Origin of the sequence: Halorhabdus amylolytica, assembly GCF_004944975.1 — an archaeon.
GTDB lineage: Archaea > Halobacteriota > Halobacteria > Halobacteriales > Haloarculaceae > Halorhabdus > Halorhabdus amylolytica.
This window is the reverse complement of the sequence record NZ_SPQG01000005.1, coordinates 126,030-182,103: the sequence shown is the minus strand read 5'-3', so window position 1 is coordinate 182,103 and position 56,074 is coordinate 126,030. Positions and strand designations below refer to the sequence as shown.

The following is a 56,074-nucleotide window of genomic DNA, read 5'->3' as shown; positions in this document are numbered from 1 at the left end:
TCGGGTTCGCTACGACGGCATCTACCGGTTTCCATGTCGATGGCGAAGTTCGATCCGAAAGGAAGGCTGATTACGACTGCACTACAGGTTTTTATCAATGGCCTCGACGTGGAAACGCGACTTCGCGAGCGGCCTGATCGTACTGGCGCCCTTGCTGGTCACTGTCATCGTCCTCCTGTGGTTGTACAACCGTCTGAAGGCCGTGCCGATCGCGATCGAACCGGAGCCACTACGGGTCGCAGTGACGATCGTCGTCTTCATCCTGCTGGTGTTCGCAGTCGGGTATCTGATGCGGACGGCACTGGGTGCGCTCCTGGAGGACGCGATCGACGACCTGATGAACCAGTTGCCGGGGCTACGTGTCGTCTACAACGCCTCGAAGATGGCTGCCGAGACCGCCCTGACCGGGACCGACGAACTCCAGGCCCCCGTGAAACTCGAAACCTGGAACGGGATGCGCATGACTGCATTTCTGACCGGGAAGTCGACCGACGACGGCCGAGATGTTCTTTTTCTCCCGACGGCTCCGAACATCACGACCGGGTTCGTCGTCGAGGTCGAACCGGAGGATTACACCAAAACCGACGAGCGCGTCGAGGACGCGCTGACGCGGATTCTCAGCGCCGGGTTCGGCGAGAGCGAGGAGAGTGTCATCCAAGTCGATGTCGAGGACATCGCCGACGAGGAGGACGCGACCGGGACGGAATCGAACTGAACGCCACCCACTCCGGTGCTCGGGCGCTCAAACGTACGTGAACCACTCCTCGCGGTCGCCCGACTCCACGACCTCGAAGAACGCGGTCTGGATCTCGTCGGTGACGGGCCCCTTCGTGCCCGGACCGATCTCGACGTCGTCGACGCTCCGGATCGGCGTCACTTCCGCCGCCGTCCCCGAGAAGAACAGTTCGTCGGCGGTGTAAAGTTCACCACGCGAGATCGTCGCGTCGTCGTGGACCGTGTATCCCCGTTCCTCCGCGAGGTCGATAACCGTCCGGCGGGTGATGCCGTCGAGGTTCGACTCGGCGAGGCCGGGGGTGTAGATCTCGCCGTCCCGGACGAGAAACAGGTTCTCGCCGGGCCCCTCGGCGACCTGCCCGTCCTTGTTGAGGAGGATCGCCTCGGTGTAGCCGTTCTCTTCCGCCTCTAGACTCGCCAGGACGCTGTTGACGTACGGCCCCGTGGTTTTGGCGTTGGTCGGGATCTGGCTGGAGGCGTACTTCCGCCAGGAGGAGATCGCCACCTCGACGCCGTCCTCCAGAGCTTCCTCGCCGAGGTAGGCTCCCCACGGCCAGACGGCGATCGACACCCTGACCGGTGCATCGCCGGGGTTCAACCCGAGCATGTCGTAGCCGTAGAAGGCGATCGGACGGATGTAACACGAGGGCAACTCCTCGCGATCGATCAACTCGATCGTCGCCTCGGTGAGTTCGTCCTTCTCGAAGGGGATATCCATCCCGTAGGGTTTGGCCGACTGATAGAGCCGATCGAGGTGTTCCTCCCACCGAAAGATCGCCGGGCCGTTTTCGGTGTCGTAACACCGCACGCCCTCGAAGACGCCTGTCCCGTAGTGCAGGCCGTGCGTGAGGACGTGCACCTGGGCGTCCTCCCAGTCGACGAATTCGCCGTCCATCCAGATTGTCCCGACGTCCATGTCGTCGAAACTCATACCCGCTTCAAAGCACCCCTCCGTTAAGAGTCTTCACGGTTCCGGCGTCCTGCGGGAGCCCCGGCACCCGTCAGTGCTCGTGGACGTGCACTGTCACCACGTCGCTGTCTGCGACAGCGAGTTCGTCCCGGAGTTCGTCGGGCGCGATGATTTCCAGTTCCGAGTCGCCGTAGTGGGTCCGCTCGGGCGAGATGACGTGAGCGTTCTCGTAGATTCCGTCGTCGCTTTCGAGCGTGATCGGATAACAGTAGGCGGGGCCGTAGGTCCGATCGCCATCCTCCCAGCCGTCGATCTCGATCGGGTCCAGGGCGTTCATTCGCGCTCGCGCTCGCGTACTCCGCTCATCGAGGTCGAGGTTGAACGTACCGGGGTAGGGTTCGTAGCCGAGCTTCTCGACGAACTGGTCGTGATAGCCCGACAGCGAGACGTAGTGACGGCCCTCGCCCATGCCGCTGGACACGTCGCCGGACAGCGTCACACCGATGCCGTGTTCGAAGATGCGCTGGTACTCGGCGTACTCTTCCTGGAGGAGGCGTTCGCCGTCGTCGGTGATCCGAACCCACTGGCCGTCGCTGACGATCTCGCGTGCCAGCAGATCGCCGTCCTCCAGCCGTTGCAATCGCCGAGATGCCGTCTGATTGGAGGCGTCGAGTTTCGACGCCAGCCCGGCACAGGATATCTTGGCGTCGCCGTCGACCGCGCCAGCAAGCGCCAGCAACTTCAGTGTCGCCAGTTCGGCGTATCCGATGTCCTCGCCCGGGAGTTCGACCATCAATCCGGGGTTGGCCCGGGTGACGGATAAGCACACCGGGACCGTGCGAGGACCGTCCTGTCAGATGGTCTCCCTCCGAAGAGGTTCCGTATATTCGCTCTACGTGTCCGATACAGTCCGGAATTCCGTGGGGATACGACGCGTATCGGTCACGATGGAAGGGTCTCGCGTCGGGCTTATATATTCGAGCCGGGTATCTTTCGAACGAGCATGTCCAAGATTTTCAAATCACCAGCAGCGTACGTCCAGGGACGCGGTGTCGCCGACGAGATTGGCGAGCATACGGCTTCTTTGGGCGAAAGAGCGGTATTGATCGCCGACGAGGTCGTCCTCGATCTCGTCGAAGACTCTGTGTCGACCAGCCTGGACAAGGCGGGACTTGCAGCGAGTTCCGTCGAGTTCCGGGGCGAAGCCTCCGAATCGGAGGTCGATCGGATCACTGAATTCACTCGTGATCGTGACGCCGATGTCGTCATCGGCGCGGGCGGTGGCAAGGTCCTGGACACTGCCAAGGCCGTCCGGGAGAACATCGACGGCGGAGCAATGGTCTCGATGCCGACCATCGCCTCGACGGACGCGCCGACGAGTGCCCTGTCGGTCATCTACAGCGAACGCGGCGAGTTCGAGGACTACTGGTTCTACGACGAACACCCGGATCTCGTACTTGTCGATACCGACACCGTCTCGGACGCCCCTGTGCGCTTCTTCCGGTCGGGGATCGCAGACGGACTTGCCACCTGGTTCGAGGCCGACGCGACCTACCGGTCGGACAGCGACAACGTCGTCGGCGGCAAACCCACGCGCGCCGGCCATCGCATAGCGCGACTCTGCTACGAAACGCTGCGCGAACACGGCCGCTCCGCACTCGATGCGGTCGAACGCGACGCCGTCACCGAGAGCGTCGAGGCCGTTACCGAGGCGAACACGCTACTGAGCGGGCTCGGCTTCGAGAGCGGCGGGCTCGCGGCGGCCCACTCGGTCCACAACGGGCTGACCCAACTGGAGGCCACCCACGACGCGACTCACGGCGAGAAGGTCAATATCGGCACGATCACACAGCTCGTCCTGGAAGGACGCGAGGACTCCTTCCTCGAGGACTACGTCGCGTTCTCCCGGGAGATCGGGCTGCCGGTCGCACTATCGGACATTGGGCTGGACGATCCGACCGACGACCAACTCGAGACGGTCGCCGCTGCCGCCTGTGACGAGGCGGAAACGATCCACAACCAGCCGTTCGAAGTCACTGCGCCGATGGTCCGGGACGCGCTGAAAACCGTCGACGAAATCGCGGAACGGGTCTGAGAGAGCTTCGTCGGTCTCAGGGCCGGCCGCCCTTCGGCGTCCACTCGGCTGCCTCCTGCTCCCAGAAATCGCTGTCGGGCGCGAGTTTCTCGACCCAGGTGTTTTCCTCCCTGGCGAGCATCGCGACCCGGGAGTCGGCCGACTCCTTGAGTACGTCGTGCTCTGGCAGGAACTCCCCGACAGCCTCGGTGAAAGACAGGACGGCGTCGTGATCCGGCATCGCCGATCGATCCAGCCGTCCCCGGGAGTGGCCGACGTGCATGTAGGCTTTCAACTCGTAGAAATCGACGTCAGCACGGGCGGCCATCCCGGCGTACCACGCCGGCCGGGACATGTTATCGCCGTCAATCAGCGTCGTCCGGAGGACGGTCCGGGTGTCGTCCTTCTCGGCGAGGACGTCCAGCGTGTCGATCAGGCGATCCCAGGCGTCCTCGTCGACCGCCTTGACGACGTCGTCGAACGTCCGGCGGTCGGCGGCGTCGACGGAGACGTACAGTTGTGTCGGGTCGCACTCGGCGAGCATCTCCGGATCGGTCCCGTTCGAGACGAGAAACGTCGTGATTCCCCGGTCGTGGAAGGCCTCGATCAGTTCCGGCAGGTAGGGGTACAGCGTGGGCTCGCCGTCCAGCGAGATGGCGACGTGACGCGGCTCCATCGCCTCCTCGAAACGCTCGCGTGGGACCGCGTCGTTGCCACCGTATCCCGAGAGGAGTTTCCGCTGGAGGGAAATCGAGGCGTCGACGACCGCCTCGGGGTCGTCCCACTCGACGTCGTCGAGTTCGTAGGTGTGGCCGGCGTGATCGCGCCAGCAGAAGACACAGCGCTCGTTACACCGGACGACGGGTGTCATCTGGATACAACGATGCGAGCGAATGCCGTAGAACGCGTACTTATAGCACCGCCCCTCGCCCTGGAGTGCGTTGTCGGTCCACCCGCAGGTCTGGGCGGCAGTGTGGCCCTCGCTGTGGTAGTCGGGATCGGTGACCTGGCGGGCGTCCTCTGTCATCGCAACTGCCTCCGGGATCGACGGAGAAAAGACCCACGACCCCGGCGGTGCCTGTGGGCTGTCGACGTCTCAATCGCCGATCGAGATCATACCCTTGATCGCGTCGTCGTCATCGCGGGCGCGTTCGAAGGCTTCCTTAACGTTGCCCAGCGGTTCGGTGAAGTCGGCGATCCACTCGATGTCGGCGGTACCGTCTTCCAGCAGGTCGATCGCCGGCGGATAGCGGTTCGCGTCCCGGAAGGAACCCAGCACGTCCAGTTCGTTGGTGATGATCTCTAAGGCGTCGACCTCGACGGTCGCCTCGTCGGCAAGCCCGATCATGACGACCGTCCCGCCGCGCCGTGCGGCGTCGATCAACGCTTCGACGTCGGGTTCGGAGTCGGTCGCCTCGAAGACGACGTCGGCTCCCCGGCCATCGGTGTACGCCTCGACAGTCGCGGCGAAGTCACCCTCGCGAACGTTGACCGTCGCGTCCGCGCCGTGTTCCTTCGCGCGCTCGAGTTTGCTGTCGACGATGTCACCCACGATGATGTCAGTCGCGCCCGCGGTCTTTGCAGCTTCCATCGTGAGCGAGCCGACCGTCCCGCCGCCCAGGATCGCGACGGTGTCGCCGTGGCCCACGTCGCCACGGTTCGTTGCGTGCAGGCCGATGCCGAACGGTTCGCACAATGCACCTTCGACCAGCGAGACGTTATCGGGCAGCGGGTGGACGAGGTCGGCCGGCCAGGCCAGATACTCAGCAAAGGCACCGTCGAAGGGCGGCGTCGCCATGTAATCGACGTTCGGACAGAGATTGTACTCCCCGCGGCGACAGTGCTCACACCGGCCACAGACGATGCCCGGTTCGAGCGCGACGCGGTCGCCGGCTTCGAGTCCCTCGACATCGTCGCCGACCGCAGCGATGACGCCCGCACTCTCGTGCCCGAGGATCAGCGGGTCCTCGACGACATAGTCGCCGATCTTGCCGTGCTCCCAGTAGTGGACGTCGGACTTGCAGATCCCGACGTCGGTCATCTCGACGAGTACCTCGTCGCTGTCGGGAGTCGGTCGCTCACGATCCTCGAACTCGAACGCCAGATCCTCGGTGAGAACTGCTGTCTGCATCAGATAGGAACTCCGGTACCGAACGCTATAAATCCCCCGCAGGTCGCGCCCGTCTGGGCCGGTGTGGCGACCGACACCCAGACTGGTGACGCACGTTCGACGATGGGACAACGGCCTTGTGCTCACGACTCGACGGCTCGACCGGCCGAGTCCGTCATCCCTATATCCGGCGCTGGAAAAGCGAAGGTATGTACCTGTCATTTCGTTCGGCGGTCGTCGCGGCGATGGGCGACGCGCTCTCTGCGCTCGATTTTCCGACCGACGATCTGGGGATCGAACGCCCCCCGGAAGACGTACCGGCCGTCCTGGCCTCGAGCGTCGCCTATCGACTCGCCGACGTGGCGGGCGCTCCACCACCGGAGATCGCCGCCGACCTTGCAGCCGAGATCGACCCGGACGTCTATGCATACCTGGAGGATGTCGAAACGCGGGGTCCCTACGTCAACTTCCTGCCGAGTGACCGGTACTTCGACGAAACGCTCGAGGCCGCACAGGCCGACGACTACGGGACGCTTCCCGACACCGGCGAGTCGGTCGTCGTCGAACACACCAGCGCCAATCCGACCGGCCCGGTCCACGTCGGTCGGGCGCGCAACCCCATCGTGGGGGACGCGCTGGCTCGTGTCCTCGAATACGCCGGTAACGATGTCGAACGCCACTACTACGTCAACGACGCCGGCCGCCAGATCGCCGTCTTCACCTGGGCCTACGAGACCTTCGAGGAGAGCGCCTTGCCCGAACCGGAACGGGACTCCCCGGAGTACGAGATGGTCCGGTACTACCGGAAGGGCAACGACTACCTCGAGGAAGCCAGCGAAAGCGACCGCGAGGCCGCCGAGGAGGCGATCCAGGCGATCCTCCAGGGACTCGAAGAGGGCGACGAGGAGACCTACGAGCGCGTGAGCGAGGTCGTCGACACTGTGCTGGGAGGAATGTGTGGGACTCTCGGGCGGTTGCCCGCCGAGTTCGACGAGTTCGTCAAGGAGACGCGGTTCATGCGCGACGGGTCGACCGACGACGTCGTCGACCGCCTTAAGGACCTCGACGCGGCTGTCTTCGAGGACGACGCCTGGCAACTCGACTTGCCCGACTTCGAGAAGAACCTCGTCTTTCTTCGCTCGGACGGCACCTCGCTGTACACGACCCGGGATCTGGCCCACCACGAGTGGAAGTTCGACAACTTCGACCGTGCGGTGACGGTACTCGGCGAAGATCACAAGCTCCAGGCCGATCAGCTCTCGGCGACCCTCGACCTCCTCGGTCACGACACTGATCGGCTCCAGCAAGTCTTCTACTCGTGGGTCAACTTACCGGAGGGCGGGATGAGCACCCGCGAGGGGACGGGCGTCGACCTCGACGACCTGCTCGACGAGGCGATCGATCGCGCCCGCGACGAGGTCGAAAATCGCCTCGAAGACCGCCAACGGAGCGACGACCTCGATTCTGACGACGTCGAACGCATCGCCCACCAGGTCGGGATCGGGGCGGTCCGGTACGATGTCGTCGCCAAACAACCCACGAAGGGGATCACCTTCGAATGGGAACGCGCCTTGGACTTCGAGGCCCAGTCGGCGCCGTACGTCCAGTACGTCCACGCCCGTTGTTGTGGCATCATCGAGGAAGGTCGTGGGGCCGGTCAGGAGGTACCCGATGCGGTCGACGCCGACGCCCTCACGACCGCCGCGGAACGCGACCTGCTTCGGGAGATCGCCCGGTTCCCGGCCGTGATCGAGCAGGCGGCCGACGAACTCCGGCCCCACGTCGTCGCGACGTACACGCGCGACCTCGCGGAGGCGTTCAACGTCTTCTACCGGGAATGCCCGGTGCTCGACGCGGACGGGGAGACGCGGCCAGCCCGACTGGCGCTGGTCGCCGCCGCGCGGACGACCATCGCTAACTCGCTGGACGTCCTCGGCGTCGCCGCTCCGGAGTCGATGTAGTGTCGGACAGCAACTCTTGACATCCTCTCACGGCTGAAGCCGTGTCAGTCTGACCGTCGTGGCGACGATACTGGCCGAGAAACGACACGGCGGCCGGTGGCTAGGAGAACGCAGGATGACGGGATCTGCCAGGACAGGACAGTCGAGTCATCGACCGAAGACGCCGAAGACACCGCCGGATCCCTCTTCGTCGTCTTCCTCGTCTTCGGTCGCTTCCTCCTCACTGGGGAACCACTCGGTCCCCTCGTCGGTGACGGTCTCGGCCGACTCGCCTTCGAGGATGCGGACCAGCGACGCCGCCAGCCGACGGTAGGCCTTCGCGGCCGGACTATCGGGGAAGTTCAACACCAGCGGTTCGTCCGCGGTCGCCTCGGCATCTTCCGGAATCACGGCCAGGAGATCGTGTTCGAGGTCGGCAGTGACGGCCTCGATGTCCTCGGGGCCGGTCGCCCGCGTCAGGATCGAGCCGATGACCTTGCCGTCGACACGCTTTGCGAGCCCGGCGGTCTTGTTCGCGTCGCCGACGGCGACTTCGTCGGGCGTGGTCACGAGCAGGACACTGTCGGCCAGCCCCAGCGGGACTGTCGCCTCGTGGCTCAGGCCGGCGCCGGTGTCGATCAACACCACGTCGTAGGCGTTGACCAGCGTCTTAACTACCTTCCTGAGTTTGGCCGGATCCGCGTCGGCGAAGGCTTCGAGGCTCTGTTCACCCGGGACAACTGTCAGTCCGCCCGGCCCCTCGGTGAGTGTGTCGCTGATCGCCGATTCCTCGGCCAACACCTCGTGGAGACTGTTGTCGAACTCGACGCCGAGCATGGCCGCCATGTTCGCCATGCCGAGGTCAGCGTCGACGGTCACGACGTCGTAGTCGGCCTCCTGTAAGGCCGTGCCGACGTTGACGGCCGTCGTGGTCTTCCCGACCCCGCCCTTGCCGCCTGCGATAGTGAAGACGTGTCCCGTCATCCCTCGATGTTCGAACACTCACATGGCTCCCATATAAAGCCGTTTGTCCATCAGATCCCAGTGTCAGCTACCCACCCCTGAAGGTGGGCTTTCGCCCCGCTGTAACTCTCGCAGGTCATCGATGTTCGGCTGTCGGGTCGGCCCTGAAGGCGGGCTTCCGGACTCTTCGTGCTATAACGGGCCGTAGGGAACCCCGCGGTCAAAGCATACTTACCCGTCATCCGGCTACACAGTAGTAATGAGTAGTCAGGAACAGGACGGGGGCCAGACCGACCGGCAGAAATACGAGTTCCGGAAGGTCATCGAGGAGCTGGAGGACTACCGAGGGTCGGGTACGCAACTCGTGAGTATCTACGTCCCCGAGGACACCCTGATCAGCGACGTCGTCGCCCACGTTACCCAGGAACACAGCGAGGCCAGCAACATCAAGTCCAAAGAGACCCGGACGAACGTCCAGGACGCCCTGAAGTCGATCAAAGATCGCCTCCGCTATTACGACAACGAACCGCCCGAGAACGGCATGGTGTTGTTCTCCGGCGCGATCGACACCGGCGGCGGCCGCAGCGACATGATTACCCGCGTCTTAGAGAGCCCGCCCGACCCGATCCAGTCCTTCCGGTATCACTGCGATTCGGAGTTTCTCACTGAACCACTGGAGGGGATGCTCGCCGACAAGGGTCTGTTCGGGCTGATCGTCCTCGATCGCCGGGAGGCCAACGTCGGTTGGCTCAAAGGCAAGCGTGTCGAACCCGTCAAATCCGCCTCCTCGCTCGTCCCCGGCAAACAACGGAAAGGTGGCCAGTCCGCCCAGCGGTTCGCCCGCCTGCGTCTGGAAGCCATCGACAACTTCTATCAGGAGGTCGCCGGGATGGCCAACGACCTCTTTGTTCCGGAACGTCACGACCTCGACGGGATCCTCGTCGGCGGTCCTTCCCCGACCAAGGACGAGTTCTTGGACGGCGACTATCTCCACCACGAACTCCAGGACATGGTGTTGGGGAAGTTCGACGTGGCCTACACCGACGAGTCCGGGCTCCACGATCTCGTCGACGCCGCCGAAGATGTCCTGGCCGAACACGAGATCCTCCAGGACAAGCAGGTCATGGAGGAGTTCTTCTCGGAACTGCACGACGGCAAGAAGGCGACCTATGGGTTCGACCAGACCAGACAGAACCTCAACATGGGATCGGTCGAACAGTTGCTCATCAGCGAGGATCTTCGGAAGGACGTCGCCACGTACGACTGTCCGAACGGTCACACGGAGTACGAACTGCTCGATCGGAACGCGGAGACGCCCGAGATCACTTGCGAGACCTGCGGGGAAGAGGTGGATCTAGAGAAACGCGAGGACGCCATCGAACACCTCATGGAACTGGCTGGACAACGCGGCACGGAGACGGTGTTCGTCTCGACGGACTTCGAGAAGGGCGAACAGCTATTGACGGCTTTCGGTGGCATCGCGGGGATCCTGCGTTATTCGACAGGCGTGTGATCGACATTCGACAGGCGTGTGATCGACCCTCGCCGCGCCCGTGGACGCCGATCGGTTCGATCGGCCCTCGCCGCAGAAACGGAGGTAGGCCGCCGGAATCCCGGCGACCGGCAATCGAAACGCCAGTGGAACGTTGGGGGTACACCGAGTGGTCTCCGGACGTTCGATGGTCGGCAGTGGCACAGCCACTGCATTTGTTCAATTGGATGCGACAGTCTTAGCAACGATACCCAACCAGTTGGGTTGCTGCCGGTCGTCGACGGTTCTCGGCGGGCGGTTCCCGCTCGGGAGCCGTCCTTCCTCACAGCAGTTGTTCGAGTTGTCGGCGCCTGCCCTCCAGATCGATGGGCGTCTCGACACCGTCGGCGAATGCCAGCCGGTCGACCACCAGCAGCGGATCGACGCCGGCCCGTTCGACGTCCGAGAGGAGTACCGAGATCTCCTGGCGGTAGACCGCGAGAGAGGACAGCAGTCCCAGGGCGAGCGCCATCGGGATCGCGGCCTCGGGTTCGGCCGGGAAGGCGTCGTCGATGGCCCGAAAGTCGGGGAGGTCCGCGGGCGGGTCGGCGACCGGGACCAGCCGGAGACACCGCGGGCAGATCGCCGCCCCCGGCTCCTCGCCGGGAAGGTACTCCCGCTGGCCGGCCGGCACCCGGAAGGCGAGCAACCCATTGTCGCAGTCCGGACAGTCCATGGCCGATCTGGATCGCCGACGTACAAAAAGTTCCCGTGCGATCGAATCGGGAGATCGGCGCAGTGATGGAACGACGGGGCCGAGCTGGAAGACGGACTGCCCGACACTTCGGGAGGGCGAGATTCACCCGCAGCGATCGGACTCGCCCGGGTCAACCTGTCGTCGGTGGGCCCGGAGGCCTTCAGCAGCCGAGGGCCATCAGCGAGATACACGCCCATTACACAAACGATTTGACGGGACCCTTAGAAGGAAGTGGTATGCCTGGTCCCGTCTTCCAGTCGGGCGATCGCGTCGACCTCCACGTCGTCGCGGAGTCGGATCTCGACGCGTTCACGCGCGCCCGAAACGACCCGGACGTCCGGGTTCCGCTCGGCATCGACACGCCCGGAAACAGCGACACGGTCGAGGAGTTCTACGAGGAGTCAATCTCCGGTGACGACAGTTACTGGTTCACCGCCGGCGTGGACGGTGATCTCGTGGGTGCCGTCACCTTCCCCGAGGTGGATCGAACGCCCGGCGTGGCCGACCTCTCCTACTGGATCCTGCCGAAACACCGGCGCGAAGGGTACGGCCGCGAGGCAGTCTCGCTCCTGCTGGAGTACGGATTCGAGGAACTCCGGCTCCATCGTGTCCAGGCGGACAGTTACGCCACCAACGATTCCTCGCGGGGGCTGTTGGCGTCGCTCGGCTTCACCGAGGAGGGTCGGATGCGCGACGCCGCGTTCCTGGAGGGGGACCACGTCGATGTCGTGCGGTACGGCCTGCTCGCGACCGAGTGGAGGGTTGAGTGATGCCGGGACCCGCGTTCCGCATGGGAGAGACCGTCGCCTTGCACCCCTGGGAGGACGAAGACGCCGACTTCTACCACCAACACCGCAACAGTGCGGCGGTTCGTCGCCCGCTCACTGACGTCAGCCCGCGGACCCGCCATCAGGTAACCGAACATTTCGAGGAGGGAATCTACGACGACGGTGACGACGAGATGGACTTTCTCGTCTGTACGGGGCCGGCCGAGGCGTTGCGGACGGGTGATGCTGACGCGGTGACGCGCGTCGGCCAGGTCGCCATCCCGTGGATCAATCGTCCCCACGACGTCGGGATGCTGATGTACTGGAGTGCCCCGGCCGAGCAGGGCAACGGCTACGTCACCGAAGCGACCCGACTGTTGCTCGATCACGCCTTCGGCGAGCGGCGCCTTCATAAGGTGTGGGCGATGGTCGTCGAACCCAACGACGCCTCCCGGGCCGTCCTCGAGAAACTCGGATTCGAGCAGGAGGGACATTACCGCGAGGAGACCTTCTACGAGGGACGGTACGTCGACGCCCGTCGGTACGCTATCCTCGCCGAGGAGTGGCTGGACGGGGCCTGACGACGTCGCGGTCGCGGCCATCGCCACCGCTTCTGGACGCCCGCACGCGACGGCGAGCGCGACGCTCTCGACATATTGAAAAGGCGGGCACTGGAATCGGGTACTCGCCTTCCCTATGGTCGATGCGTCCCGAACCATCCTGAAGTACTACGTCTATCGGGCGACGAGTGGCCCGGGATTTACGTACCCGATCTACACGCTTTTCTTGCTGTTGAACGGCCTGACGTTCACCGAGATCGGGATCATCGCGACGGTCCAGTCCATCGTCGTGGTCGGCGGGGAGATTCCGACCGGCTGGATCGGTGACCGGATCGGTCGGCGCAACAGCCTCGCCATCGCAGCCGTGCTGTTCGTGATCTCGAACGCCGGCTATCTCGTGGCGACGGACATCTGGGGCTTTCTGTTCGTCTTCGGCACTCTCTCGTTTGGCCACACGTTCGTCTCGGGAAGCGGGAGCGCCTGGCTGTACGACACTCTCGACGAGCACGACATCACCGACGAGTTCACGCGCATCAGCGGCCGGGCCAGCGCGGTCAGCAAGGCCGTCCGGGCGGTTACTATGATCGTCGGCGGTCTCCTGTACGTTCTGGACCCGTTGTACCCGTTTTACGCGGCGGTTGCGCTCAGTCTGGTCAACGTCGCCGCGGTGTTCTTGCTCCCGAAAAACGCTGCATATGCCGAGGACCGCGGGGACGACGACGGGTCGCTTCCACTGCTTGAGGCCCTCCCGACCATCCGGGAGCGGATCACCTCCCGCGAACTCCGGTGGTTCGTCGTCTACATGGCGCTGTTCTCCGGCGCACTGTTGACCGCGGACATGTACATTCAGCCGATCGTCCGTGATACGTTAGAACAGACCTACGGCGCGGTCCTTGCGAGCTACGGGATTCCGGAGGCTGCGACGCTTGGCTTCCTCTATGCGTCGTTCATGGCCGTCTCGGCCGTCGGAAGCGACTACGCCGCCACGGTCGAGTCCGTCCTGGGGGTCAAACGCGCGATATTCCTGTTGCCAATGGGGATCGCCCTGTTGTACCTCGTTCCGCCCCTGGTCCCCGTCGCTGTCTTCCCCATGTTTTTCGCGATGAAAGGATCGAACAGTCTCGTCTTCCCGATCTCCAGCCGGTACATCAACGACCATATCGCCTCGGTGGGACGGGCGACTGTCATTTCAGCCATCGCAATGATCCGTGCGCTCGCGGGTATCCCGTTCCGCGTCGGGAGTGGTATGTTCGCCGACCTGTTTTCGCCAGTTGGCGCTGTCGCCGTCCTCGGAGGGATCTTCGTCGTCTGTGCACTCTCGCTGTTCTGGCTTGCGCCACCGATCCGGAACGTCGACGTTCCCGGAGACAGCAACAGCTCATCGACCGCTTCCGAACCGCCGGACTGACCACGGAGAACGCAGTTTCGTCAGTGTCAATGGTCCCGTCCGCAATCGACACACGCCCGATCCGTTCGACGCCGTTCAGGCGGACCCGGCCGCTTCGCCTCCCTCGCGCTCGGCCTCGCGTTCGGCCTTCTCGGCGGCCTCTTTGTTGGCCTTGATCTTTTTCATCCGGAATATCTCCTCGCGTTCCTGCTCTTCGAGTTTCTGCTCGATGTACTCCTTGTTCTCGTTGAGCTGGGGCAGCAACGTGAACTCCAGCGCGTTGACGCGGCGTTTGGTCGTCTCGATCTCGTCGAGCAGTTCCTTCATCGCTGTCTCGACCTCTGCTGCGAGGATGATCTGCTCTAACAGTTCCTCGTAGGCTTCGGCGACCTCGTCGATCCGGGCACTCGTCCCGAGAACGCCGTAGCCCCGCTCGTCGAGACTCTTGCGGACCTTCGTCGACTCGATCTGTGGGACGACCACGCCCATGATGTTCTTCGACTGGGTGGTAATCTCGGGATGTTCCTTCAGGGCGGCGGCCGCCCCCCGGACGGCCACGTCCCCCTCCATCGCCCGCGCCATGTCGATGCGATCCTGGGCGCGGTCGTAAGTCTCTTCTAGGTCCGCCCGGACGTCCTGGGCCTGATCGAGGATGTCCATGAACTCCATGATGAGGCCGTCCCGCTTTTTCTCTAAGGTGTCGTGGCCCCGTTCGGAGAGTTCGATCCGGTCCTCGATCTGCATGAGGTTCTTCCGGGTCGGTTTGACGTCCTGTGCCATTATCCGAGTCTATCCGATCCATCCAGTTAATCCTTTTCAGTCGGCGAGCCAGCGCCGGAGGAAGCCGATCCCGGCATCGATTGCCGGTCACAGCCCAGCCCTGCCGACCGGATCGTCCACACGTGCGATCGATAGTTCAGCGAGCATCGATCAGCGGTCACAGCCACAGCCCCTGCCGGCGATCGATCCACGTGACGATCACCGTATGTGGGAGGGTCAGGGCCGCGATCCCGACGAGATACAGTCCCACGGCGTCACCGGTCGCTCCCGCGGCGATCGTCGCCGGTACCAGCGCGAACAGCCCCCCGATCAGTGCCAGGGCAGCGACCGTCGGCGGCGCGGCCTCCAGAGCGACCCGGCCGATCGCCCGCGGCCATCGCCTCTCTCTGACTGCTTCTCGGACGCGTCCGTCGAGCCAGCCGACCCGGACGAGATGACGGACCGAGTGCCACAGACAGAAGTACACCCCGATCGCCAGAACCGGCTCGACGACGAGGAAGACGACCCACAGCAGCGCGGTCTCGCCGACGTCGAGCCGCCAGGCGTCGGTTCCGCTGTCCTCTGTGAGTCGCCGTCCGCGCAGGAGCGTTGTGACCGTTACCACGCCAAAAGTCACCGCCAGCGCGAGGCGAACGCCGGGATCGAACACCGACCACTCCCCAACGGTCCCGCCGAACGGTGCGACGAACGTCCCGAGGACGGCCTGATAGCGGTCCGGAAAGGACACCAGCGGGACGAGCATTGGCAAGCCACCGCGGACGAGGACCGTCAGAACCTGCTGGGATCGATCGAGATAGGTCGCCCCAAAGACGTCCCGGAGGACGTACAGCTCTCCCTGCCCCCAGTGGAACCATGTCAACGCGATGAACACGATCGCGGCCGGAAGCGGCGCGATCCACCACAGCGCCAGGTAGCCGACGCCAAGGGCCGCATAGAGGCAGGTCACGATTCCCAGTCCCCGCAACGTCACCCGGTCGTCCAGCGCCCGCGGCAGTGCCACGTAGTCCAGCGCACCGTGTGGCATTCCGAACACCACGACGCTCGCGAGCAGTGGTAGATACCGGACGAAGTCCGAAACAGGCGCGACCAGAGGATAGACAACTGCGAGTCCGACGAGCGGGAGCCACCCGAGCCACTGGAGCAGGCTGGCCAGCCGACGCGGATCGTCGACCCGGGTCGCGCTCGGATCGCGTTCGAGCAGAGACACGGCTCACGATTGGCGGTCGCCCCGGAGGAAGGTTTCGGCGGCGAAGGCGCGACTTGCCGCTTAGTTTTCGGTGTCACCCGCTGGGTCGTCTGTATGGCGATAGTAATACTGCGAGCCGTAATACGTGAGTGCGGCGATGAGCCAGGTCGCCGCGATCGGTGTCCGTACAGTGCCGATCGTGACGAACTGGTACCCACCGACCACGATCAAGGCGACGATGGTGACGAGAAACCCGTTGCGCGCGCCGCGCGTGACCGGATCGGCTTCGACCATGGGCGGCAGTTCGAGGGGGCGTCACTTACCGCCTGGGATCGCGCGTCAGTCGTCGGCCTCGGCGGCCTCGATCGTCGCGTCCGAACCCGCGTCGTAGTAAGTCTCGATGAACTCCTCGTCGATACGGTTGAGTTCCTCCTCGGGCAGCATCGAGAGCAGGTCCCAGCCGATCGAGAGGGTCTCTTCGATCGTCCGGTCGGTGTCGTAGCCCTGGTCGACGAACTCGCTCTCGAAGCGATCGGCGAAGTCCAGATACTTGTTGTCACGCTCGGAGAGCGCTTCGCGACCGACGATATTCACGAGGTCTCGCAGGTCCTCGCCCTCCGCATAGGCGGCATAGAGCTGGTCGGAGACGTCTCCGTGGTCCTCGCGGGTCAGCCCCTCGCCGATCCCTTCGTCCATGAGCCGCGATAGCGAGGGCAGGACGTAGATCGGCGGCCGGGTCCCCTGGCTGTTGAGGTCCCGGTCGACGTAGATCTGACCCTCGGTGATGTACCCGGTGAGGTCCGGGATCGGATGGGTGTCGTCGTCGCTGGGCATCGTGAGGATCGGAATCTGGGTGATCGACCCCTCGACGCCCTCGATCCGACCGGCCCGCTCGTACAATCCTGCCAGGTCGGTGTACATGTATCCGGGATAGCCCCGGCGACCCGGGACCTCCTCGCGGGCGGCCCCGATCTCCCGGAGGGCCTCACAGTAGTTGGTCATGTCCGTCATGATCGTCAGGACGTGATACCCCTTCTCGAAGGCCAGATACTCCGCGGTGGTCAGCGCCAGCCGCGGCGTGATCGTCCGCTCGACCGCGGGGTCGTCCGCGAGGTTGAGGAAGACGACCGAGCGTTCCAGCGCACCGGTGCGCTCGAAGTCGTCCATGAACTCGTTGGCCTCCTCGGCGGTGATCCCCATCGCCGCGAAGACCACGGCGAACTCGCTGTCCTCGCCCTCGTCCTCCTCGGGCACTTCCGCCTGGCGGGCGATCTGCAGCGCCAGGTCGTTGTGGGGCAGCCCCGACGCCGAGAACAGCGGAAGCTTCTGGCCCCGGACCAGCGTGTTCATGCCGTCGATGGCGCTGATTCCGGTCTGGATGAACTCCCGCGGGTACTCCCGGGAGACGGGGTTAATCGCTTTCCCGACGATGTCCTGGCGCTCGTCCGGGACGATGTCCGGTCCGCCGTCGATCGGCCGGCCGGTGCCGTCCAGTACCCGCCCGAGCAGTTCCTCGGTGACGGGCATCTTCATCGTCTCGCCCAGGAACCGGACCGAGCACTCCCGGTCGATCCCCTGCGTGCTCTCGAAGACCTGGACCGCGACGTGGTCACTCGTCGATTCGAGTACCTGACCACGGCGGGTCTCGCCGTCGCCGGTCTCGATCTCGACGATCTCGTCGTAGCCGACCGGTTCGTCCGTCTCGACGAACACGAGTGGGCCGCTGACTTCCGTGATCGTCTTGTACTCTTTCATTGGTACATCCCCCGCAGTTGCTCCTCGATGTCCTCTTCGATCTCCCCGACGAACTCCTCGTAGCCCTCCGTCGTTCCGATCCGGTTGAGCCGTGGTGCTGCGTCGATATCCGTGATCTCGTCGACCGGGACGCCTGCGTCCAGCGCGTCGAAGGCCTCGTCGTTGAAGCTCTTGATGGCCTGCATCATCCGATAGGTCTTCTCCGGTTCGCAGTACGTGTCGACATCGTGGAGGGCGTTCTGCTGGAGGTAGGACTCCCGGATATAACGGGCGACCTCCAGGGTGAGCTGCTGGTCGGCCGGCAGTGCGTCCTGGCCGACCAGCTGGACGATCTCCTGCAGCTCGCTCTCCTCGTCCAACGTGTCGATGACCCACTGGCGGATCTCCGGCCAGTCATCGGCGACCTCGGACTGGAACCACGGGTCCAACTGATCACGGTACAGCGAATACGACTCGTCCCAGTTGATCGCCGGGAAATGTCGACGCTCGGCGAGGTCGGCGTCCAGTGCCCAGAACGTCTTGACGATCCGCAGCGTGTTCTGGGTCACTGGCTCGGAGAAGTCACCACCCGGCGGCGAGACTGCCCCGACGACCGTGACCGATCCCTCGGTGCCGTTTGCGTTCTGGTAGTAACCAGCCCGCTCGTAGAACTCGCTGAGGCGAGCGCCCAGATAGGCGGGATAGCCCTCCTCGCCGGGCATCTCCTCCAGGCGCGAGGAGATCTCTCGGAGGGCTTCGGCCCACCGCGAGGTGGAGTCGGCCATCAGCGCCACGTCGTAGCCCATGTCTCGGTAGTACTCCGCGATCGTGATACCGGTATAGACCGACGATTCACGCGCCGCGACGGGCATGTTCGACGTGTTGGCGATGAGGCTCGTCCGAGACATGAGGGGCTTGCCGGTCTTTGGGTCCTCCAGGTCCGGGAAGTCCTCGATCACCTCGGTCATCTCGTTGCCCCGCTCGCCACAACCGACGTAGACGACGATGTCTGCGTCGGCCCACTTGGCTAATTGGTGCTGGGTGACAGTTTTCCCGCTACCAAAGGGGCCCGGAATTGCGGCTGTTCCGCCCTTGGCTACCGGAAATAGCCCATCCAGGATGCGCTGACCTGTCACCAATGGGTCAGTTGGAGTCTCCTTGTCACCGGCGGGTCGGGACTGGCGGACCGGCCACTCCTGGTGCATGGTGATCTCCTCGCCATTGTCCAGCGAAACGACCGTCTCGTCGACGGTGAAGTTGCCCTTGTTGGTCTCGACGACTTCGCCCCCCTCGTAATCGGGCGGCACCATCACCTTGTGTTCGATGCTTTCGGTCTCGGGAACGGTCCCGACGATGTCGCCGGCGGTGACTTCGTCTCCTTGCTCGACGGTGGGCGTGAACTCCCATGTCTTCTCGACGTCGATCCCGGGAGCGTCGACCCCGCGATCGAGGAACGCCGAATCCATCTTTTCCTCTAGGCCTTCGAGGGGACGCTGGACACCGTCGTAGATGTTGTCCAGGATCCCCGGGCCGAGGTCGACGCTGAGTGGCGCACCCGTACTCTCGACGGGTTCGCCGGGTGCGACGTCCGAGGTCTCCTCGTAGACCTGGATCGTCGTCAGGTCGCCTTCGATCTCGATGATCTCGCCCATCAGGCCCTCCTCGCCGACGTAGACCACGTCGTTCATCCGGGCCTGCAGGCCCGTCGCCGTGACGACGGGACCGCTCACGCTCTCGATGACGCCGTCCTCACGGACGTCTGTACTCGTAGCTTGACTCATAGTTTACTCCTCCTCCATCAGGTCGATACCGATGGCACGTTTGATCTGATCGCGCAACCCGCCGCTGCCGGCGCCGCCGCCCAACGTCACCAGGACGGGGTCGACGCTCGTCTCGACCCGCTCGCGGACGTCACGCGAGAGGTGCTCAAGGTCCGACTCGTGCATGACGATGATCCCCACCTCGTCGTCCTCGAGCATCCCCGTGACGGCCTCGTCCATCTCCTCGCGGTTCGGCTCGGACGGGACGTTGGCGAACTTCCGGACGCCGGCCAGCCGGAAGCCAGTCGTGAAGTCCGCACTGCCGATGACCGCGATCTCCTTGCTCATAGCATCACCAGGTCCCGTTCGATCTCGTCCGGCTGTAGCCCGCTCTCGCGGCCGCGGGCGATCGCACGGATGTTGTCTATCTCGCGTTCCTTCGCCAGAATGTACGACAGCACGGCCGTGATCGATACGGGATATCGGTAGGACAGTGTATCGGCATATTCGAGCAACGCCGCGTCCAGGGCGTGCTCGAACCCGATCAGGTCCTCGGCCGCCGCCAGTTCCTCCAGGGCGGTCTCGAGGTCATCGCCGTACCCGCTCTCCCGGACGTGTTCGACGAGCAGGTCCTTGTCGCCGGCCAGTCGCCGGACCTCTTCGGCATCGAAGAGACTGCCGCCATCGATGTAGTACTCCGAGGGGTCGATGTCGGCACCGCTGCGTGCGATCCGCAGCGCGTTCCGGAGATTCCGGAAGTCGATCTCCGCCCGGAGGAACTCCAGGTACAACTGTGTCGCCCTGTCGGCGTATTGCTCGTCCGGCAGGTCCTCGATCAACTGTTCGTAGAACGTCCGGTCGACCGCGTTCTCGAGGGGGACGAGCAACTCTTCGGCCTCGAAGTCCTCGAAGGATCCGAGCAACGGCTCGTAGAAAATCGTCCCTTCGAGTCCCTCGATGACGCCCTCGATCGACTCCGCACTCGCCAGTCGATCCAGCGTCTCATCGGTGAGTTCGCCGGCCCGGATCAGGTCTGATTCGATCGCCTCGGCGTCGGCGCCCGAGTAGATCCCGCGCAAGACCGTCTTGACGTTCCAGGCGTCGAAGCGCCGGAGGTACCGGGCGACGTTCTCGTACAGTTCGCCCTCGGCCCAGGCCAGTAAGTCCTCGAAGTGTTTGGCCATGTTCCGTGTCAGCGCGTACTCGATGAGGTCGACCCCCGAGTAGCGAGCGCCGAGGGCGTTCATCTCCCGCTCGTACTCGGTCTCCTCCATGAAGCGAGCGATCTCGCCCGTTCCCATCCGGACCAACTTGCGGTAATCGTCCTCGTCGAACAGCGCGGCCCGGCGGGCCCGGACCCGCGCGACCACGTACTCGTAATTGCTCGAACCGCCGGAACTTCTCGTTCGTGGACTCATTTCTCGGGTTCGATTTCGAGGTCCTCGTCCGCGAACAGACGGTCACTGATCTCCCGGATCTCGTCGTCCCAGACGTCCTCGAGCAGCGAGTCGAACGTGTTGTTCACCCGGACCCGCGAGGCGGTGCTCTCGACGACGACGCCGCCGAGGCACTCGACCTCGCCGGCCAACGTCGCGTCGTACTCGGTGAGAATGCCCTCGACCAACTCCTCGTCGGCCGGCCGACAGTACACTTCGATCTCGCCCCCATCGAACTCTGCGAGGGCTGCCTCGAGCGTTTCGCGGGTGAGGCGCTTGCGACGGTCCTCTTCTAGCTCCGCGAGACGCTCTTCGACGCGTTCGCGGACCGTCGAAAGGGCCGTCCGACGAGCCTTGAGACGTTCCTGTTTGGCCTCGAGGGTTGCACTGGAGAGCCGCCGCTCGCGCTCCTGTTCGATCCGGCGCTCTACCTCCCGTTCGCGTTGCGCGCGGATCTCCTCGGCTTCAGCCTCGGCCTCGCCGACGATCTCCTCGGCCTCCGAATCGGCCTCGGTGCGAATCTCCTCCGCACGCGCGCGTGCTTCCTCGCGGATGTCTTCGACGACCGTTTCGAGGCTCATACCTTCGAGAACCTCGTTACTACGACAGTGTCAGGAAGACGACGACCAGTGCCAGGATGACGATCGTTTCGGGAATGACCGTCAGGATGAGGACACGGCCGAACAGACTCTCGTCCTCGGCGATGGCACCGACAGCCGCCGAGCCGATTCCACGCTCGGCATACCCTGCACCGAACGATGCTAGCCCGACGGCGAGTGCCGCCGCAGCCAGGGCCGGGATTGCAGGATCCGATTCGTACGTCTGGAGTATGACGTCCGTCAGGGTTGGTAGTACGCTCATGATTGGATTCCGTATGGTGTATCCGAACAGACGTCACTTCGCTCCAGCACGTTCATAAAACTTCTCAAACCGCTCCGCTATCTCGGATTTTGCCGCTTTCATCGTCGCTACCGGTCGATCAAATGTACCCAGTTCGATCCGACCGACCCCTTCCCGAACAGCCCACGAGACCGACTCCTATCGCAGTCAACACGCCAAATCAGCCTTCAGCTGTGTATTCCCGATCGTGCCCGAAGGGACTGTATCGCTTGCCGCCACCCTCGTAGAACTTGCTGAAGAACTCGACGTACTCCAGGCGAACCGCCTGCAGGCCCGCCGACGAGATGCCCAGTACCAGCACGAGCAGATGGCCGAGCAAAAGCACGACGATTCCGCCGAGCCAGCCCAGCGCGATCATCACAGGATCGCTCCCATTGACCAGGCCCGCGAAAATGACGGTCCCGTGTTCGGGAAAGCCATTGAAGAAGATGAGGTGAAACTCCCCCTCGTGGATGTACGCACCGAACACCAGCAGGTTCACTGCGAGGGCCATCCCGGCCTTCGCGAGCAGAACGGCTGCCAGTCGAGTGTAAGAAACCACGTGCCCGAACGCCTGCGTGATGCTTTCGATCAGGGCGATGCCACCTTCCGCGTACACCGCCAGGGCCAACCCGGCGCCGGCCACGGCGAGACCAGCCAGCCCGACCGTTGGGGAGAAGCCGGCGAATCCAAGCGGCAGAGCACCACCGCTATCGAGGACTTCGAACATGAAGTCCGGCTTGGGACCACTGACGTGCGTGCTGAAGACCCACAACCAGAGTCCCACTGTGAGCATGATCCACGAGCCACTCTCGACGAACGCCTCCCCGAGGCCGTGTCCAGCGTTGTTGACGAAATCCAGTGCTCGTCCGCCGGCCAGGTGAGCGACGCCAGCGATAATACTGACCAGTAGCCACGCCTGGGCGAAGGCGATGTAGTGTGGTTGCAGCCCCTTGTGGATCGGTGGATGACCGTTCCAGACGATTTCCCCGAGTTGGTGGAGGCCGAACACTTCGCCGTAAAGGACGCCAAAGAGTGCGGTGAAGCCGCCGGCCCACATGCCGACGCCGCCGAGACTCCGGAGGACGTCACTCTCCAGCCGCGAATAGATCACGTAGCCCAGCAGGACGTACAGGAGTCCGTATCCAAGGTCGCCGATCATGAATCCGAAGAAAAGCGGGAACGTCAGGAACAGCGCGACCGTCGGGTCCAGTTCCGAGTACTTCGGCCGGTTGATGACCTCGACCAGTGACTCGAAGGGTCGGGCCGGGCCGGGGTTCTCCTGTACCACGGGCGGCATCCCCGTACTCATCGGCAGGATTCCGCTCGTCCCGTCGGCGACCGTCCCGTCCGGTGTGCCACCGTCCGGCGCCACCTCGGCAGTCTCGCTCCCGTCGGCGTCGATCCCGCCTTCGGTGTCGACGGCCTCGCGATCTGTCGGCTGGCCGTCCTCGTCGTAGTCGGCGCGTTCGAGTTCGTCGACGGCGACGTGGTCGCCGACGGCTTTTCCGAGTGCGTCCTCGAAGCGGTCGACCTCGTCGGTCGGGATCCAGCCCTCGGCGAGGAAGGCGTTCTCGGTGGTCGCGAAGGTCAGCGGCGCCTCGCTCTTTTGGACTTCGATCGTGAGCTTCTCCTCGGCCGCCAGCAGGAAGCTGGCGACGTCGAGTTTCAGTTCCTCGAGTTCGTTCTCGACCGTCGTGAGCTGGGATTCCAGCCGCTGGCGACGGTGTCTGAGTTCCTCGAGGTACGTTTCCGGGTCGCCGTCGCCGTCCGGAATCTCGACGGCCTCGAAGTCAGTCCCGACCAGAGCGTCCTCGAGCACCTGGTCGTCGGCCGGGTTGGCGAAGGCAGCCAGTGCAGTCCCTTCGGAGAACACTTCGGCGGCCTCGATCGCGTCGGTCCCGTCGAGTACGTTTTGTACTTCCCCGGGATCCCCTTCGCCGACCGCAACCGACAGAGAGTCGTACCCCGAGAGGAGGTCCAGATCGATGCCGAGTCGGACGAAAAACTCCATGCGCTCGATCCCCTCTTCGACGTCCCGGAGATCGCGTTCGAGTTCGTCACGTCTGTCGTCGAGGTCGTTTACCTCCCTGCGGATGTCTTCGAGTTCGTCCTCCAGTGCCTCGTCGGTGACCAGTCGCGTCGGCCCCGCGTCCTCGGGTTCGACGCCGAGCGTCGACTTCAGCGCCCGGACTGTCACGAGCCTGTTCGAGGCCTCGTCGGCGCCCTCGCCCGGATCGCCGGGATCGAACCCTTCGAAGGAGCCGTCGTACTCGGTGATGTGAAGCAGGTCGAGACTATGGACGGTCTCGATCACGTCGGCCATGACAGCCTTCGAGCCGGTCACCGAGACCCGGCTCATCCGCTCAGGTCTGAGCATGTACCGCCTCCTCGAACGCTTCGAGGACGTATTCGACGACCGGCTCGATGCGTTCCTCGGCCTGGGATTCCAAACGCTCGCGCGTCTCGCGCCCCTCGGCCAGGATCTCCTCGCGCTCGGCCTCGATCTCCTCGCGAGCCCTCTCGAGACGCTCCTGGGCCGTCTCCTCGGCCTCCTCGTGGGCCCGATCGCGGATCGCTTCGGCCTCTTTCCGGGCTTCCTCGAGGCGCCCGTCGCGTTCCTCCTTGGCCTCTTCGACGATCTCCGCCGCCTCCTGCTCGGCCTCCTTGATACGGTCGAGAACCTCGGGCCTGGGCATCTATCACACGTCGGTTGTGAGAGCGCCTATTTGGGCGTTGCGAAGTGTTCGCGCCTCCGAACCCTCTGATCCGGCAACCGTTGCCCGATCCGGTCGGTCTCTCGACCGGGTCCCGGTGACATCCGTTCGATCCATGGAATTATGCCCCCGAAGACCCAACGGGGCCACGATGGGCTTTCTGGAAGACAAGTCGCGTGCGCGGCTGTTCTACAAGTACCTCTCGACAATCTACGACCGGATCAACCCGTTCATCTGGAACGAGGAGATGCGTGGCGAGGCCCTGGAACTGCTCGAGATCGACGAGAGTGACCGGGTCCTGGACGTCGGGTGTGGAACGGGATTCGGGACCGAAGGGATCCTCGAACACTCCGAAAACGTCTATGGCCTCGATCAGAGTCCCCATCAGCTCGAGCAGGCCTTCGAGAAGTTCGGTACCCGTGGCCCGGTCCAGTTCTGTCTGGGCGACGCCGAACGCCTCCCCTTCGCCGAGGACACGTTCGACATCGTCTGGTCGTCGGGATCGATCGAGTACTGGCCCAATCCCGTCGAGGCCCTCGAGGAGTGTCGCCGTGTCGCCCGTCCGGGCGGGCAGGTGCTCGTCGTCGGCCCGAACTATCCCGCTTCGACTATCTTCCAGAAACTCGCCGACGCAATCATGCTATTCTACGACGCCGAGGAGGCCGACCGGATGTTCGAGGCCGCGGGCTTCGAGTCGATCGAACACGTGACGATGGGACCGTCGTACGATCCGGACATCGCCATCACGACTGTCGCTCGCGTCCCGCGCTGATCCGTCGCTCCTTCCGGTATGCTTCGATGGCCCGTCCCCGTTCTATCCGGCCGTCGTCTCGACGGTGGCGAGGACGTCCTCGCCCTCCAGCAGGGTGAGTTCGACGCGGGCGCCGGCAGTCAGGTTCGGCGCGTTCGTGCTCGCCAGGCGGATCGATCCGGTCTCGCCGGCCGTCCACTTGCCGGTCGTCGCCGCATTGAACGGTCCCGTCGGGCCGGCGCGAAACCCCTTCGCGGCGAAGAACGGGATTGGCGGCTGTCGATCGAGGGGCGTGCCGTTGATCCTGACCCGAAGCGCGAGTGATTCGGGAGCCAACGTGTCTCCACCCTCGTGAGTGAGGGCGATCCGATCGTCCGAGGCGTCGACACTGGCGCTCAATCGTGTCGTCGTCGCCGGCTTTTGATGGTGGTCCGCACCGAGCATGATCGTCCCAGTGGCGGCCACGAGGAGGACCGTCAGCACGACGATTACACACGTACCGACGACCGGACTGATGCCACGTCCGTCCATTGATGGCCGTGGGCGCGTTCCAGTACTTGAACTGGGGGAACGACCGCCCCCCGAGCTACAACCAGGGAGATGACGACTAACTTTTCGAGCTACGACCAAGATGACGAGTGACTCTTCGAGCTACGACCAAGATGACGAGTGACTCTTCGAGCTACGACACAGTGACCGAGACGGATCCTTCACCGTTGTGCGCGGTGATCGTCTCCGAATCCGACACCGGAAGCATCCACAGCCGGCCGTCGGATCCGGTCGTTCCGACCGTTTCGTTGCCGACGGAGACAGTCGCAGAGACCGGGTCGCCGGAGTCCGCATCGAAGACGCTGACTGACAGCAGTCCACGGCTCGTCGTCTCGTTAACCTCGATCGAGAAGAACTCGGCCCGCTCGGTCGCGACCGTCGTCGTCGGTAGCGACGACAGACTGAGACGCTGGACTTCGAAAAAAACGTCCGTCGTTCGTCCGTCGAAATACGTCTCGAGTTCGCCGTGAGCGTGATTGAGGCTGACTGGGTAGACCGGCGAGTCGCCGAACCCGCTGATGCTCGGGTTCGACACCAGATTCTCGAACGCCCACGGATAGACGGATTGAGCCCGCTCGTGGACCGATACCAGCGGGGACGTGCCGTCGGACCCGAACACGTTCTCGCCTGTCTCTGCTCTGGCAGTCCAGACTGTCGCCTCCCGGAGGTAAGTCTCGCCGTCGACCGCTCCCATGACGATGCCGTCCTCACTACTTCGGAGCGAGAGTCGTCCTGCGGGACGTTCGGCACGGGTCGTCCGGACGAGGCGTTGGGTCAGTGGCCCGTCGAGGGAGACAACCTCCGCCTCGACGCTGGAGAGGCGAGCGGCGACATCTGGCGGCATCGAGAACTCGCTACGCTCTACCGTCGTCTCGATGGTGGTCACCCGGTCACGGATGCCGCCAGCAGACGCGCTGATTCGGGCGAGTTCCCGGAACAGCTCCTCGGAACTGTACTCGCCACGGTTGTACGCCCGGACAGCTTCATTCCGCTGTTCGCGTAGTTGTTTACTCTCACTAACGATCGCGTCGAGGGTTCGCTGGATGGTCTCGATCCGACTCGTTCGATTGGGACTCGCCTCGAAAGCACGTCCGAAGGCGCCGGAATCGACTGTCGCTCGAAGCCGTTCACGATCGGTTGCAAGCGCACTTGAGAGGTCAGCATTGACCAGTACCCGCTCGTCCGCGGAGACGTTTTCGGCGGGGATATCCAGTTGACTGACGGTTCCGTTCTGTGACTCCACTATGAGGGCCATCGCCGGGGTCGTGCCAGTGGCGACCGCGATGACAGAGACCGAGCCGAGGACCGAGAGGGCGATGAGGGCAGCCGCGCGACGTTGCATCGGGTGACTGTTGAGCAGGCCCCGTGAAAAACCCAGCGACGAGTCGCTGGTTCGACACGACGGAGCTCCCTCGGGATTCCATGCCGCCTCCCGAATTGTGAACCACGCCCAGAAATTCTCGATTCACTGTGCCTTTCTGGTCTATTTCAAATCCGGTCAGATACCACTCTCATGCCTCACGAATTTGTTCGCTGCGAGAAGGGCATGCCGCCTCCCGGACCTCAACTGGTGGTTTACATGCCCACATGACATCCCCCCGTCTAGATGACGAGGAACGCAGATCGCCGAATCGAGAATCTGCAGGACCGAATCGAGCGCGGCGAGGAGATGAGTGGAGACGATCAGGAGGTACTCCAGGCCTTCGACAGTCGGCTTGCCCTGCTCGGTAGCCAGTACGGAAAAGAGCGCCGTGAGAAGCTCCTCAGACACTGTGTGCGTATCGCCGAGGAAGTCGGTGGGCTGGCTAACGCCCTCGAAGACAAGCGAGCTGCCGAGGACATCGTCCGCTGGATTCACGACACCTACGACAACGAGGAGTCGAATCGGGATTACCGAGTTGCTCTTCGGATGTTTGGGAAGCACGTCAGCGACAGCGACGAGATCCCCGACAGCATTTCGTGGGTCTCGGCGACCACATCGAAGGACTATAACCCGATGCCGAACCCGGCGAAGATGCTCTGGTGGGACGACCACATTCAGCCGATGCTCAACGAGTGCCGACACGCCCGTGACAAGGCACTCATCGCTGTTGCGTGGGACTCGGGTGCCCGGAGCGGGGAGATCCGAAATCTGACCGTCGGCGACGTTTCTGACCACAAGTACGGCCTGCGAATCTCCGTCGATGGAAAGAAGGGTGAGCGGTCGGTTGTCCTGACGACTGCTGTACCCTATCTCAAGCAGTGGCTGAACGTTCATCCCGCCCCGGAACAGCCGGATGCGCCCCTCTGGTCGAAGCTGAACAAACCGGAGGACATCAGCTACCAGATGAAGCTCAAGATCCTCAAGAAGCACGCCCGGAAGGCCAGTATCACCCACACAGACGTGACGTTTACCCGAATGCGGAAGTCCTCCGCCTCGTATCTCGCGTCGGACGGTGTGAATCAGGCTCACATCGAGGATCACCACGGCTGGGACCGTGGGTCGAAAGTCGCTTCCCGATACGTGGCTGTCTTCGGTGATGCCAACGATCGCGCCATTGCCCAGGCCCACGGCGTCGACGTTGAGGAAGACGAGTCCGATCCGATCGCACCGGTCACATGCCCTCGGTGTGGGAACGAGACGCCACGAGACGAACCTACCTGTGTCTGGTGCCACCAGGCGCTCGACGCCGCGGCGATGGAGGAACTCGAAAAGGACCAACGAAAGACGCGAACCGAACTGCTCCGGATCGCTCGCGACGATCCCGAGCTGCTCGACGACATCGAGCGTGTCGAGCGGTTCATCGAACTTGCTGACGAGAACACTGAAATCCTCCGCGAAGCTCGAGAGTTCGCCAGTGCTGGCGAGAGCTGAGGCAGTCACCGTCTACACCTCCTCCTTAGCCCGCTCGATCTCGCTTTCTACGTCGTGCAACGTCGGCTCGCTCCCGTACCGAACGAGCGCACTCAGCGCGAGAGCACGGACAAACTCGTCGTCTCCGTGCTTGAGGATGCGGACGAGGGTGTCCTTGTTTTCTTGAACGAACTGGTCCCCGTCTGTGCTTTTCGCCGTCACCGAATCACCCCCTTCGGCGACAGACCGAACTCGCTTGGTGTGTGGGATGCGACGTGGTGTGAGACGCGCTTGTCGCGTAGATCGGTCCCACAGGCAGGACACTCAACCAGACGAATCTTGTCGTGGCCGAACCGCTCAATCATCCCGCCCACCCCCGGTGTGGCGGTGTTCCTCGAGGACGATACTACCAGTCGCTAGTTCATCGTGCTGTGAATCCATGATCCGATGAAGCGCCGGTAAGGCCGGCGAAACCGGACCAGGAAGCCGTCGTCCCGAAGATCTAAGTATCTAGCGCTAGTAACTAGAGACGGGAAGATCGCTTCCCGGTCCATTCGTTTCAGAACGGCGGGCCGAAGCCTGGTGAGCTTCGACCGGCCTGCCGTTCGCACCTTCCAATTGTCGAGAGTCATCGTTTTCGTGTCGCCTCCGATTGTACAGTGCAGATATTCCTGATTGTCATACTTCAAACCTGTTGTTAAGCAAATAATTAAGTTATTTACTAACCCTCGAAGGTACCGCATTACAGCGATGAGAGACTCAGATATCACACAGGTTGGAAGCATCGTAAATATCTCACATTCTATATTACTTCGGACAAGCTACCCCGCTATCTACCGCTGGCCCGCGCCTACTGTGCGAGCGACATCTCTCGGCACCTGAACCGATACTTCAACGGTTGCTGGTGGCTCACATCCCTCGCTATCTGTTTCCTCACCGAACAGCGCCGTCTGGAGCTGTAGGAGCGCCGCTTGTAGTTCTCGAAGCGCCTTCGTACGATCACGACCGGGCTTGATGAGCGCACGCCGGGCTGGCTCGACGTGCTCGGAAACGATTGTTGCAGCCTCCTCTTCGGTAACAGACTCGGGTAATGTGTCCTCGATCGTCGCCTGTGCCGTGAGTTTGACCGCGAGAACGTCAGAATGAACGTTTAGGTCGTCTAAGTCACTTTCCGAGTCGGTGCATTCTTGCGTCGATGGGTCGTTTGTCGTCATGGGTTCTTGGTCTCCGAGAACCCGGCCCGCCTGGGCCTAACAGGCGGGCACTTCTCGATTGGTTGTGCCCCGAGGGACCGGTTTCTCTTACCATCTCCTATTCTGTGTAATGGTGATAAAGCTTCCCCATCACACACTGAGGAAAAGGGACTCATGCTGTAGGAGGATTCACTATTTACATACGTGATGTACTCGAAGGGGAAAACAGTGCCAGGGAAAGATCGTGACGAGGAGTCCGGGAAGTACACGACCAGCTACTCGGACTCTGATTTCGTCAACGCAATTCGCCACCTCGATGGCATGGCGGGTACTTCTGAAATCGCCGATGAAGTCGGCTGTACCCGCCGGACTGCCTACACTCGTCTCAAGTCGATCGACGAGAAAGGAGATATCGAGAGCCGTGAAGTCGGGAACTCGCTCATCTGGATTGTCTCAGAGTAGTGGACTCTCTATTTGAAACGATTGTGGGAAGCGAGACGGCTGCAGTGAAAGTAACCCACTTAGACCTCGCGGCTAGTGGTCGGGCATTTGCTTTGGCAAGAAACACTTAGTTACGTATTCCAGCGTGTCATAGAAAACTTCACACCTTACTCAGTAGCGGGTCGGAACTGGTAGTCGGTCCGGTTGGCAGGCGCCATGTCTGGCACCTCTGCGTGATTGAGGAGGTGCTCAGGGTAGGCCTCGTAAACCAGCCCGATCAACAGGGCTTCCACCTCGGCCAGGTACGCCGGATACCCGTACGGTCCCGGATAGTGGTGAGGGTCCCAGGCCCTGATCCAGAGATACGTCTGGTCTTTCAACCGACGAGTTCCCTGCTCAAAGAGTTCGCTAGCCCAACTGAGCTTCTTGGAATCGACGCCAAACACGGTCTCTGACAACTCACCGACGTGCCAGTAGCTGCCATCACCCCAACGAGCGAAACTCCGAGTCCCAGTCCGATCATATGCGATTTCTTCGAAGTTGGCACTCAGTTCGTTCTTCTTCCCGTAGGCCTCTGCCTTACCAATATATCGTGGAATAATATCTTCTGGCGATGAGCCGTCAGAGGCGAGCTGGTACATGACATAGAGCAATCCATCGGGGCCGTCTGTCACGCCATCGCTGTGGACACAACGTTTCCCTTCTTTGCGGATTCGAGCATCGATTTCGTCACTACGCTTGAGTACCGACGACGATCCCACTTCCGTAAGTTCAACGAGAAGATCGTCGTCCGTCTCGAACAGCGGAATCGGGTCTTCTGAATCGGAATCGTGAATCTCACGACAGATTGTCTGTTCAACCCAGTCGTGCCACAGCGATGTTTTGCTTTTGCCGCTCAACTCGCGTGCCTCGATATCAGCAACCATTTTTGCTTCTTCGTTTGAGTCATTGTGGTCGAGATCAACCCAGTCGGGTCCGACCTTCCCCATCTCGTGGGGAACTCTGTTCGGCACAAAATCCCGGTTTGCAAAAACGCGGTTGAACCGCGGGTGGGAATGGACGAGTCCGACTGTCTTGGCTTCAAGTTCCTGTCGATACGTGGGATATCCATACGGACCAGTGTCGATTTCGGTAACGTCGACTACCCAGGCGTAGAGAGGAGAGTCCGCGCGGTCGTAGACTGTCGCAATGTGATCGTACTTCCCGTAACTACCCCACGAGCCATCGTCTTCCCAGTCTTTGATGGGGAGGGCATCCCGTAACTTTCTGAAATGGTCCATGAGCCGGGTTGCGATCTGGCTTGTTTCGCCGATATAGACAGGGATGACAGCAGACGGTCCGTCGACAGGCTCCGCAAGAAGATAGAGCAAATATAGATAATCGCCACTTCCACGGCCCAATCGATAGGAGTCATATGCGTCAGTCATCTCCAATTGAGACCCCGACTCGTCGATCATCGGGACAGGATCAGGCGTCTCCTCGGAACGGACATCCGACAGAATGGTCTTTGTCACCCACTCGTCCCACACCGCTGCTTTTGATTCCGAGGCTGACATGCGTCAGTTATCAACAGTCGTATATTAAAAAAATTAATACTGAGTTCGTCTTAACTTGTCAGGGATTCCCGGAACGGCGATATCCATCCTGATGTGAAATCTGCTGATGCGGATTTCTGTAGGGCTCTTGCCGAAGATAGTGAAGTAGTACCTATATTAGAATTGGTAGAAAACCTCGTGCAAGATACAGGGCGGTTATCTTACACAACAACTCGGTCTGTCCGAAAGTGGTGTGGTCAGTCAGCACAATTTTGATTAGTCCATCCGGATCGTATTACTTATAAAATTCTGAGTCTGTTCACTCGTCAATGTCATCAAGCCTATTTGCTGCCTCTCTAATCACCGATTCAGAAAGATCGACGGTGTAGTCTACCTCTCTACCGTCTTCCTCAACCGTAGTAAGCACTCGAACGAGTTCTTCACCGTCAAGAGATCCGCCGTAGACGACTTCATCGACATCCTCATCAGCTACTATGTGATCAACGTCTTCCTCGTCGTAGTCTGGTCCATTAGATTCTTCCCAACGTGTAACATCAATAATTCTATCGGTCATCGACCAAACCAATAGACTACGGCTAGAAAATAGTGTGGGTATAACTCTTGATCATGAGATCGTGAAACCGTCCTCTAGTAATCCATATGCTGCATGCGTGATCAGTGTATGATGCTATGAGGGACATTATTCGCCAATTTTGACGACGACGATGGTCTTCGAACGGAAGTCGCAACACCCGAATCAATAACCGGGTAAGTCCGAGTAACCCGTTTTCCTTCGGCCTTTGATCGTTGCCTGGATGGTTGTCGATTGATCGACGACCAACGACCAATTACCCATTTCGACCGCTGCTCGTACGGCCTGTTTTTCGCTGCTTGATTGCCCTCTATCCGCTGGTCTTGCTGGTCTTCAATTCCGTCGAAATCGGGAAGCAGCAAACATTGCTGCTATCAGCCAACTATCCGCCCTCGCTCAAGCGAAGTATTTCGCTGCTTGATTGCCCTCTATCCGCTGATCTTGCTGGTCTTCAATTCCTACCACCGAGATCGCCCCTGAAGGAGCGGCAAACCACCCCTTGAGTAACCACTTTCTCGTTGGTCTTGCCCCTTCGTTTCAGGTCGACCGGCAACGACCACCGATCAAGGGGTGTTTCGCCGCTGGTCGTTCTCTGGCTTTATCGCTGGTTGAGGCCCCTCTTTCCGCTATTCTCGGTGCTCTTCGATAGCGGCCAATACGACCACCCATTCAGGGGGCCAAACCACCCCTTGAGCACCCCCTTTCCGGTTGGTCTCTCCCCTTTGTTTCAGATCGACCGGCTACGACCACCCCTCCAAGGGGTGCCTCGGTGGTGGTCGTTCTTTCGCTTGAGCGCTGCTTGAGCACCCTCTTTCCCCTATTCTCGGTGGTCTTCGATATCGGCCCCTTAGACCACCCCTTCAGCGGGGGTGAATCACCCGCTGACCACCCTCTTACTGGGTGGTCTTTCTCCCTTCTCTCAAAACGACCGGGAGCGACCACCGCTCAAGGGGGCGCTTGCCCGCCGGTCGTTCTTTCGCTTGAGCGCCGCTTGAGCACTTTCGCTCCGCTATTCTCGGTGCTCTTCGATACCGGATCCTGAGACCACCGCTTCAGCGGGGGTAAACCACCCCTTGAGCGCCCTTCTCTGGGTGGTCTCTCCCGTTCGTTTCGGACTGACCGGGAACGACCACCGCTCAAAGGGGTGCTTGCCCGCCGGCTGTTCTTTCGCTTGAGCGCTGCTTAAGGTCCCTGTATCCCCTGTTCTTGCTCTGTGTTGGGACGGGGCGAACGATCACCGGAATGAGGGGAGGGATTTTACCCCCGATACCGCCGCTTTAGCGCTACTTGAGATCGCTCTACCGCTCGAATTGGCTCACTGCGACGAGTGAGGCCTTGAGCACCTGTCTTCCCCTTCTTCGAGATGATTGGGAAAGCGCTATCTGCTACCCGAAGTCATTGGAATGCATGTCAAATCCCTCAGTGATCCTCCAACGAGTCGCTCGACACTTTGCCGACGTGATCCCACAAGCTGATGCCGACGCACAGCACAGTCGATGGAAGGCTGGTATCGGTCCCTTTGAGGAGGAGAACCAGATTGAGATGATCCTCGACGAATTGGAAGCGGATCGCGCTGGCGATATCCAGACTGAGGTTCCATATCCAGGTAGCCAGCAGCGGTGTGACCTGCTCGTCGAGACCGACGGCGTTCGTCTCCCGATCGAGGCCAAATTACTCCGGTTCCGGCTGGACAATGGGAACATCGATCCCAACATGTACAAGAGCGTCTTCAGCCCGTTCCCTGAGCGCAGCTTGTCGTCGATGCTCACCGACGCTCGAAAGTTAGTCGACTCCGGCTTCGACCAACCGACCGGACTCCTCGGGCTCTACTACGAGAAGAACAATGAGGAGTACGAACAATTACGGGCGGAAACGATCGCCGAGAAGTTCCAGCGTGATGTTTCGTACTGGTACGACATCGACGTTGAGATCGCCGCTATCGAGCCTTTTGACGGCCTTCAGCACCCACACCATCAGCACGGTGCGGTTATCATCTGGCTTCTCTCTGGTGATTGAAGACTTCCACAAACCTCATATCAACCAGTCGAACTAATAACATAGAATTCCTCACGCAGTATTGATTCGAGCCAAGAATCGATGAAACGGCTGATAAGTAGGAGTGAATAATTAATGACTGGATTATCTACCAGTTCATAGAGCTATTCTGATAGCCGTGCTGGATACAAGGCGCGTATCTTGTGCTTATTTCACGATGGAAACGGTGATACATACGCTGCGGATGATGCGAATCGAGAACTAATGAGAAATAAGAATTATCCGCCTTTATGCTGGGGCCCGAATATTATTCGAATCTCCTGGCCTTCTTTTTCATTTCCTTTGCGTAATCAGAATCGATCCTTAATTCTCTGTCATTCCGATAGTCAGAAGTTATTATAACAGATTTTTCGGACTCGATGATTTTATCGAGTAAAGGGACAAGTGAATTCCTTCTTGACAGATAATGAATATCGATCCATTTTCCATCTCCCGACAGAACGCGATTGATAACTTGTTGTGGGTCTGGTTCTGTAGAATTAATATCTATCTTTATATTAATATCTGGTCTCTTCCCTTTTGCTAACTCCAATAAGGCTAGTGAATTTGCCACCATCCTCGTAGTCCGATCTTCAAACGGGATTATATTCTCTCCCAAAATGGAATCTTCGACAGGGTGTTCTTCACCTGCATGGATACTGTACAATAATGCAATAGCAGAGTTCAGAACCCGATCTACGTTTGATAAATCATCGTGAAGTTTGTTCCCAAGACGTCTCTTTTGTCTACGAGGGAGTTGGTAATGTAAATATTCTAAATCCCGAATTGAATTTGTTATCCTCTCTCTGATTCTGTATTTGGCATCTCGTCTGCCTTTTTCTTTATTTATTGGATCATTAATAAATTCTACATCACCTGAAGTTAAAACCCCTCTATATCGTCGGCTGTCCACGATCTTGTGGTACGAATCTTCCATTGTATTAAACTCAGCATATATGCTGACGCTCAATATCACTTTCTTTTTTCACCCGGTAATGACACCCGGAGTCAAACCATGATTGGAAAAATCCTACAAGTCATCGTGATCCTGATAATAATTGTGGTCCTCATAGGTACAGGCGCGGCTGGTGAAATTATTGATGTTGCTTTCGAGATCCACGATGTTCTATGTCCGGATCCATCGTCACCATTCAACCCGTTTTGGTGCTAATTAGGGGAATTGCCCGTAGCGCTCTGCTGCATACACGCTCTGTATCTTGTACGGCGTTCTTGATAGATAGCGGGTGACCAGCAGAATGATCGTTGTGTGAGTGTCCTGTACTGAACATTCGAACGCAATCACACAAACTGCTCCAAAACGAATCAACTGAAAACTATGTCTTCGAATTCCCGGTTCACAACCTCAGCCGTCGGCGCATTCAGGTATGGCTCTACCGCGGAGAAGGACGACCACCCACCGACTTCCATCACCACACGCGGATTCATCCGCTCGCGTACCAGCAAGGTCTGTGCATAGTAGCGCCGGAGATCGTGACTCGACACTTTCTGCCAGTCGGCGTCTCCGGTTTCCTCTGCGACGCGCTCGGCGGTCGCTTTGACCCGGCGCTGCACGGAACGCTCGCTCAGATTGACGATCGGTTCATCTCGATCAATGTCTTCGACGTTGGCGTAGCGAAGTAACTCACTCTCAACCTGCTCGGGAAGGTAGGCGTCGCGAGGCTTCCCACCGCTTCCTTCGGTGTCCTTCCCCTTGGGAACCCGAAGCCTGGCGTGGCCGTCGACGTGCTTGATGTGCTCCGGATGGATCTGCGGGATCTCGAAGGAACGGAGTCCGACTTCACCACCGAGCTGGATAATCAGGGAGTCGCGGTAGCTCCCTGCGCTCTGCTTGAGGGTCTTGTACTCGTCCGGCGTGAGCCAGCAGCGATACGAGTGGTGGTTCTCGTTGCGCTCGATTCGCATGGATAGTTCTCAATGACAAGTGCGACATCATAAACCACCGTTTGGCTCGGACTGGGGCGGATCAGCCTGCTATAGCGGCTTCCGTGTCGTAGTTCTTGGTCAACAGTGACGAAGTGAATATTTGGAATTAATTCATTCCGAGCAGTTCTTCCCTGACTGCTGCTCTTGCGATACGATCTTCAAGGAGATCTAGGAGAGATTCTCCCCAAGAAAACACACTTTCTGAAGGATTTTCTCTCGCCTCTTCAATTGAGAGAAATTCTTCTATTTCGTCGCGCTTCTGTTTGTAATGTTCTTCTGAAGAGCCAGCCCAGTGTCCTGACAGATAGGTACTTCGAAGAGAACTCCTTACATCATTCAAGTGACCGTATTCTACTAACATTTCCCGCGTTAGGGTGTTTTCCGTTGGTCCCTCGGGAAGGTGAATTCCCATGGAGTTTGCAACGAATGGCGCATGATCCTCACGGTTCTCTTCGATCCATTCACGTACATCTTCCCAATCAAACCTATGGAAGATTGGACCACCTAAAGAAAGGTTACCGCTTAACCATTGTGTCGTCCACCAGGACTTGAAATCTTCTTCACTAAGTTTGCTTGCTACCACTTCCCAGACTCCGTCTGGATTTACCTCTACACACTTTGAGAGAACCCCGCTGTGATGACTAGTAAGTCTCACAAAATGACCATCCTCAACAGATGCTTCAATTACGTTTTCGACAATATCAGCAGCAAGATTTGGATCCTCATCTAGTATCTCCTCTGAGATTTTCTGCCACTCATGAGATTGAGTATGAGTATGACCCTTTTCTGGGAGTACCAGAACGTTTTGATGTGTGACCGAATTTAAAAGAAAGCTCTCATCTGGATCTGGACTATCATCTGGATAGACGTAGAAGGAATATAGCAGTTCTAGTGCTATATGGGCTGATTGACTGTCTGACTCTAATAAGCGTCGAGATATCTCTTGTAGAAGCTTTTCTGATATGGCTTTATGAGGACTAGGTAATCTACCAAATTCTCGAAGGGCCTCTACATCAAGGGTGCCACTTTCAACCTCATCAATAATTTCTTGAATTTTTTCGTCGGTTGGACTTATCATCCGCACAACGGTGGGATAGTAATCTTGTAGTGCCCCTTCTTGCATCTCTTCAATAACTTTATCATATCTATCAGAGTCACGTTCTTCTAATATTAGCAAATATCCAATTACGAATGAGGGAAGTTGCTTTGGGTGACGTTCAGCAAGTTCATCCAATATTTCGTCAATTAACTCACTCTCCGAATCTCTCTTTGAGATCTCCTGACCAAATTCATATCCTTTGGTAACATCGTCTTGGAACAGGAGGTCATATTCTTGACGAAGATGTTGAATATTTGAGAATGCCTCCTCTGCTAATTCATTTACGTTCCTTCTTCTCGTTTCTTTCTCTTCTTCTGATCTATATACCTGAGATATGTATACATATCTGATGAATCTTGAGTGATAAGAGTGATTAACAGCCCAACCCTCGATCTCAGCCCATGCTTCTCTCGCCTCTTCATCAAGGTTTTCTGCTTCAAATTTATTTATTGATATGATCGAACTAATTATCTGTTGTGAGTTGTCCCAGTCTTCCTCGTAGAGGTCCTTAAATGAGTTTCGCACAAGTTCATCCAGTTCATCGGAGAGAGATACATAGTCTCGAGCGGCATCGGACAATATCTCTAGGATTCTGTTTCTTCTCTCTTCTTCCAATTCACATATGCACTCTTCAAGAGTTTCCCAGACTAATTTGAAATATGAGACCCACTCTTCTCGGGAATCTGGGTACCAAAAGTTAGGAAATTCTCTTGCTCCTTGCCGCTCCGGATGTCCTGTCTTTTGATAGTTCCGAGTTTTGAGTGCTTTTTTGCTAGCATCAACTGCCAAGTCAAACTCTCTATCGTTCTCCGCTCTCAAACCATCTTCAATGTGATGCAATCTATCTGCTGGCCTACGTTCAGTAGGAGATAGTTGACCCGGTACTGGTGAAAACAGTCCTGTGTAGATACCTGTGGCATTGTTCGCAAACCTCTCATTTTCAGCGATTGCTAACCGTCGAAGATAGCCCGCTGCATCATCAAAAGTAGCGTCCCAGACTGCAATCCCCCTGAGTGCCCTTACCATTCCTCTTCGTCCTTCTTTGAAATCTTTTAACTCGGAAAGTGACCGCATCCGGAAGAATCGGTCTAAAACCTTTATTCCATCTTCAGCTGAGGCTTGAGCTAATGCTTTAAAAATCCGGCTTCCAGATTCAGTTTCTAGTAGAGCAGTATTATTAAACCAACCTCTCCGACTCAAAACATCCGCAACCCAATCACGCCCCGATTCAAATGCATTAAAGTATGGTATTCGTCTCTCTGCACGCCTAATTAATCCGGGGGGCAGCTCCAAAAGATCAGAAGTGATCTGATCTCTTTCCAAACGTGATTTGATGAGTAGAAGTGCGAGAGGTAACGGCTGAAGGCTCAGAGCAGATTCTCCGTTAAGTAGTCCTCTTTTTTTAGCATATGAGACTATTTCAGAGACTTCTGATTCTTCTCCTACGGAATCTAGTCCAAATAACTCATAAACCTCAATAAATTCGTCACTTAAATCCCCATTTTGGTTTTTCCACCCAACTCTTTCGAACATCGCAAATGCTTCTAGTGTTTTCTTTATGTCACGGAGATTCGGGCGATCCTCTTTTTTCTCATTACCAACTAATAATTTGTCCATCAAAGTACCCGCCGGGAGATCTAATTCTGAGTTCCATCCGCCGAATTCAATCGTTGGCAGCAGAGTAGCCGTGATACCCGGAAATCCATCAGAGAATTCAACAATTTTAGAGATCGCATTTCGGTTTAGATCTGGTCTTTCTCTCTTAATCAACTCTTCAATAATGTCTTTACTTAGGGGCTTCAACTCTACTTGAATATCCGCACTAACTTGCTTGAGACTATCAGATATTGTTACTATATGAATCCGGTTGCCCCGCTCTCTAAATTTATTCACCAACGATTCATGATACTCCGGCGAACATTCATCGACAACTAAGATACATTTTACATTGTCATTTATTTCTAAATATTGTATTAATTGACTTTGACTTAGTGATTTTTCACTTGTATGGATAACTTGCCCTCGCAGAGCGTCCTTATCTAATATTTCAAATATAAATCTAGTTTTACCAACTCCTGATAAGCCTGTGATTCGTGTTACTGAAGCGGTATTCGAGGATGTTATTCCTCTCTTTATATTATCTTGATACTTTTTTCTATCACCACCATCTACGTAGGTGTGGATTGATGAGACTGACTGACGATCTGCCCAAGTGTCGATATCAACACCAACATCAATCTGGGGGTGGTAGCGGACTGCAAGACTTGGATACTGTTGTGCGACTGTGACTAACTTACTAACGTCGAATATCTCGACAGCAGCTGAGTCAAAACCGTGGGAAGCGAATGTATTCTCTAGTCTTTCTTTTCTATTTTTTATTTTCCTGTCTGTCAAATCATCAAATATGACTAAAGTATACGTTCCATTTTCTTTAAGAACCTCCTGAACCATTTCTTTTACCTCTCCACTATCTTCATCTAAAACCTCTTTCTCACATTCTTTTGGGGAGAGATCACTACGCTTCAATTGGTAGCCCGTCTTTCCAGTTGGGATCAATGACGTCCGGTTCTCAGATTTGTTTTCTGCTAAAGCGTCTATCCCTCCATCTGGCACATTGACTTTTATAGGAACGTGATAACTCTCTAGACCCATACCACAGGACGTAGCTTCAGCCGAGAGTAGACTCCGGAGAAACTTTGCTGTTTCATCAGCGGTGAAATTCGATATCTCGACATCGCCGAACTCAAAGGGGGAAGGCATGGGATTCCCAACACAATGAGATGTGATTAGTCTTTGGCCTCTGCTTTCTCTTCGGATATCTCCTCAATATCTGAATATAGAGAGTGATCCGACCATCAGAACCGTACTCTTTGTTGTATTCCATATTAGGCGTGTCCCTAAGGGGACTTCATCAAAACACATACTACTCTCTCACAGAACTCCTCGGGGGTGTTGGTACAAATTTCCGCTCAGAAACGTCGGTTTCTACCGCAATTCCCGTTGTTTAGACAGTGTTGCCACTGATCTGTCGCATCTCATCTTAAGTACCGCCATGCCTCCGTAGTGTATGATTGTACCTCGGTCGCGTCGACTGATTCGTAGCCAGCATCCCTTTTCTGCTTGTACCGAACCGTCGCCATCCGAAATCGTTCTGCGGGCATATCCGCAGCAGTCCACAGCTCGTATCCTTCTCGTAACAGCCGCCGAACCTCATCAACCGTCCCAAAATCTAACCGGAGCGGACCACCCTCACGGTCTTGAAGGTCAATATCATGCTTGGCTGCCCAAGCGATGAACGTACTAGTGGTTTCGTCGAGCCCCTTCTCAGCTGCTTCCATCGCCTTGGCTCCCGCTTCAGCGGCTCGTCTTGTGGCCTCCTTGGCTTCTCTCACGGCATCGTGTACGAGATCAGCAATGTACTTCGATCGGAGCGAAACACTGCCATATTCGTGTTCTACCAGTTCGGGGATTTGATCAAGAGCTCGCCGAACGCTACCTGGATGACGATCCGCTTCTTCCGCAATATCCTTTGGACTTACTTCACCGCCATCAGTGACTAGAGCCTCCAACGTATCCCAAGCTGTTGGTGAAATTCCATCGGCAAGGTGCTTGATGACGACTGATTCCTGTCGGTGCTTGATCTGAGTGAAATCAAGCTCGACGAGATTCCGTTCTCGATCAGACTCGGCAGGTTGGAAATATGCGTCTTCAACGTAGGTTCCCATTCCAGGCCGGACTGGGAGACCTGCTTCCGAGAGAACACTGAGAAGTGTCTCCTCGAGTTCTTCGTTCAGTTTGTCGATATCCGCTTTCGATGCCCCCAGTTGCTCATCCCAGAACGATCGCTGATACGATACGCCAACTTTCGGATGAGCTACCGAGCGGTCGGAGTCGAGATTAACTGCTTCTCGTGCGTAGTAGTGCTTGACCTCTTTCGGAAGCTCATGATCAGGGAACGCCTCACGGACTCGCTTTGGTCCGAGAGTCGCTGTATGATAGTACCCAGGCTGGTCTCTCCCTCTCTCGTCACTATCGAATTGAACCAACTTACGGCGGCCTGAGCGGTCATTTTCAAGTAGATGGCCTAATTGGGCGAGAGGACCATCGCGAGCATGTACTGACCCACTGTCTTCCTCATGAACGCGGACATAGCGTTCCGCATCCAGAATCGTCGAAAACTCGTGCGCCCTGAGGAAGTAATGACGGCTGATTCCCACAGACTCAACAGCGGATTTGATGAGACTCAGATACTCCGCAAACTCGATATTCGAGCCTTGGATGTGGATGTTTACGCCTTCATCGACACCATCGGGGATCGAGATCTCTTGTCCGTTCTCGCTTTCCATGCCCTGCCAGCGTGGAGCAATATGAGCATGAAATGAACGCTCTCCGATCGGATCGTCCGCGCTTTGGACGTGGAGATCGAACTCCCGCATCGATTCGAGTTGGAACTCGGTTCCAGAGGGAAGGTGACTCCCAGGGTGCGCGAGTCCTGAATCCCGATATGAGAGTGAAACGTCCCACTTCTCTCCACGGTACTCGAATGATCCGCGCTGACTGCCATCTCCCTCTTTGATCCGACTATCGAAGGCGAAGAACGGCTCCATACCGTACCGCGTAAAGAGATAGTGGGCGGCAAACTCGTGGGGTGCAGTCTCGATCAGCTGCACGCCACCTCACCCCTGGAGTTTGTCGATGCGCGGAGACGCCCCTCATGGGGGGTTGTCCTTCCGGCATGTAAACCGAGAAGGGTATGCCGCCTCCCGGATTTGAACCGGGGACAGCTCGATCTTCAGTCGAGTGCTCTCCCAGTCTGAGCTAAGGCGGCGCGTTCGGAAGGTCGGTGAGCGACAGCAAAAGGATTTCGATAGCGGGCGCGGGGCTCACCGATCGGCCAGTCCCTCGATCAGGAACTCCGCGGAGGTCCGTGTCGTCGCCATGGGCGTGTCGTGGACGTCACAGATACGAAGCAATGCCGTGATGTCGGGTTCGTGGGGCTGGGCAGTCAGTGGGTCCCGGAGGAACACGATGCCGTCAAGTGCCTCGTCGGCAACTTCAGCGCCGATCTGGGTGTCACCGCCAAGCGGCCCGGACTGTTTGCGTTCGACGTCCAGACCAGTTTCGTCCATGATTCGCTTGCCGGTCGTCCCGGTGGCGACGAGGTCGAACCCCTCGAGAACGTCTTCGTGGGTTCGGACGAAGTCGATCATCTCGGGTTTTTCGTCGTCGTGAGCGATGAGCGCGATCCGAGTCATACCTCCAGAAGGGGCGGCCGCGGGTAAAGGTGTTGAGATTCAGTTGTTTCAGGCGACCACCTTAGACAGCGAGGGAGTCCCGCCCTTACCGTGAGGCGAGAGTGTTCCGACACTTGCTGTCGGAACCGAGCGCCGAACAGGGCGGGCGGGAATCGCGTAAGCTCCCACGAACATCTACCACGTCACTGCACAGCTAACTCCCCGACTTTTATATGTAGATAGTGCCACATGTGGAGTGTAGATGGGGATTCAGCGTACCGCCGTCGTCAAACTCTCTGTCCCCGACGAGCGCCGCGACGACCTGAAACGCACCATGAACACGTTTCGGGACGCCGCACAGCGGTTTGCCGACCGGGGATGGGAGGGCGACGACGACGGCTACGTGATCACGTCGCGCTCTCGGCTACAGCCGCTCGTCTACGACGAGATACGGGACGCTACCGGGTTGCACTCGGACCTGACTGTGGCCGCCGTCAACCATGCCGCCGACGCACTCTCAACGTGCGTCGAGAAGATGAAAAACGGCGAACGTACCTCGAAACCCGTGTTCACCTCGAACACGACCGTCTACAATACGAACGCCATCAGTTACTTCGACGGCTACTGTTCGTTGGCGGCATACGGCAACGGTCGTGTTCACGCCGAGTACGTCTACCCCGAGGACTCCCCGCAGGCCGAGTACATGGACAGCGACGAGTGGACCAAGCAGGGCGCGAAACTCCGCTACGACCGCCAGACCGATACTTACTACCTCCACGTTTCCGTCACGCAGGAACGCGACGAGTCGTCGGGAGAGGCCGAGAACCGAACAGTTCTCGGCGTGGACCGGAACGTGGACGGGTATCTGGCTGTCACCAGCACGGGGGCGTTCATCGGCAACGCCGACCTGCTGAATCACAAGCGCCGCGAGTACGAACGCCGCCGCGCTCGCCTGCAACAGCAGGGCACGCGGAGCGCACACCTTACCATCGAGTCCATCGGGGAGAGGTTCGCCCGGTGGTCCGAGGACTTCTTACACCAAGCCTCGAAGCGGCTGGTCGCAGAAGCCGTGTCGCAGGGCTGTTCGGTAATCGTGTTCGAGGACTTAGAACAGATACGGGAACGTATCTCGAACGCCTCGAAATTCCAGCAGTGGGCGTTCCGCGAGTTGAAACGCCAGACCACGTACAAAGCCCGTGCCGAAGGAATCGCCGTCGAGTCAGTCCATCCAGCCTACACCAGCCAGCGGTGCAGTCACGCCGACTGTGGGTTCACCCACGAGGACAACCGCGACGGCGACGAGTTTGGCTGCCAGAAGTGCGGCAAAGAGCTACACGCCGACTACAACGCGGCACGCAATATCGCACACAGATACATCCAGAACCGGCTCAAGTCTGGTTCTGGAGGGGCGACCCATCACCTCGCCCTGAAGTCGGGGACGTTGAACGGGAATGGCGAATATTCGCCTTCCACAGGATAGTGGATAGACCGGGAGTCCACCGACAAACCCCGCCGTTCACGGCGGGTGTAGGTGATTCGGGCGGTCACTTGGCGTCAACGACATCAACCGCGCCAGACTGGTGGACCGTCACCTCGTAGGTATCGACTTCGAAGGAGAGCGTTTCCAGATCCGCGTCGTCGAACAGCGAACCGAGCGAGTCGTAATCGACGTACTCGCCGAGCGGATCGAGGTCCGCGGCGTCGTACTCGGTCGCTTCGAGGATCGCGTCGATGACAATCTCGTCGACAGATCGGGGCTGAATCCAGACTTCGCCGGTTCCTCCTTCTTCGGCCTCGTCAGGAATCACGTATAGATCTTCAGGGCACATGTACCTGATTCGATGGCCGTGACATATATAGGAACTCCCACCAGTTTCGCGCCGTGAAAGAACGACGATCGCCGGATTTCTCTGGAGATGCGTATCGACCGCGGCGTGTCCGAGCACCGCTCTCCATCGTCCCGGAACCGGGCAGCTATAGATGTCCTTCGATCTGTGGAGCGACTAGATTCTCACGCCAGGAGAGATTAGATTCTCACGCCATGTCGGTGTTTCCGTCCACGTCACATTCACAGACGGTGTTCGAGACGAGCACCCACAGCCCTCGCCGGAGTCGTTCCGAGGCCGCTTGCTGTGAGATGTCGAGTTCGTCGGCCAGCGAGGCGAGCGTGGTCTCCCGCGGGACCGAAAAGTAACCCCGCTCCCAGGCGAGCGTAAGGATCTCGCGCTGGGAGGGCGTCAGACCGAACCCGTAGCAGGTCGCGTCGTCCCGGTCGTGGATCGAGGTGACGTCGACCCCGATCCCGAGGTCTTGACACCGTTCACAGAGCGTTGAGAGTGCGTCGCGATCCGGAATCCGGAACCGGACGTTCCACCCGTCCCCCTCGTTGATCGCCGCGAGCAACAGCGCGTCGTGTTCGATCGCGGCGTTGTAGATCGACACTGCCGGTAGATCTCCCGGATGCATCGACCGATAGAGCACCGCATCGTCGGTCGTCGCGAGTCGTCGCACGTCTTCGACGGTCGGATCGGCCGCAAGTGACACGTCGAGATCAGCGGCCGGGGCGCCCCGTGCCCAGAAAACGAGACGAAACGGTATCGACTCCCCGGCGTGAAGCCCCTCGACTTCGAGACTGAGATCCGGATGCTCCGCGAAGGTGGTTTCCAGAACTTCGGCGTCGAAACGACAACAGGCAATCATTGTCTGTGGCTGGTCTGTTCGGACAAATGTGTCGTCATGGCATAAAGTACGCGATACTCGTCGCAGTCTCACTGGACGGGACAGATCATCGTTTTCGCGACACACGGACGCTACGAGAATCGGGATCGGGCGGAACTCCCCCCGTTCCACGCACGGTGTCGGCAACCCGGAGCACAGGTATGTCAGAGGCACGGGCTCCGATGTCAGCGGGTTGCGCCAACACCGTACCTCCATTATCCCGGGCCCGGCCACATAACGGTAGCACTTGTATATTCAGGTAGTATATATGTGAGTTGTCGACGGTGATTAGCTGGCCCCGTCACGTTCCGGTGTGAACGACGATCAGGCAACGTGTTCGCCTTGGTATTCCCCCTCATAGGTGTCCCGGTGAGCAGCATCGGCGAGGACAAGCTGGGCGATCCGGGCGCCACGTTCGAGTTCGATTTCGTGGTGGACTTCGAGCAGCCCCTCGCCACGTCCTTCGTAGCCGGCGTCCCAGACGGCGGTGTCGAGCATACAGGAGTTCCGGAGGAGCGAGGAACGTGGCAACAGGAATCCGACGTGGTCTTCGGGGATCCGGACGACTTCGGCGTACCGGACAACGTAGCCGCCGGGCGAGAGACTGAAGCCGTCGTCCGTCGGCGTGACACGCTCTCGATCGCCCACTGTCTTGCCGTCGCGGCCGATGCGTCCGGGCTCGACCTGTTCGAACACCGCATCGAGTGTCAGATCGACACCGTTGGGCTGGATTTGATCGTCCCGGAGCTCGTCGAGCTGTGCGGCGACGAAGTGACCGCTCTTGAACATGGCCGAGGGATCGCCGACGGGAACCAAGAGCGTTCCGACGTCGGGTGACGTCGATCGTCCCACCTCGTCGTCCGGCCTCCGAGTCCGACACGATCGGTTACCCACAATACGGTGGCCCCGCACCGCTGTCTCTTCGGGTCGGAACAGCCCGATAGGATCGACATGGTCGATCATCGTGGTTCGAAAAACCACAGGAGGGCAAACCCGCAGCATTCGCGCCAACACCGGGGATTTATGTCCGTCCGCGGCGTTTCCACGGACGATATGGGACAGACGCTCACGGAGAAGATTCTCGACGATCACCTCGTGGAGGGGGAACTCGAACCCGGCGAGGAGATCGGCATCGAGATCGACCAAGCACTCACGCAGGACACGACGGGGACGCTCGTCTGGTTGCAGTTCGAGGCGCTGGATCTTGAGGAGGTACAGACGGAACTGGCCGCCCAGTACTGTGATCACCAGACATATCAGTTTGACTTCAAGAATACCGACGATCATCGGTTCCTGCGCTCGGCAGCCGGGACGTACGGTGCGTACTTCTCGCGGCCGGGCAACGGTATCTGCCATCAGGTGCACAAGGAGCATTTCGCCGCGCCGGGCAAGACGATGCTCGGATCGGACAGTCACACGCCGACGCCCGGCGGCCTGGGCGAACTCGCGATCGGCGCGGGCGGACTCGATCTCGCGGTCGCAATGGGTGGTGGCGCGTACTACATCGAGATGCCCGAGATCGTCAACGTCCGTCTGGAGGGCGAACTTCCCGAGTGGGCGACCGCGAAGGACGTCATCCTCGAACTCCTCCGACGCCTCTCAGTGAAGGGCGGCGTCGGCAAGGTGCTGGAGTTCACCGGGCCGGGCGTCGAGACGCTGACGGTGCCCGAGCGGACGACCATCACGAACATGGGCACGGAACTGGGCGCCACCACCTCGATCTTCCCGACCGACGAGGAGACCCGGGACTTCCTCGAACGCCTCGATCGCGAAGACGAGTACGTCGAGATCGGCCCCGACGAGGACGCCGAGTACCACGATCAGATCACGGTCGACCTCTCGGACCTCGAACCGTTGATCGCGACGCCGTCGATGCCCGACAACGTCGTTCCGGTCCGTGAAGTCGAAGGCACGGACGTCGAGCAGGTCATCATCGGTTCCTGTACGAACGGTGCCTACGAAGACATCCTCCCGTCGGCAAAGATGCTCGAAGGCCGCGAGATCGACCCGACGACCGAGATGATCGTCGCGCCCGGCTCCAAGCAGGCATCCGAGATGCTCGCCCGTGAAGGCTGGGCCTCGGAGATGATGGCCGCCGGCGTCAACTTCTCGGAGGCGACCTGCGGGGCCTGTATCGGCATCGGCCACGTTCCCGCGAGCGATTCGGTCAGCCTGCGGACGTTCAACCGGAACTTCGAGGGTCGCTCCGGACTCGAGGACGACAATGTTTATCTGGTCTCTCCGGAAGTCGCGACCGCGTCGGCCATCGCCGGCGAGATCGTCGATCCACGGGATTTGGCCGACGAACTCGGCGATCTGGAGGCTCCGGGCATGGAACTACCCGACGAATACTACGGCGCAGACACGGACATCATCGAGCCCGAGAACGCCGTCGACGACGACCTCATCAAGGGACCCAACATCGCGGACGTACCGTTGAAAGATCCGATGGACGCCGATCTCGGCGGCCCGACGCTGTTGAAGATGGGCGACGACATCACCACCGACCACATCATCCCTGCAACCCAGGACATCCTGATGTACCGATCGAACGTCCCCAAACTCTCGGAATTCACCCTTTCGCGGGTCGACGAGGACTTCGCCCAGCGCGCGCTGGACGCCGACGGTGGATTCCTGGTCGCTGGCGAGAACTACGGTCAGGGTTCCTCCCGGGAGCACGCCGCGCTGTGCCCGATGTACCTGGGTGTCGAGGGCGTCCTCGCCCAGAGCTTCGCGCGCATCCACAAGGCTAACCTGTTCAACTTCGGCCTACTGCCCTTAGAAATCGACGAGGAAACCTACGAGAGGATCGACCAGGGCGACGATATCGAGATCGTCGACGACGTGGCGGGTGCCGTCCGGTCGGGCGCCGAGGAGTTCACCATCCGCGTCAACGACGAGTGGGAGGCGACCGGGTATCTCGACGCCTCCGAGCGTGAACGCGAGATCCTCGCCGACGGCGGGAAACTTCCCCACACCAAGATGCAGTACGAGGGCTCCGGGACCGGTGGGACGCCGGCCGACGACTGATCGGCACTCCTCCGAAACGCACCGTTGAGGATCTTTTCGCTGGAGACGCCGGGATAAGGTGACAGCGATCGAGAGTCCGCTGGCTGTCGGCACACCGTCTATTCCGGTCCACGCCGAACCGGGAACGTCCGTCACGGACCAACCGGTCACGGGTCGACGGAAAGACGAAAAGTTGGGGTGGGGGTTGGGGTGGCACCCGAATGGGTGCATAACGAGGTAGACCGTCGGGTAGTAAGTGTCTTTTGGGAGTCGTCGGCCCGGCGCCACGTCTTTGTAGTCCCCTGTCGTAGCTCTGTCTGTGACGACAGTCGTTCCGGGAGATACCACGCTCCCGTTCATCCGGTCGGCCAGGCGCTCGGATCTGCTTGCCGTCGCCGATATCGAGCGCCAGTCGTTTCCGCAACCGTGGTCCGTCGCGGCCTTCGAGGGGTTCCTCGATGCGCCTGCGTTCCTCGTGGCGGTCGGCCGTGGTGATGCGCCCCCGGACGGAACCGTCGTCGGATACGTCGTCGCCGACGCCATCCCCAACCACGGCGAGGCGCTCGGTCACGTCAAGGATCTGGCTGTCCACCCCGATCGAAGACGACGAGGGATCGGTCGACAGCTCCTCGAACGGGCGGTCTGTACACTCCGGTCGACCGGCGTGGGATCGATCAAGCTGGAGGTCCGGGCGAGCAACGAGGGGGCAAAGCGACTTTATCGACAGGCGGGGTTCGTCCACCGCCGGACGATCCCGCGGTACTACGACGACGGCGAGGACGCGCTGGTCATGCTCCGGACCTGGGGGTAGCGAGAGGTCTTTCCGTCGGGCCCGCCTGCGTTCGGACATGGGATACGCGTGCCCGGTCTGTGAGGCGCCCCAGGCCGATGCCAAACACCTGGCGGACCACCTGGCCTTCACGGCGCTACTGGGCGACGACGAGCACGAGATCTGGCTCGAGGAACACGCTCCGGGCTGGGCCGAGGAGGACGACGCGGGCCTGGCCGAGCGCGTCGTCGGCGAGGCCGAGGAGGTCGATCTTCCGGTCGCTGGCGACGATCACGATCACACCGGGATTCCAAATTCGACCGCATTTCAGGACAGCAGTCACGAACCCGGCATCGCCTTCGACGCATTGACTGAGGGAGAAGGCGTTCGGGCGAATGCAAACCGGCCCTTGGACGACGAGGCCCAGGCAGCCCTCCGGGAGGCCTACGAACTCACCAGGGAGCGCCGCGAGCGTGCGGCACGCCAACGTGACGACGGGGACGTCTCGGCGGACGCGGGCGAAACCGAATAGTGGGCCCCCGTCCAACGGCGGGATATGGACACCGAGGGGTTGTTCGCGCCCGAGACCGTCGCCGAGGTACGCGAGCGGTACGCCGATCTCGATCCAGCCGCCGGGACCGTCGTCCGTGAGGTCGGACGGGCGATGGGACTCGACGGCAAAGAGTACGATCGGCTGATCACCGACGACGTGATCGCGACCGGTCACGACGCGCTGTTCGCCTCGCTGCTTGCAGTCCACGTCGGCACGCGCGAGGAGTTCGAGACGTTCTGTGCGGACCGGGACGCCGAAGTCGTTCAGACCGGAACCGAACACGTCGACGGCATCGTTTGGCACGCGCCCGCCTTCACTGACCGGATCGTCGCGACCACGTTTGCTGACGCCCGCGAAGCCGCGATCGCGACGCTCCGACGGCAGGCGTTCGGACGGCTATACCGGGACGTACTACACGAAACGGACGCAACCCAGGAAGCCCCAGAGGCGTCCGACGAACCACCGACGGAGGGCGAATAGATGCGACGGCGGACGCGGATCGCCCTGCTGGTGATCCTCGGAGTCGTCTTCGCCCTGCTCGCCCTCGGCGCGCTGCCGAACTACATCCGGGCCGGCGATCCGTATTACTTGACTGCGACACCCGTCGACGATCACGCCGCGATCAACGGGAGCGACCTCGACGAGCGCCGGTATCCCTACACGACGGCTGCCGTGGCGGATGCAACCGGCGACGGGGCTGGCCGTTCCGAGCCCTACTGGCGGGGTTACGTCGGGTTCAAGGAGGCGTTCACCCATTCGCCGTTCGACGAGCTCAGCGCCTTACGGCAACGCAATCCTGACGCGAACGACGGCGAGGCCATCTACGTTCGCCTCGACAACCGATACTATCGACTCACGGTAACGCAGGATCCGGGAGGCACAACTGATGAGTGACGACTCCCACGACTGGCCGATTTTGGAATCGCGCGTCGAGTACGAGACGGGCTGGTTCGACGGGGGATACGACCGCGTCGAACAGCCCGACGGAACGACGAAGCGCTACTACTGGGCCGAACTCCCGCCCGCGGTCGTCGTCGTGCCCCTGGCAGGTGACGAACTCGTGATGGTCGAGCAGTACCGCCCCCCGATCCGCGAGCACTGCCTGGAATTTCCTGCGGGGATCGTCGAGGACGGCGAATCCTACACCCGGGCGGGGGCGCGAGAACTCCGCGAGGAGACCGGATTCGACCCCGCTGGCGTCTCCCTACTGGAGGACTTCTGGGTCGCGACGGGCGCGATGCGCCACGAGCGCGGGATCGTCTTCGCCGAGGGCCTCGAACCGGTCGAGACGAACTTAGACGAAAACGAGTTCCTCGAAGTCACGACCGTTCCGGTCGAGGAGGCGTTCGAACGAGCCCGGGCCGATCCCGCCAACGACGCCACCATCGAGGGGTTACTACTGGCCCGCGAGGAAGGGCTGTTGTAAGGGGCGGGAGCATGCTGTGGAACCGTCGGCGTTTTCCCGGCGCTTCCCCGAGAGGACGACATGGACGGCGAAGTCTCCACCGCAGAGTTGCGGGACTTGCTGGAATCCGGGACTGACGTGACGATTGTCGACGTGCGCTCACCTGACGCGTTCGAACGGGGACACATCCCGGGTAGCGAGAACGTCCCGTTGCCGAGGCTGACTGACGAGGTCGGGGAACTGGAGGGCGCAAAGCGGGTCGTGACGGTCTGTCCGCACGGACAGGCCAGCGTCCAGGCCGCCCGGCTCATCGCCGCCTACGAGGGCGTCGACGGTCCGGTCGAGAGTCTCGCCCCCGGACTCGAAGGCTGGGACGGCGAACTCGAGGCCGGCAGGGAGTGACCCCTTCTTCTCAGAACGGCGGATCGCGATCTTGGTCGCATTCGCCCGTGAGTTTCAGGATCGCCGTGTACTGGTTGGGCTGGAGTTCCTGCTCGTCGGCATAGTGGCCGGTCTGGGGAATAACTCCCAGTGAAAGTAGGTCTGTGAGTGACCCGGGCGTCGGGCGCTCGGGGACGAAGTTCCGTGGTCTGGGACCGAACTCGGCGACGAGTTCGTAGCCATATTCCCCGTCGAATAGCGCCCGAACGTACTCGGCCCGATCCTGGTCGGACCGATAATAGGACCCCTCGGACAGGTACAGCAGATCGCGATACCCGAGTTGCACGTAGGTCGGACACGGATCGGCCCGTTCGTAGGCCTCTTCGGACCCGAAGAGATGATTGACCGACGCTCCATGAGGGAGCGCCGTGTCCTGGAAGTGTCGGCGATACACTTCGATCGTCTCCCCCTCGTCGGCGTTCTCCTCCAGCCAGTCGACAGCCTGATCGCGGGGCATGTCGGCGTAGCCGAGGACACCGACGCCAGCGTAAACGGCCGAACTCACGAGCAGCAGACCGATCGCCACCCGTCCGACGGTTTCTCGCCGGTCGCGCAGTGCGAGGAGGCTCGAGGCGGTCAGTATCGCCACGAGCGGGAAGGTCGGCAACAGGTGGTGGACGCGAAAGTCGTGCCAGGGGACAAACAATGCGACGAACGCGGCGAGCGCAGTCAATACGAGAACCATCCCGCCAGAGACTCGCCGCCGCGCCGTGAGTGCGACTGTCGTGAGGACGCCTCCGACGCCGCCGACGAACAGCGGCCAGCCGAGTCCGGTGAGATACTGCCGAAGGAACCACCACCAGGTGGGTGCGTCGGGCCCTGTGGCGTGTGTGGCCCGACCGACCGGGCCGCCGAAGAGTCGCTCGGCGACGAGTCCGAACTCGCCGACCAGTCCCGTCGGGAACCCCAGCAGGATCGTCAGACCGCCGAGTGCCGCGCCGGTCGCCAGCAGCCGCGGCCGGTACAGCGACCGCGGCCAGTTCTCCTGGCCGCGGGTACGCAGGAGGTGAGCGACGCCGATCACGCCGATCACCGGCGCGGCGGTGAGTTTGAACGCGATCGCGACGCCGCCGATCGCGCTCGCAGCGAGGAACAGCCGACACTCGCCGCCCTGGACGTAGCGGATCAGCAGATACAGCGCGAGCAGGAGGAAGAAAAGCGCCGGCATATCCTCACCGCCCTCGTGGGCTATCGTGAGGAAACCGAAAGTCAGCGTCAACAACAGAGCGGCCAGTCGCCCCGTCGCCCGGTCAGCGATCGCGGTCCCGATGCGATAGGTGAGATAGACGCTCCCGACCGCAAAGGCGACGGAGAACAGCCGTACCAGGCCGAGATAACCGTTCCAGAACCAGGCCGGCGTCTCGTTCCACAGCGGGAAGTACCCGAACTCGCCTTCGGGCGGAAACGGTCCGAGGACAGCCTCGACGTTTCCCGAGAGGACGGCGACCGAAAGCACCGGTACCAGGGCGAACCCGAACAGGTAGAACGTCGCCCCGAACGGGACGCGGCCCCAGGCGACGCCGTCCTGCAGTCCCTCGAATCCGGGGTCTGCGACGACCGACCGGACGGCCATCAGCGGGTCGATCGCACGACTCCACTCGTCCCGGGTCGCGGCGTTCGGGAGCCGGTGCCAGAACCAGAATCCCGACAGTAACGCCGCTGCAGCAAGGATCCAGGGGAGGTAGGGGTCCTCCTGCAGGTCGGCGAGCAGCCGCGTCTTCGCTCGACCGTACAGCCGACGGAGGGGGACCATCTACCCGGACCCTCTGGCTCATGCGTTATCTTTCTCTCGATCGATACCCGTATCGCCGACGTGTGGGACGAAACGTGAGTGGCCGTTTTTGGCTCGGCCGACGATATCCCCGACCCGCCTCCTATCGCTCGGACAGTGGGATCGTCCGATCGGCCCATTCCTGGAGCCGATCGAGGACTGCTCGTTCCCGCCGGGAGACCGGGTCGTCGGTACCCAGTTCGTCGCTCTCGAAAGCGTTCAGGACGGCACAGTCGGCACGATCGCAGTAGTCGGTGAGTCGCTCGGGTTTCCCGGTCGCGTGCTGGAACGGGATCGTCGCATCGTTGACGAACACCGCGACGGGTTCGGGGGTGCCGTCGAGAATCTCTTTCGCCCGCTCGGCGTTGTCCCGGGCCAAATTGCGGGCTTCATCCTGGGAGTCAGCGGCTGCCCGCGGAGCGTGGGCGTCCAGGACGCCGTGCCAGACGCCGTCCGGGACCGTTCTGAACCGCTCTAGTCGCCCGCCGAGGAGGCGTCCGTCCCGTTCGATCTCGGGTGCGAACTCCAGCACGACCACGCCGTCGGTTCCGTGATTGTCGATCCAGGCATCCAGTGCCTGCGCGGTCCGGTGGGTCTTGCCGACTTCCGAGGGACCTACGAGCAGGGTTGTACCCTCGAGCGGGACCGTCCCGGCAGTCATGCGGCGTTCGGGCGTTCGAGCACGTACTTTCCGAGCAATCCGACGGTGGCGAGGCCAAGGACGACGGCGAACGCCAGCACCGCGCCCGAGAGAGGATCGACGCCTGCGCTAACCTGTTCACGGACGAAATTGGCCGCCAGCGTGCCCGCGACGGCCAGCAACGAGAGTCCGCCGACGTTCGCGACCGTCGAGTTCGCTTCGGGGACTGCCCCGGAGTTCAACAGGTAGAGGACGACTGCGATGGCGAAGGGAGTTCCGACCGTTCCCAGGGCGAGTACGAGGACGAGTTGACCGAGGACGTCCCCGCCGATGAACGCCCCGGGCGCCGACAGCAGTGCGAAGCCGGCCAGGAGGGCACGGTAGCGATCGTCCTCGACGGTCGTACCCCAGCCGAGTTTGTCCGCCAGCAGGAACGGCGGGACGATCGTGTTCCCGCCCAGCGTCGAGATCGCAGCCCCGCCCAGGCCGAGCAGGAACAGCCACTCGGCGCTCGGGCCGACCAGCGGCCCCAGCGCCTCGGCCGCGCCCACCGTCGAGAGTCCCGGGTCCGAGAGAACGCTTGCGGCTACCAGAAAGATCGCGACGCTGTAGATCCCGAAGGCCACCAGCATCGACGCACCGATGTCGACGGTCGCCAGGTCGTAGTCCTCGGCCGTCCACTCGCGGGCTCGCATCGTGTAGGAGTGCATCGTGATCAGCGTGATGTGGACCGCGCCGCCGAGGATGCCTGCTGCGACGAGGGCCCCACTACCCGGCAGCGACGGGACGATCCCTCCGGCTGCGGCGCCGGGATCGATCGGAACCACGAACAGCGAGGCGACGAACGCGACCACGACCGCAGTCACGAGTAGCTTCGCGACCAGTTCGACGAACCGATATCCGCGACCCGCCAGCCCGGCCGCGAGGACGAACGCCCAGAGTACACCCCAGAGACGGGCGTCCAGCCCGGTGATCGACGCCGACACGGAAGCGACAGTGTTCATGATTACCAGTTGGGCGACACCCGCGGCGATCACCGCGTCGGCCACCAGGATCCACGCCCAGGACTCGCCGAGGTGGTCCTCGACGACGCCGACGATCCCTCGTTCGGTGAGCAGTCCCAGCCGCATCGCGAGGTACTGGGCCAACGCACCGGCGACTGCCGAGAGCACGACTACCCACAAAAGCGCGTAGTCATAGCTTGCACCAGCGGTGATCAGACTCGCCATCGACGCCGGTCCCGCGGCGATCGCCCCGGCGACCCACGACGGTCCCATCTCCCGGAGATACCGTCCGACTGTCCCGCCCGAGACGGCGGTAACGTCTGTTGTCGTCTCGCTCATACTCGGGTGGTATCACCAGAGAATGAAAACCTTGCCGGGTTGGGAAATATAGAGGAAACGACTGGTCATGCGACGCCGGGCGTGACGTCGATATCCCGGAGCGTTTAGGCCCGTCGTCGACAATCGGGTGATATGGAAGCCGCGTTGCGAGCCGGGATCGCACTGTACAACGCGGGACAGTACCGCATTGCCCACGACGCCTGGGAACACTCCTGGATCGGCATGAGCGGCGCCGACGAGCGCAAGGACTTCCTGCAGGGACTCATCCAGTTCACCGTCGCGATTCACCATGCGACCGTGGACAACGCGGCGGGCGCACGAAGTCTCGCCGAGAAGGCCCCGACCTATCTCGAAGGCTACGGTGACGGGTTCGCCGGCGTGGACCTCGCGCCCGTCCGGAGCTATCTGGGTGCCTTGCGGGAGGATCCTTCGGTCGTCGACCGTCGCGATCCGCCGACGTTGACCCGTCACGGCGAGGCCGTGGGCCTGGAGGATCTGGACTTCGATGGGACGCTCCTCGTGGCTGACGCGATCGCCGAAACCGAGGATGACGAGGAGTTGATCGAGCAGGCGATCGAATACGCACAGGCCGATCTCGAAGCCGGCGACGAGGGGAGTCAGTTCGTGACGTTCCTCTTCGATTACGTCCGGCAACCTGACGCTCGCGGGATCATCTGCCAACGACTCGGAGAACACGTGGAGCGCCGGATGGCCAGGGACGAAGACGTAGAAGGGCTGTTCGGCTGAGCGACACCCGAAGTGCGCTCCGGATGCGAAAACGAGTCCTCAGTGGAACATGACCGGCGTCCCGACGCTCGCCTCGGAGTCCTCCTCGGTGATCTTCTCGATAGCGTCCTCGAAGTCCTCGCGCCGGACCTCGGTTCGGCCGTCGCGGATCGCGAACATGCCTGCCTCGGTGGTCAGACTCTCGATTTCGGCACCGGTCAGGCCGTCGGTCCCGTCGGCGACCGCGCCGAGGTCGACGCCATCGGCGAGGTTCATCTCGCGGGTGTGAATCTCGAGGATGTGCTCGCGCCCCTCTTGATCCGGTTCC

At 60.5% G+C, this 56,074-nt stretch carries 54 protein-coding genes, 1 tRNA gene and 1 pseudogene; 20 read left to right on the top strand and 36 right to left on the bottom strand.

What is annotated here, in order from left to right; translation table 11 throughout:
* Positions 1 to 97: 97 nt before the first annotated feature.
* Positions 98 to 715 (top strand): DUF502 domain-containing protein, encoded by a 618-nt coding sequence (locus E3374_RS09145; protein WP_136688773.1) that lies wholly within the window; start codon positions 98 to 100, stop codon positions 713 to 715.
* Between the two features lie 27 nt (positions 716 to 742).
* Here the strand turns inward: E3374_RS09145 and E3374_RS09140 are convergent, their stop codons facing one another.
* Positions 743 to 1,666 carry a branched-chain amino acid transaminase gene (locus tag E3374_RS09140; RefSeq protein WP_136688772.1) on the bottom strand — a complete coding sequence of 308 codons (924 nt, stop codon included), beginning with the start codon at positions 1,664 to 1,666 and terminating at the stop codon, positions 743 to 745.
* A gap of 70 nt (positions 1,667 to 1,736) precedes the next feature.
* Entirely contained in the window at positions 1,737 to 2,438 is a 702-nt protein-coding gene (locus E3374_RS09135; protein ID WP_136688771.1) for a DUF120 domain-containing protein, read from the bottom strand.
* 210 nt (positions 2,439 to 2,648) lie between these two features.
* Here E3374_RS09135 and E3374_RS09130 point away from each other — a divergent pair, with 210 nt between their 5' ends.
* The gene (locus E3374_RS09130; protein ID WP_136688770.1) at positions 2,649 to 3,740 is read left to right on the top strand and encodes a glycerol dehydrogenase; all 1,092 of its coding nucleotides are present in this window, start codon (positions 2,649 to 2,651) and stop codon (positions 3,738 to 3,740) included.
* Positions 3,741 to 3,756: 16 nt separating this feature from the next.
* On the opposite strand, the gene twy1 is transcribed toward E3374_RS09130, so the two are convergent.
* Together twy1 and E3374_RS09120 are read right to left on the bottom strand one after the other, a co-directional pair.
* Positions 3,757 to 4,746 (bottom strand): 4-demethylwyosine synthase TYW1, encoded by a 990-nt coding sequence (gene twy1 / locus E3374_RS09125; RefSeq protein ID WP_136688769.1) that lies wholly within the window; start codon positions 4,744 to 4,746, stop codon positions 3,757 to 3,759.
* Positions 4,747 to 4,815: 69 nt separating this feature from the next.
* Positions 4,816 to 5,850: an NAD(P)-dependent alcohol dehydrogenase gene (locus tag E3374_RS09120; protein ID WP_136688768.1), complete on the bottom strand. Its 1,035-nt coding sequence runs from the start codon at positions 5,848 to 5,850 to the stop codon at positions 4,816 to 4,818.
* Between the two features lie 188 nt (positions 5,851 to 6,038).
* On the opposite strand from E3374_RS09120, the gene argS reads away from it, so the two are divergent.
* Positions 6,039 to 7,790, top strand: a complete 1,752-nt coding sequence (gene argS / locus E3374_RS09115) for an arginine--tRNA ligase (protein WP_136688767.1) — start codon at positions 6,039 to 6,041, stop codon at positions 7,788 to 7,790.
* A 147-nt stretch (positions 7,791 to 7,937) separates the two neighbouring features.
* On the opposite strand, the gene E3374_RS09110 is transcribed toward argS, so the two are convergent.
* Positions 7,938 to 8,753: a MinD/ParA family ATP-binding protein gene (locus E3374_RS09110; protein WP_136688766.1), complete on the bottom strand. Its 816-nt coding sequence runs from the start codon at positions 8,751 to 8,753 to the stop codon at positions 7,938 to 7,940.
* A gap of 238 nt (positions 8,754 to 8,991) precedes the next feature.
* On the opposite strand from E3374_RS09110, the gene prf1 reads away from it, so the two are divergent.
* Positions 8,992 to 10,245, top strand: a complete 1,254-nt coding sequence (prf1, locus tag E3374_RS09105) for a peptide chain release factor aRF-1 (RefSeq protein WP_136688765.1) — start codon at positions 8,992 to 8,994, stop codon at positions 10,243 to 10,245.
* 301 nt (positions 10,246 to 10,546) lie between these two features.
* On the opposite strand, the gene E3374_RS09100 is transcribed toward prf1, so the two are convergent.
* Positions 10,547 to 10,939 carry a DUF6276 family protein gene (locus E3374_RS09100; RefSeq protein ID WP_136688764.1) on the bottom strand — a complete coding sequence of 131 codons (393 nt, stop codon included), beginning with the start codon at positions 10,937 to 10,939 and terminating at the stop codon, positions 10,547 to 10,549.
* A 257-nt stretch (positions 10,940 to 11,196) separates the two neighbouring features.
* Between E3374_RS09100 and E3374_RS09095 the strand changes: the two genes are divergently transcribed.
* The 3 genes from E3374_RS09095 (at position 11,197) to E3374_RS09085 (ending at position 13,695) form a co-directional block, all read left to right on the top strand.
* Positions 11,197 to 11,730 (top strand): GNAT family N-acetyltransferase, encoded by a 534-nt coding sequence (locus tag E3374_RS09095; protein WP_169051815.1) that lies wholly within the window; start codon positions 11,197 to 11,199, stop codon positions 11,728 to 11,730.
* The gene (locus tag E3374_RS09090; RefSeq protein WP_136688762.1) at positions 11,730 to 12,308 is read left to right on the top strand and encodes a GNAT family N-acetyltransferase; all 579 of its coding nucleotides are present in this window, start codon (positions 11,730 to 11,732) and stop codon (positions 12,306 to 12,308) included. The genes E3374_RS09095 and E3374_RS09090 overlap by 1 nt, the downstream gene beginning before the upstream one ends.
* A 115-nt stretch (positions 12,309 to 12,423) precedes the next feature.
* Positions 12,424 to 13,695 carry an MFS transporter gene (locus tag E3374_RS09085; protein WP_136688761.1) on the top strand — a complete coding sequence of 424 codons (1,272 nt, stop codon included), beginning with the start codon at positions 12,424 to 12,426 and terminating at the stop codon, positions 13,693 to 13,695.
* Between the two features lie 75 nt (positions 13,696 to 13,770).
* On the opposite strand, the gene E3374_RS09080 is transcribed toward E3374_RS09085, so the two are convergent.
* The 11 genes from E3374_RS09080 to ahaH all read right to left on the bottom strand — a co-directional run bounded on the left by E3374_RS09080 (position 13,771) and on the right by ahaH (position 24,148).
* The gene (locus E3374_RS09080) at positions 13,771 to 14,454 is read right to left on the bottom strand and encodes a V-type ATP synthase subunit D (protein ID WP_136688760.1); all 684 of its coding nucleotides are present in this window, start codon (positions 14,452 to 14,454) and stop codon (positions 13,771 to 13,773) included.
* Between the two features lie 157 nt (positions 14,455 to 14,611).
* On the bottom strand, positions 14,612 to 15,661 hold the full coding sequence (locus tag E3374_RS09075; RefSeq protein WP_136688759.1) for a Brp/Blh family beta-carotene 15,15'-dioxygenase: 1,050 nt from the start codon (positions 15,659 to 15,661) through the stop codon (positions 14,612 to 14,614).
* 60 nt (positions 15,662 to 15,721) lie between these two features.
* On the bottom strand, positions 15,722 to 15,934 hold the full coding sequence (locus E3374_RS09070; RefSeq protein WP_136688758.1) for a hypothetical protein: 213 nt from the start codon (positions 15,932 to 15,934) through the stop codon (positions 15,722 to 15,724).
* A 45-nt stretch (positions 15,935 to 15,979) separates the two neighbouring features.
* On the bottom strand, positions 15,980 to 17,395 hold the full coding sequence (locus E3374_RS09065; protein WP_136688757.1) for a V-type ATP synthase subunit B: 1,416 nt from the start codon (positions 17,393 to 17,395) through the stop codon (positions 15,980 to 15,982).
* Positions 17,392 to 19,155: an ATP synthase subunit A gene (locus tag E3374_RS09060; RefSeq protein ID WP_136688756.1), complete on the bottom strand. Its 1,764-nt coding sequence runs from the start codon at positions 19,153 to 19,155 to the stop codon at positions 17,392 to 17,394. The genes E3374_RS09065 and E3374_RS09060 overlap by 4 nt, the downstream gene beginning before the upstream one ends.
* 3 nt (positions 19,156 to 19,158) lie before the next feature.
* The gene (locus E3374_RS09055) at positions 19,159 to 19,482 is read right to left on the bottom strand and encodes a V-type ATP synthase subunit F (RefSeq protein ID WP_136688755.1); all 324 of its coding nucleotides are present in this window, start codon (positions 19,480 to 19,482) and stop codon (positions 19,159 to 19,161) included.
* Positions 19,479 to 20,552 (bottom strand): V-type ATP synthase subunit C, encoded by a 1,074-nt coding sequence (locus tag E3374_RS09050; protein ID WP_136688754.1) that lies wholly within the window; start codon positions 20,550 to 20,552, stop codon positions 19,479 to 19,481. Before E3374_RS09050 ends, E3374_RS09055 begins: the two co-directional genes overlap by 4 nt.
* Positions 20,549 to 21,151 (bottom strand): V-type ATP synthase subunit E, encoded by a 603-nt coding sequence (locus E3374_RS09045; RefSeq protein ID WP_136688753.1) that lies wholly within the window; start codon positions 21,149 to 21,151, stop codon positions 20,549 to 20,551. Before E3374_RS09045 ends, E3374_RS09050 begins: the two co-directional genes overlap by 4 nt.
* Positions 21,152 to 21,170: 19 nt before the next feature.
* Positions 21,171 to 21,431 carry a hypothetical protein gene (locus E3374_RS09040; RefSeq protein WP_136688752.1) on the bottom strand — a complete coding sequence of 87 codons (261 nt, stop codon included), beginning with the start codon at positions 21,429 to 21,431 and terminating at the stop codon, positions 21,171 to 21,173.
* Between the two features lie 199 nt (positions 21,432 to 21,630).
* On the bottom strand, positions 21,631 to 23,829 hold the full coding sequence (locus E3374_RS09035) for a V-type ATP synthase subunit I (protein WP_136688751.1): 2,199 nt from the start codon (positions 23,827 to 23,829) through the stop codon (positions 21,631 to 21,633).
* Positions 23,816 to 24,148: an ATP synthase archaeal subunit H gene (gene ahaH / locus E3374_RS09030; protein WP_136688750.1), complete on the bottom strand. Its 333-nt coding sequence runs from the start codon at positions 24,146 to 24,148 to the stop codon at positions 23,816 to 23,818. The genes E3374_RS09035 and ahaH overlap by 14 nt, the downstream gene beginning before the upstream one ends.
* A 169-nt stretch (positions 24,149 to 24,317) precedes the next feature.
* On the opposite strand from ahaH, the gene E3374_RS09025 reads away from it, so the two are divergent.
* Complete coding sequence (locus E3374_RS09025) at positions 24,318 to 24,938, top strand: methyltransferase domain-containing protein (RefSeq protein WP_136688749.1); 621 nt, start codon at positions 24,318 to 24,320, stop codon at positions 24,936 to 24,938.
* A gap of 42 nt (positions 24,939 to 24,980) precedes the next feature.
* Here E3374_RS09025 and E3374_RS09020 read toward each other — a convergent pair whose 3' ends face one another.
* Together E3374_RS09020 and E3374_RS09015 are read right to left on the bottom strand one after the other, a co-directional pair.
* Positions 24,981 to 25,448, bottom strand: a complete 468-nt coding sequence (locus tag E3374_RS09020) for a type IV pilin N-terminal domain-containing protein (protein WP_136688748.1) — start codon at positions 25,446 to 25,448, stop codon at positions 24,981 to 24,983.
* Positions 25,449 to 25,599: 151 nt separating this feature from the next.
* Positions 25,600 to 26,808, bottom strand: a complete 1,209-nt coding sequence (locus E3374_RS09015; protein WP_136688747.1) for a DUF7094 domain-containing protein — start codon at positions 26,806 to 26,808, stop codon at positions 25,600 to 25,602.
* A gap of 264 nt (positions 26,809 to 27,072) precedes the next feature.
* Here E3374_RS09015 and E3374_RS09010 point away from each other — a divergent pair, with 264 nt between their 5' ends.
* A complete protein-coding gene (locus E3374_RS09010; RefSeq protein ID WP_136688746.1) occupies positions 27,073 to 28,320 on the top strand; it encodes a site-specific integrase in 1,248 nt (415 codons plus the stop codon).
* A 12-nt stretch (positions 28,321 to 28,332) separates the two neighbouring features.
* Here the strand turns inward: E3374_RS09010 and E3374_RS09005 are convergent, their stop codons facing one another.
* Positions 28,333 to 28,521 carry a hypothetical protein gene (locus E3374_RS09005; protein ID WP_136688745.1) on the bottom strand — a complete coding sequence of 63 codons (189 nt, stop codon included), beginning with the start codon at positions 28,519 to 28,521 and terminating at the stop codon, positions 28,333 to 28,335.
* A gap of 611 nt (positions 28,522 to 29,132) precedes the next feature.
* On the bottom strand, positions 29,133 to 29,513 hold the full coding sequence (locus tag E3374_RS09000; RefSeq protein WP_136688744.1) for a hypothetical protein: 381 nt from the start codon (positions 29,511 to 29,513) through the stop codon (positions 29,133 to 29,135).
* A gap of 207 nt (positions 29,514 to 29,720) precedes the next feature.
* On the opposite strand from E3374_RS09000, the gene E3374_RS08995 reads away from it, so the two are divergent.
* Entirely contained in the window at positions 29,721 to 29,954 is a 234-nt protein-coding gene (locus E3374_RS08995) for an HTH domain-containing protein (RefSeq protein ID WP_136688743.1), read from the top strand.
* A gap of 146 nt (positions 29,955 to 30,100) precedes the next feature.
* On the opposite strand, the gene E3374_RS08990 is transcribed toward E3374_RS08995, so the two are convergent.
* Entirely contained in the window at positions 30,101 to 31,489 is a 1,389-nt protein-coding gene (locus tag E3374_RS08990; protein ID WP_136688742.1) for a GIY-YIG nuclease family protein, read from the bottom strand.
* 298 nt (positions 31,490 to 31,787) lie between these two features.
* Entirely contained in the window at positions 31,788 to 32,042 is a 255-nt protein-coding gene (locus E3374_RS08985; protein ID WP_136688741.1) for a hypothetical protein, read from the bottom strand.
* 1,425 nt (positions 32,043 to 33,467) lie between these two features.
* On the opposite strand from E3374_RS08985, the gene E3374_RS08980 reads away from it, so the two are divergent.
* Complete coding sequence (locus E3374_RS08980) at positions 33,468 to 34,076, top strand: transcriptional regulator (protein WP_136688740.1); 609 nt, start codon at positions 33,468 to 33,470, stop codon at positions 34,074 to 34,076.
* A 286-nt stretch (positions 34,077 to 34,362) separates the two neighbouring features.
* Here E3374_RS08980 and E3374_RS08975 read toward each other — a convergent pair whose 3' ends face one another.
* From E3374_RS08975 to E3374_RS08950, 6 genes are all read right to left on the bottom strand, one after another.
* A complete protein-coding gene (locus E3374_RS08975) occupies positions 34,363 to 35,031 on the bottom strand; it encodes a hypothetical protein (protein ID WP_136688739.1) in 669 nt (222 codons plus the stop codon).
* A gap of 386 nt (positions 35,032 to 35,417) precedes the next feature.
* Complete coding sequence (locus E3374_RS08970; RefSeq protein WP_136688738.1) at positions 35,418 to 36,017, bottom strand: site-specific integrase; 600 nt, start codon at positions 36,015 to 36,017, stop codon at positions 35,418 to 35,420.
* A gap of 127 nt (positions 36,018 to 36,144) precedes the next feature.
* Positions 36,145 to 39,897: a hypothetical protein gene (locus E3374_RS08965; RefSeq protein ID WP_136688737.1), complete on the bottom strand. Its 3,753-nt coding sequence runs from the start codon at positions 39,895 to 39,897 to the stop codon at positions 36,145 to 36,147.
* A 275-nt stretch (positions 39,898 to 40,172) separates the two neighbouring features.
* A complete protein-coding gene (locus E3374_RS08960) occupies positions 40,173 to 41,807 on the bottom strand; it encodes a MarR family transcriptional regulator (RefSeq protein WP_248299429.1) in 1,635 nt (544 codons plus the stop codon).
* An 84-nt stretch (positions 41,808 to 41,891) separates the two neighbouring features.
* Positions 41,892 to 41,965: transfer RNA gene (locus E3374_RS08955), tRNA-Phe, on the bottom strand.
* Between the two features lie 55 nt (positions 41,966 to 42,020).
* Positions 42,021 to 42,392: a methylglyoxal synthase gene (locus tag E3374_RS08950; protein ID WP_136688736.1), complete on the bottom strand. Its 372-nt coding sequence runs from the start codon at positions 42,390 to 42,392 to the stop codon at positions 42,021 to 42,023.
* A gap of 241 nt (positions 42,393 to 42,633) precedes the next feature.
* Between E3374_RS08950 and E3374_RS08945 the strand changes: the two genes are divergently transcribed.
* Positions 42,634 to 43,851, top strand: a complete 1,218-nt coding sequence (locus E3374_RS08945; protein WP_136688735.1) for an RNA-guided endonuclease InsQ/TnpB family protein — start codon at positions 42,634 to 42,636, stop codon at positions 43,849 to 43,851.
* Between the two features lie 64 nt (positions 43,852 to 43,915).
* On the opposite strand, the gene E3374_RS08940 is transcribed toward E3374_RS08945, so the two are convergent.
* From E3374_RS08940 to E3374_RS08930, 3 genes are all read right to left on the bottom strand, one after another.
* Positions 43,916 to 44,200, bottom strand: coding sequence for a HalOD1 output domain-containing protein (locus E3374_RS08940; protein ID WP_136688734.1), 285 nt, complete (start codon positions 44,198 to 44,200; stop codon positions 43,916 to 43,918).
* 205 nt (positions 44,201 to 44,405) lie between these two features.
* On the bottom strand, positions 44,406 to 45,071 hold the full coding sequence (locus E3374_RS08935) for a helix-turn-helix domain-containing protein (protein ID WP_169051814.1): 666 nt from the start codon (positions 45,069 to 45,071) through the stop codon (positions 44,406 to 44,408).
* A 342-nt stretch (positions 45,072 to 45,413) separates the two neighbouring features.
* Entirely contained in the window at positions 45,414 to 45,878 is a 465-nt protein-coding gene (locus tag E3374_RS08930) for a deoxyuridine 5'-triphosphate nucleotidohydrolase (RefSeq protein WP_136688800.1), read from the bottom strand.
* 264 nt (positions 45,879 to 46,142) lie between these two features.
* Here E3374_RS08930 and E3374_RS08925 point away from each other — a divergent pair, with 264 nt between their 5' ends.
* The 7 genes from E3374_RS08925 to E3374_RS08895 all read left to right on the top strand — a co-directional run bounded on the left by E3374_RS08925 (position 46,143) and on the right by E3374_RS08895 (position 51,227).
* Positions 46,143 to 48,119 carry an aconitate hydratase gene (locus E3374_RS08925; protein ID WP_136688732.1) on the top strand — a complete coding sequence of 659 codons (1,977 nt, stop codon included), beginning with the start codon at positions 46,143 to 46,145 and terminating at the stop codon, positions 48,117 to 48,119.
* Positions 48,120 to 48,417: 298 nt separating this feature from the next.
* On the top strand, positions 48,418 to 48,909 hold the full coding sequence (gene rimI, locus E3374_RS08920) for a ribosomal protein S18-alanine N-acetyltransferase (RefSeq protein ID WP_136688731.1): 492 nt from the start codon (positions 48,418 to 48,420) through the stop codon (positions 48,907 to 48,909).
* 37 nt (positions 48,910 to 48,946) lie between these two features.
* Positions 48,947 to 49,399, top strand: a complete 453-nt coding sequence (locus tag E3374_RS08915; protein WP_136688730.1) for a DUF5810 domain-containing protein — start codon at positions 48,947 to 48,949, stop codon at positions 49,397 to 49,399.
* A gap of 24 nt (positions 49,400 to 49,423) precedes the next feature.
* Positions 49,424 to 49,900, top strand: coding sequence for a DUF5809 family protein (locus E3374_RS08910; RefSeq protein ID WP_136688729.1), 477 nt, complete (start codon positions 49,424 to 49,426; stop codon positions 49,898 to 49,900).
* Positions 49,901 to 50,314 (top strand): hypothetical protein, encoded by a 414-nt coding sequence (locus E3374_RS08905; RefSeq protein WP_136688728.1) that lies wholly within the window; start codon positions 49,901 to 49,903, stop codon positions 50,312 to 50,314.
* Complete coding sequence (locus tag E3374_RS08900; protein ID WP_136688727.1) at positions 50,307 to 50,846, top strand: NUDIX hydrolase; 540 nt, start codon at positions 50,307 to 50,309, stop codon at positions 50,844 to 50,846. Before E3374_RS08905 ends, E3374_RS08900 begins: the two co-directional genes overlap by 8 nt.
* Positions 50,847 to 50,906: 60 nt before the next feature.
* Complete coding sequence (locus E3374_RS08895; protein WP_136688726.1) at positions 50,907 to 51,227, top strand: rhodanese-like domain-containing protein; 321 nt, start codon at positions 50,907 to 50,909, stop codon at positions 51,225 to 51,227.
* Positions 51,228 to 51,237: 10 nt separating this feature from the next.
* On the opposite strand, the gene E3374_RS08890 is transcribed toward E3374_RS08895, so the two are convergent.
* The 3 genes from E3374_RS08890 to E3374_RS08880 form a co-directional block, all read right to left on the bottom strand.
* The gene (locus tag E3374_RS08890) at positions 51,238 to 53,019 is read right to left on the bottom strand and encodes a glycosyltransferase family 39 protein (protein WP_136688725.1); all 1,782 of its coding nucleotides are present in this window, start codon (positions 53,017 to 53,019) and stop codon (positions 51,238 to 51,240) included.
* A gap of 121 nt (positions 53,020 to 53,140) precedes the next feature.
* The gene (locus tag E3374_RS08885; RefSeq protein ID WP_136688724.1) at positions 53,141 to 53,698 is read right to left on the bottom strand and encodes a hypothetical protein; all 558 of its coding nucleotides are present in this window, start codon (positions 53,696 to 53,698) and stop codon (positions 53,141 to 53,143) included.
* The gene (locus E3374_RS08880; RefSeq protein ID WP_136688723.1) at positions 53,695 to 55,020 is read right to left on the bottom strand and encodes an NRAMP family divalent metal transporter; all 1,326 of its coding nucleotides are present in this window, start codon (positions 55,018 to 55,020) and stop codon (positions 53,695 to 53,697) included. The genes E3374_RS08885 and E3374_RS08880 overlap by 4 nt, the downstream gene beginning before the upstream one ends.
* A 132-nt stretch (positions 55,021 to 55,152) precedes the next feature.
* Between E3374_RS08880 and E3374_RS08875 the strand changes: the two genes are divergently transcribed.
* Entirely contained in the window at positions 55,153 to 55,767 is a 615-nt protein-coding gene (locus E3374_RS08875; RefSeq protein WP_136688722.1) for a DUF309 domain-containing protein, read from the top strand.
* 39 nt (positions 55,768 to 55,806) lie between these two features.
* On the opposite strand, the pseudogene E3374_RS08870 reads toward E3374_RS08875, so the two are convergent.
* Positions 55,807 to 56,074: pseudogene (locus E3374_RS08870) on the bottom strand (peptidase); the annotation flags it as partial.

What these genes read in the sequence shown, in the direction of transcription:
- E3374_RS09010 (WP_136688746.1), top strand. Translation starts at nt 27,073, where the DNA reads ATGACGAGGAACGCAGATCGCCGAATCGAGAATCTGCAGGACCGAATC.
- E3374_RS09130 (WP_136688770.1), top strand. Translation starts at nt 2,649, where the DNA reads ATGTCCAAGATTTTCAAATCACCAGCAGCGTACGTCCAGGGACGCGGT.
- E3374_RS09120 (WP_136688768.1), bottom strand. Translation starts at nt 5,850, where the DNA reads ATGCAGACAGCAGTTCTCACCGAGGATCTGGCGTTCGAGTTCGAGGAT.
- E3374_RS08970 (WP_136688738.1), bottom strand. Translation starts at nt 36,017, where the DNA reads ATGCGAATCGAGCGCAACGAGAACCACCACTCGTATCGCTGCTGGCTC.
- E3374_RS09065 (WP_136688757.1), bottom strand. Translation starts at nt 17,395, where the DNA reads ATGAAAGAGTACAAGACGATCACGGAAGTCAGCGGCCCACTCGTGTTC.
- E3374_RS08950 (WP_136688736.1), bottom strand. Translation starts at nt 42,392, where the DNA reads ATGACTCGGATCGCGCTCATCGCTCACGACGACGAAAAACCCGAGATG.
- E3374_RS08975 (WP_136688739.1), bottom strand. Translation starts at nt 35,031, where the DNA reads ATGGAAGATTCGTACCACAAGATCGTGGACAGCCGACGATATAGAGGG.
- E3374_RS09025 (WP_136688749.1), top strand. Translation starts at nt 24,318, where the DNA reads ATGGGCTTTCTGGAAGACAAGTCGCGTGCGCGGCTGTTCTACAAGTAC.
- E3374_RS09145 (WP_136688773.1), top strand. Translation starts at nt 98, where the DNA reads ATGGCCTCGACGTGGAAACGCGACTTCGCGAGCGGCCTGATCGTACTG.
- E3374_RS09050 (WP_136688754.1), bottom strand. Translation starts at nt 20,552, where the DNA reads ATGAGTCCACGAACGAGAAGTTCCGGCGGTTCGAGCAATTACGAGTAC.
- E3374_RS09060 (WP_136688756.1), bottom strand. Translation starts at nt 19,155, where the DNA reads ATGAGTCAAGCTACGAGTACAGACGTCCGTGAGGACGGCGTCATCGAG.
- E3374_RS09000 (WP_136688744.1), bottom strand. Translation starts at nt 29,513, where the DNA reads ATGACGACAAACGACCCATCGACGCAAGAATGCACCGACTCGGAAAGT.
- E3374_RS08890 (WP_136688725.1), bottom strand. Translation starts at nt 53,019, where the DNA reads ATGGTCCCCCTCCGTCGGCTGTACGGTCGAGCGAAGACGCGGCTGCTC.
- E3374_RS08925 (WP_136688732.1), top strand. Translation starts at nt 46,143, where the DNA reads ATGGGACAGACGCTCACGGAGAAGATTCTCGACGATCACCTCGTGGAG.
- prf1 (WP_136688765.1), top strand. Translation starts at nt 8,992, where the DNA reads ATGAGTAGTCAGGAACAGGACGGGGGCCAGACCGACCGGCAGAAATAC.
- E3374_RS08930 (WP_136688800.1), bottom strand. Translation starts at nt 45,878, where the DNA reads ATGTTCAAGAGCGGTCACTTCGTCGCCGCACAGCTCGACGAGCTCCGG.
- E3374_RS08905 (WP_136688728.1), top strand. Translation starts at nt 49,901, where the DNA reads ATGCGACGGCGGACGCGGATCGCCCTGCTGGTGATCCTCGGAGTCGTC.
- E3374_RS08915 (WP_136688730.1), top strand. Translation starts at nt 48,947, where the DNA reads ATGGGATACGCGTGCCCGGTCTGTGAGGCGCCCCAGGCCGATGCCAAA.
- argS (WP_136688767.1), top strand. Translation starts at nt 6,039, where the DNA reads ATGTACCTGTCATTTCGTTCGGCGGTCGTCGCGGCGATGGGCGACGCG.
- E3374_RS09135 (WP_136688771.1), bottom strand. Translation starts at nt 2,438, where the DNA reads ATGGTCGAACTCCCGGGCGAGGACATCGGATACGCCGAACTGGCGACA.
- E3374_RS08935 (WP_169051814.1), bottom strand. Translation starts at nt 45,071, where the DNA reads ATGATTGCCTGTTGTCGTTTCGACGCCGAAGTTCTGGAAACCACCTTC.
- E3374_RS09090 (WP_136688762.1), top strand. Translation starts at nt 11,730, where the DNA reads ATGCCGGGACCCGCGTTCCGCATGGGAGAGACCGTCGCCTTGCACCCC.
- E3374_RS09085 (WP_136688761.1), top strand. Translation starts at nt 12,424, where the DNA reads ATGGTCGATGCGTCCCGAACCATCCTGAAGTACTACGTCTATCGGGCG.
- E3374_RS08875 (WP_136688722.1), top strand. Translation starts at nt 55,153, where the DNA reads ATGGAAGCCGCGTTGCGAGCCGGGATCGCACTGTACAACGCGGGACAG.
- E3374_RS09110 (WP_136688766.1), bottom strand. Translation starts at nt 8,753, where the DNA reads ATGACGGGACACGTCTTCACTATCGCAGGCGGCAAGGGCGGGGTCGGG.
- E3374_RS09100 (WP_136688764.1), bottom strand. Translation starts at nt 10,939, where the DNA reads ATGGACTGTCCGGACTGCGACAATGGGTTGCTCGCCTTCCGGGTGCCG.
- E3374_RS08895 (WP_136688726.1), top strand. Translation starts at nt 50,907, where the DNA reads ATGGACGGCGAAGTCTCCACCGCAGAGTTGCGGGACTTGCTGGAATCC.
- E3374_RS09040 (WP_136688752.1), bottom strand. Translation starts at nt 21,431, where the DNA reads ATGAGCGTACTACCAACCCTGACGGACGTCATACTCCAGACGTACGAA.
- E3374_RS08885 (WP_136688724.1), bottom strand. Translation starts at nt 53,698, where the DNA reads ATGACTGCCGGGACGGTCCCGCTCGAGGGTACAACCCTGCTCGTAGGT.
- E3374_RS09015 (WP_136688747.1), bottom strand. Translation starts at nt 26,808, where the DNA reads ATGCAACGTCGCGCGGCTGCCCTCATCGCCCTCTCGGTCCTCGGCTCG.
- E3374_RS09095 (WP_169051815.1), top strand. Translation starts at nt 11,197, where the DNA reads ATGCCTGGTCCCGTCTTCCAGTCGGGCGATCGCGTCGACCTCCACGTC.
- E3374_RS08985 (WP_136688741.1), bottom strand. Translation starts at nt 32,042, where the DNA reads ATGACCGATAGAATTATTGATGTTACACGTTGGGAAGAATCTAATGGA.
- E3374_RS08880 (WP_136688723.1), bottom strand. Translation starts at nt 55,020, where the DNA reads ATGAGCGAGACGACAACAGACGTTACCGCCGTCTCGGGCGGGACAGTC.
- E3374_RS09035 (WP_136688751.1), bottom strand. Translation starts at nt 23,829, where the DNA reads ATGCTCAGACCTGAGCGGATGAGCCGGGTCTCGGTGACCGGCTCGAAG.
- E3374_RS08990 (WP_136688742.1), bottom strand. Translation starts at nt 31,489, where the DNA reads ATGTCAGCCTCGGAATCAAAAGCAGCGGTGTGGGACGAGTGGGTGACA.
- E3374_RS09020 (WP_136688748.1), bottom strand. Translation starts at nt 25,448, where the DNA reads ATGGACGGACGTGGCATCAGTCCGGTCGTCGGTACGTGTGTAATCGTC.
- E3374_RS09140 (WP_136688772.1), bottom strand. Translation starts at nt 1,666, where the DNA reads ATGAGTTTCGACGACATGGACGTCGGGACAATCTGGATGGACGGCGAA.
- E3374_RS08910 (WP_136688729.1), top strand. Translation starts at nt 49,424, where the DNA reads ATGGACACCGAGGGGTTGTTCGCGCCCGAGACCGTCGCCGAGGTACGC.
- E3374_RS09070 (WP_136688758.1), bottom strand. Translation starts at nt 15,934, where the DNA reads ATGGTCGAAGCCGATCCGGTCACGCGCGGCGCGCGCAACGGGTTTCTC.
- E3374_RS08945 (WP_136688735.1), top strand. Translation starts at nt 42,634, where the DNA reads ATGGGGATTCAGCGTACCGCCGTCGTCAAACTCTCTGTCCCCGACGAG.
- E3374_RS09055 (WP_136688755.1), bottom strand. Translation starts at nt 19,482, where the DNA reads ATGAGCAAGGAGATCGCGGTCATCGGCAGTGCGGACTTCACGACTGGC.
- E3374_RS09080 (WP_136688760.1), bottom strand. Translation starts at nt 14,454, where the DNA reads ATGGCACAGGACGTCAAACCGACCCGGAAGAACCTCATGCAGATCGAG.
- E3374_RS08965 (WP_136688737.1), bottom strand. Translation starts at nt 39,897, where the DNA reads ATGCCTTCCCCCTTTGAGTTCGGCGATGTCGAGATATCGAATTTCACC.
- E3374_RS09045 (WP_136688753.1), bottom strand. Translation starts at nt 21,151, where the DNA reads ATGAGCCTCGAAACGGTCGTCGAAGACATCCGCGAGGAAGCACGCGCG.
- E3374_RS08980 (WP_136688740.1), top strand. Translation starts at nt 33,468, where the DNA reads ATGTCAAATCCCTCAGTGATCCTCCAACGAGTCGCTCGACACTTTGCC.
- E3374_RS08900 (WP_136688727.1), top strand. Translation starts at nt 50,307, where the DNA reads ATGAGTGACGACTCCCACGACTGGCCGATTTTGGAATCGCGCGTCGAG.
- E3374_RS08940 (WP_136688734.1), bottom strand. Translation starts at nt 44,200, where the DNA reads ATGTGCCCTGAAGATCTATACGTGATTCCTGACGAGGCCGAAGAAGGA.
- twy1 (WP_136688769.1), bottom strand. Translation starts at nt 4,746, where the DNA reads ATGACAGAGGACGCCCGCCAGGTCACCGATCCCGACTACCACAGCGAG.
- ahaH (WP_136688750.1), bottom strand. Translation starts at nt 24,148, where the DNA reads ATGCCCAGGCCCGAGGTTCTCGACCGTATCAAGGAGGCCGAGCAGGAG.